The 51,152-nt window shown below is 43.6% G+C and carries 41 protein-coding genes; 26 read left to right on the top strand and 15 right to left on the bottom strand.

Going from position 1 to position 51,152, the window contains the following annotated elements:
• From ACTXGL_RS13610 to ACTXGL_RS13600, 3 genes are all read left to right on the top strand, one after another.
• Positions 1 to 3,162: Ig-like domain-containing protein (locus tag ACTXGL_RS13610; protein ID WP_443527260.1), on the top strand; the 3,162-nt coding region annotated here is incomplete at its 5' end.
• Positions 3,163 to 3,400: 238 nt separating this feature from the next.
• Positions 3,401 to 4,048 (top strand): glutathione S-transferase, encoded by a 648-nt coding sequence (locus ACTXGL_RS13605; RefSeq protein WP_319051860.1) that lies wholly within the window; start codon positions 3,401 to 3,403, stop codon positions 4,046 to 4,048.
• 79 nt (positions 4,049 to 4,127) lie between these two features.
• Positions 4,128 to 4,943 (top strand): hypothetical protein, encoded by an 816-nt coding sequence (locus ACTXGL_RS13600; protein WP_319051859.1) that lies wholly within the window; start codon positions 4,128 to 4,130, stop codon positions 4,941 to 4,943.
• A gap of 30 nt (positions 4,944 to 4,973) precedes the next feature.
• Here ACTXGL_RS13600 and ACTXGL_RS13595 read toward each other — a convergent pair whose 3' ends face one another.
• The 5 genes from ACTXGL_RS13595 to ACTXGL_RS13575 form a co-directional block, all read right to left on the bottom strand.
• Positions 4,974 to 5,951, bottom strand: coding sequence for a glycosyltransferase family 2 protein (locus tag ACTXGL_RS13595; RefSeq protein ID WP_319051858.1), 978 nt, complete (start codon positions 5,949 to 5,951; stop codon positions 4,974 to 4,976).
• 46 nt (positions 5,952 to 5,997) lie between these two features.
• The gene (locus ACTXGL_RS13590; protein ID WP_319051857.1) at positions 5,998 to 7,290 is read right to left on the bottom strand and encodes a hypothetical protein; all 1,293 of its coding nucleotides are present in this window, start codon (positions 7,288 to 7,290) and stop codon (positions 5,998 to 6,000) included.
• Complete coding sequence (locus tag ACTXGL_RS13585; RefSeq protein WP_319051856.1) at positions 7,290 to 8,549, bottom strand: glycosyltransferase; 1,260 nt, start codon at positions 8,547 to 8,549, stop codon at positions 7,290 to 7,292. The genes ACTXGL_RS13590 and ACTXGL_RS13585 overlap by 1 nt, the downstream gene beginning before the upstream one ends.
• A 110-nt stretch (positions 8,550 to 8,659) precedes the next feature.
• Complete coding sequence (locus tag ACTXGL_RS13580; RefSeq protein ID WP_443527259.1) at positions 8,660 to 10,168, bottom strand: glycosyltransferase family 2 protein; 1,509 nt, start codon at positions 10,166 to 10,168, stop codon at positions 8,660 to 8,662.
• A 651-nt stretch (positions 10,169 to 10,819) separates the two neighbouring features.
• Positions 10,820 to 11,746: a homocysteine S-methyltransferase family protein gene (locus ACTXGL_RS13575; RefSeq protein ID WP_443527258.1), complete on the bottom strand. Its 927-nt coding sequence runs from the start codon at positions 11,744 to 11,746 to the stop codon at positions 10,820 to 10,822.
• Positions 11,747 to 12,114: 368 nt separating this feature from the next.
• Here ACTXGL_RS13575 and ACTXGL_RS13570 point away from each other — a divergent pair, with 368 nt between their 5' ends.
• Positions 12,115 to 13,578: a hypothetical protein gene (locus ACTXGL_RS13570; protein ID WP_443527257.1), complete on the top strand. Its 1,464-nt coding sequence runs from the start codon at positions 12,115 to 12,117 to the stop codon at positions 13,576 to 13,578.
• 159 nt (positions 13,579 to 13,737) lie between these two features.
• Here ACTXGL_RS13570 and ACTXGL_RS13565 read toward each other — a convergent pair whose 3' ends face one another.
• Together ACTXGL_RS13565 and ACTXGL_RS13560 are read right to left on the bottom strand one after the other, a co-directional pair.
• Positions 13,738 to 14,865, bottom strand: coding sequence for a zinc-binding dehydrogenase (locus ACTXGL_RS13565; RefSeq protein WP_443527256.1), 1,128 nt, complete (start codon positions 14,863 to 14,865; stop codon positions 13,738 to 13,740).
• A 131-nt stretch (positions 14,866 to 14,996) separates the two neighbouring features.
• The gene (locus tag ACTXGL_RS13560; RefSeq protein WP_443527255.1) at positions 14,997 to 15,674 is read right to left on the bottom strand and encodes a glutathione S-transferase family protein; all 678 of its coding nucleotides are present in this window, start codon (positions 15,672 to 15,674) and stop codon (positions 14,997 to 14,999) included.
• Between the two features lie 205 nt (positions 15,675 to 15,879).
• Here ACTXGL_RS13560 and ACTXGL_RS13555 point away from each other — a divergent pair, with 205 nt between their 5' ends.
• Positions 15,880 to 16,794 carry a LysR family transcriptional regulator gene (locus tag ACTXGL_RS13555; protein ID WP_443527254.1) on the top strand — a complete coding sequence of 305 codons (915 nt, stop codon included), beginning with the start codon at positions 15,880 to 15,882 and terminating at the stop codon, positions 16,792 to 16,794.
• Between the two features lie 83 nt (positions 16,795 to 16,877).
• Entirely contained in the window at positions 16,878 to 17,966 is a 1,089-nt protein-coding gene (locus ACTXGL_RS13550; RefSeq protein WP_443527253.1) for a hypothetical protein, read from the top strand.
• 71 nt (positions 17,967 to 18,037) lie between these two features.
• Here ACTXGL_RS13550 and ACTXGL_RS13545 read toward each other — a convergent pair whose 3' ends face one another.
• From ACTXGL_RS13545 to ACTXGL_RS13535, 3 genes are all read right to left on the bottom strand, one after another.
• Entirely contained in the window at positions 18,038 to 18,883 is an 846-nt protein-coding gene (locus tag ACTXGL_RS13545) for an IclR family transcriptional regulator (protein ID WP_319051849.1), read from the bottom strand.
• Positions 18,884 to 19,169: 286 nt separating this feature from the next.
• On the bottom strand, positions 19,170 to 20,420 hold the full coding sequence (locus tag ACTXGL_RS13540; protein ID WP_443527262.1) for an MFS transporter: 1,251 nt from the start codon (positions 20,418 to 20,420) through the stop codon (positions 19,170 to 19,172).
• Positions 20,421 to 20,541: 121 nt separating this feature from the next.
• Positions 20,542 to 21,696 carry an acyl-CoA dehydrogenase family protein gene (locus ACTXGL_RS13535; RefSeq protein WP_319051848.1) on the bottom strand — a complete coding sequence of 385 codons (1,155 nt, stop codon included), beginning with the start codon at positions 21,694 to 21,696 and terminating at the stop codon, positions 20,542 to 20,544.
• Positions 21,697 to 22,069: 373 nt separating this feature from the next.
• Between ACTXGL_RS13535 and ACTXGL_RS13530 the strand changes: the two genes are divergently transcribed.
• The 6 genes from ACTXGL_RS13530 (at position 22,070) to ACTXGL_RS13505 (ending at position 29,478) form a co-directional block, all read left to right on the top strand.
• Entirely contained in the window at positions 22,070 to 22,846 is a 777-nt protein-coding gene (locus ACTXGL_RS13530; protein ID WP_443527252.1) for an enoyl-CoA hydratase, read from the top strand.
• Between the two features lie 74 nt (positions 22,847 to 22,920).
• Positions 22,921 to 24,498 carry a 3-hydroxyacyl-CoA dehydrogenase gene (locus ACTXGL_RS13525; protein ID WP_443527251.1) on the top strand — a complete coding sequence of 526 codons (1,578 nt, stop codon included), beginning with the start codon at positions 22,921 to 22,923 and terminating at the stop codon, positions 24,496 to 24,498.
• A gap of 65 nt (positions 24,499 to 24,563) precedes the next feature.
• A complete protein-coding gene (locus tag ACTXGL_RS13520; RefSeq protein WP_443527250.1) occupies positions 24,564 to 25,766 on the top strand; it encodes a 3-oxoadipyl-CoA thiolase in 1,203 nt (400 codons plus the stop codon).
• A 167-nt stretch (positions 25,767 to 25,933) separates the two neighbouring features.
• A complete protein-coding gene (locus ACTXGL_RS13515; protein ID WP_443527249.1) occupies positions 25,934 to 27,607 on the top strand; it encodes a fatty acid--CoA ligase in 1,674 nt (557 codons plus the stop codon).
• Between the two features lie 165 nt (positions 27,608 to 27,772).
• Positions 27,773 to 28,252, top strand: a complete 480-nt coding sequence (locus ACTXGL_RS13510; protein ID WP_443527248.1) for an acyl-CoA thioesterase — start codon at positions 27,773 to 27,775, stop codon at positions 28,250 to 28,252.
• 191 nt (positions 28,253 to 28,443) lie between these two features.
• Positions 28,444 to 29,478, top strand: a complete 1,035-nt coding sequence (locus ACTXGL_RS13505; RefSeq protein ID WP_443527247.1) for a hypothetical protein — start codon at positions 28,444 to 28,446, stop codon at positions 29,476 to 29,478.
• Between the two features lie 145 nt (positions 29,479 to 29,623).
• Here the strand turns inward: ACTXGL_RS13505 and ACTXGL_RS13500 are convergent, their stop codons facing one another.
• Positions 29,624 to 30,538, bottom strand: a complete 915-nt coding sequence (locus tag ACTXGL_RS13500; RefSeq protein ID WP_443527246.1) for a LysR family transcriptional regulator — start codon at positions 30,536 to 30,538, stop codon at positions 29,624 to 29,626.
• 153 nt (positions 30,539 to 30,691) lie between these two features.
• Between ACTXGL_RS13500 and ACTXGL_RS13495 the strand changes: the two genes are divergently transcribed.
• Complete coding sequence (locus tag ACTXGL_RS13495) at positions 30,692 to 30,868, top strand: glutathione S-transferase family protein (protein WP_443527245.1); 177 nt, start codon at positions 30,692 to 30,694, stop codon at positions 30,866 to 30,868.
• Between the two features lie 70 nt (positions 30,869 to 30,938).
• Here the strand turns inward: ACTXGL_RS13495 and ACTXGL_RS13490 are convergent, their stop codons facing one another.
• Positions 30,939 to 31,256, bottom strand: a complete 318-nt coding sequence (locus ACTXGL_RS13490; protein WP_443527244.1) for a hypothetical protein — start codon at positions 31,254 to 31,256, stop codon at positions 30,939 to 30,941.
• Between the two features lie 659 nt (positions 31,257 to 31,915).
• Positions 31,916 to 32,911, bottom strand: coding sequence for a phosphatase PAP2 family protein (locus ACTXGL_RS13485; RefSeq protein WP_443527243.1), 996 nt, complete (start codon positions 32,909 to 32,911; stop codon positions 31,916 to 31,918).
• A 440-nt stretch (positions 32,912 to 33,351) separates the two neighbouring features.
• Between ACTXGL_RS13485 and accB the strand changes: the two genes are divergently transcribed.
• From accB to ACTXGL_RS13435, 10 genes are all read left to right on the top strand, one after another.
• A complete protein-coding gene (gene accB / locus ACTXGL_RS13480; RefSeq protein ID WP_443527242.1) occupies positions 33,352 to 33,834 on the top strand; it encodes an acetyl-CoA carboxylase biotin carboxyl carrier protein in 483 nt (160 codons plus the stop codon).
• Positions 33,835 to 33,913: 79 nt separating this feature from the next.
• On the top strand, positions 33,914 to 35,260 hold the full coding sequence (gene accC, locus ACTXGL_RS13475; RefSeq protein WP_443527241.1) for an acetyl-CoA carboxylase biotin carboxylase subunit: 1,347 nt from the start codon (positions 33,914 to 33,916) through the stop codon (positions 35,258 to 35,260).
• Between the two features lie 81 nt (positions 35,261 to 35,341).
• On the top strand, positions 35,342 to 35,995 hold the full coding sequence (gene pxpB, locus ACTXGL_RS13470) for a 5-oxoprolinase subunit PxpB (protein WP_443527240.1): 654 nt from the start codon (positions 35,342 to 35,344) through the stop codon (positions 35,993 to 35,995).
• A gap of 52 nt (positions 35,996 to 36,047) precedes the next feature.
• Positions 36,048 to 36,971 (top strand): 5-oxoprolinase subunit C family protein, encoded by a 924-nt coding sequence (locus ACTXGL_RS13465; RefSeq protein WP_443527239.1) that lies wholly within the window; start codon positions 36,048 to 36,050, stop codon positions 36,969 to 36,971.
• Positions 36,961 to 37,698: a 5-oxoprolinase subunit PxpA gene (gene pxpA, locus ACTXGL_RS13460; RefSeq protein WP_443527238.1), complete on the top strand. Its 738-nt coding sequence runs from the start codon at positions 36,961 to 36,963 to the stop codon at positions 37,696 to 37,698. The genes ACTXGL_RS13465 and pxpA overlap by 11 nt, the downstream gene beginning before the upstream one ends.
• Positions 37,699 to 37,739: 41 nt before the next feature.
• Positions 37,740 to 38,183 carry an acetyl-CoA carboxylase biotin carboxyl carrier protein gene (locus ACTXGL_RS13455; protein ID WP_443527237.1) on the top strand — a complete coding sequence of 148 codons (444 nt, stop codon included), beginning with the start codon at positions 37,740 to 37,742 and terminating at the stop codon, positions 38,181 to 38,183.
• 274 nt (positions 38,184 to 38,457) lie between these two features.
• Positions 38,458 to 38,913: a DoxX family protein gene (locus ACTXGL_RS13450; protein ID WP_443527236.1), complete on the top strand. Its 456-nt coding sequence runs from the start codon at positions 38,458 to 38,460 to the stop codon at positions 38,911 to 38,913.
• A 151-nt stretch (positions 38,914 to 39,064) separates the two neighbouring features.
• Positions 39,065 to 39,889 (top strand): DODA-type extradiol aromatic ring-opening family dioxygenase, encoded by an 825-nt coding sequence (locus ACTXGL_RS13445; protein WP_443527235.1) that lies wholly within the window; start codon positions 39,065 to 39,067, stop codon positions 39,887 to 39,889.
• A 411-nt stretch (positions 39,890 to 40,300) separates the two neighbouring features.
• Entirely contained in the window at positions 40,301 to 41,866 is a 1,566-nt protein-coding gene (locus ACTXGL_RS13440) for a carboxylesterase/lipase family protein (RefSeq protein ID WP_443527234.1), read from the top strand.
• A gap of 277 nt (positions 41,867 to 42,143) precedes the next feature.
• Positions 42,144 to 43,271: a M14 family metallopeptidase gene (locus ACTXGL_RS13435; RefSeq protein ID WP_443527233.1), complete on the top strand. Its 1,128-nt coding sequence runs from the start codon at positions 42,144 to 42,146 to the stop codon at positions 43,269 to 43,271.
• A gap of 107 nt (positions 43,272 to 43,378) precedes the next feature.
• On the opposite strand, the gene ACTXGL_RS13430 is transcribed toward ACTXGL_RS13435, so the two are convergent.
• Positions 43,379 to 44,503, bottom strand: coding sequence for a YHYH protein (locus ACTXGL_RS13430; RefSeq protein WP_443527232.1), 1,125 nt, complete (start codon positions 44,501 to 44,503; stop codon positions 43,379 to 43,381).
• A gap of 167 nt (positions 44,504 to 44,670) precedes the next feature.
• Complete coding sequence (locus tag ACTXGL_RS13425; RefSeq protein WP_443527231.1) at positions 44,671 to 45,573, bottom strand: LysR family transcriptional regulator; 903 nt, start codon at positions 45,571 to 45,573, stop codon at positions 44,671 to 44,673.
• 259 nt (positions 45,574 to 45,832) lie between these two features.
• Here ACTXGL_RS13425 and ACTXGL_RS13420 point away from each other — a divergent pair, with 259 nt between their 5' ends.
• The 3 genes from ACTXGL_RS13420 to ACTXGL_RS13410 form a co-directional block, all read left to right on the top strand.
• A complete protein-coding gene (locus ACTXGL_RS13420) occupies positions 45,833 to 46,705 on the top strand; it encodes an SDR family NAD(P)-dependent oxidoreductase (protein WP_443527230.1) in 873 nt (290 codons plus the stop codon).
• A gap of 109 nt (positions 46,706 to 46,814) precedes the next feature.
• On the top strand, positions 46,815 to 47,864 hold the full coding sequence (locus ACTXGL_RS13415; RefSeq protein WP_443527261.1) for a zinc-binding alcohol dehydrogenase family protein: 1,050 nt from the start codon (positions 46,815 to 46,817) through the stop codon (positions 47,862 to 47,864).
• 745 nt (positions 47,865 to 48,609) lie between these two features.
• Positions 48,610 to 51,152: hypothetical protein (locus ACTXGL_RS13410; protein ID WP_443527229.1), on the top strand; the 2,543-nt coding region annotated here is incomplete at its 3' end.

Genomic DNA, 51,152 nt, shown 5'->3' with positions numbered 1-51,152 from the left:
AACGGCACCGTGCCCCAAGTGAGCTATACAGTGACCGACCCTGAGGGCAACACTGACAGCACCACCTTAGACATCACGGTTGAGCCGGTGAATGATGCCCCAGTAGCGGTAGATGATAAAAAGTTAGACCAAACATTTGGTTCTGATGTGACTCTTGATGTATTAAGTAACGACACCGACCCTGAAAATGACATTGACCCAGCAACCGTCATTATTACCCAGGCCCCAGTTGGAAGCATCATTGCCACTGATGGTAAATCGGTTGTTGTAGCGAATGAGGGTAAGTGGAGCGTTAATGAAACTACAGGTGTCATTACATTTGAGCCAGAAGAAAGATTTGTAGGTAACCCAACACCTATTAGTTATACCGTATCTGATAGTACGAACCTCACCTCTGATCCCGCTACCGTCACCATCGACTATGATCAACCTACTAGAACTGAAGTTGCGACTCCTGGTCGTGTTTCTGAAGAGGGGCTAGAAGGTGGCAATCCAGATAGCGATCCAAACTCAACATTAGATACCACTGACTCTGCATCTGATACGGTTGATAATTGGATTAGAGTAACCGACACCGATACAGACTTAGCAGATGCCGTGGTTGGATTTACATTGCCAACAACTGGCAACAATATTATGAGCCAAGGTAACCCTGTTATTTTTAGAATTGATTCAGCCACAGGAAATATCATTGGTGAATATGAATACATAGACAGTAATAACGTCACCCAAATACAGAATGTCCTGACCATAAGCCTAAATGGTAATAAAGAAGTCATTACTGACGGTTATCAATTTGGTTATGATGTTACATTGGCCGCTCCTGTAGATCATACGCAAGGTGATGATGTAGAAGGTATATTGTCTATCAACTTCGGTGTTGAGGTGTTCGAAAATGCGTCGGCTATTGAGTCATTAGTACAATCTGATGAGCTGTTAGCTATCATTGAAGATGACTCTCCAGCGTCTCAACCTGTGGTGTGGAATATTGATGTACAGCAAGAGACTATTACTATTAGTGGTTTACAAACGGGCTTTACTGACTCATTGTTTACTGAGCCAACAACTTCTGGTTATTTGATTGCTAATAATCCGTCATCTGCAAACCCTGGTAATACTGTCTCATCTAGAGATTATGGCGGTACAGTTGGTGAATTGTTTGCTGAACTAGATGCCACATATCAGGCGGCAGATGGTAATACTTACGTAGATACGCTCGACGAAGCTATTTATTGGGGTGTACCAGCTAATCAAAATGGAGAAGAGACACCTCCTGCTGGTTATACAACTCGTGAAGATCTTGACTATCAAGGTGCTGGTGAAGAGATTAAGTTCGAAACCGATCTTGATTTGGGTGACTTCTCACATATCAACTTTGGTGTATTTGGAAATGGTGGTGTTTTAATTGAGACAACGCTAAACATTGATTTCACAATGGATGTAAATGGTAACTCTGAGCCGGTAAATGTCGATTACTTATTAAAACACAATGAAACAATTAATAGCTTCACGACTGCTACCTTTGGGTTGGACACTGACACTTACTCAGATGTTTTTGTACAGAGCGATTTTATTGTGATACCAAATGCTTCGAAAATTATTGATATCGCTGGTCAACAGTATCAACTTGATATCACACTTGCCAATCAAGATACAGATTCCAGTATTGACTCCGATAAAAACAAAGATTTCCTGAAAATATATCAAGGCTATGATGGTGTTGATAATGACGGTGATGGTAGAGTCGATGAGTCAATATATTCTGCAGTCGGGAACTCAATAGGTGGGTTTATTGATCAAGCCGCGAATGGCACTTTCTACTATGACTTAAATGGTAATGGTATTTTGGGTGATAGAGGAGATGCAGAATATACACGTAATACACCAGATGGTTATAGATATACTATTCTTGGCAATAACGATATTGCTTATATTGATGCTGATAGAGACTTAGTTTCAGATGGTATTGATTTTGACGGTGATAACATAAATGATGCTGTCGATATTAATGGTGATGGCAGACTTGACTATATTGTGTATAGTACTACAGGTCAGCGTGCTGAGGACACTGATGGTGACGGAGTCATAGATAGAGTTGATACAAATAATGATGGCATCGTTGATACGGATCTCGTGTTAGATGGTTCTGACTATAACCCTGCATTGGATGACGCAGGTACTTTCGTGGTCAATAGTGAAGAAGGTCAAGAAAATACTTATGATGTTATTGGCAAGTTAACGCCGCTAAATCCGCTACCAAAGTTAAGTAATAATATTGTCGTTGAAGGAAAAGTTGCAGTTGGTGCTGATACAGTTAACTACCTTAACTCGACTGGAACTGGTATTGTTTGGTCTGGTGTATCGACAACAGATAGTGATGGCACAATTACCACCATTAATACTGACAGCGATGCAACTAATTATGAGTTCCAAACTGATTATGGTGTGTTTATTGGTTATGCCGATGGGAGCTATACATTTAATGCAGCAGACAATATCGCTGATATCGTGAATCCCAATGCAGACGACATTGATGTATTCTCGTTCGAATATCAGGACTCTGATGGTGACACAGCCAGCTCAACGGTAACGCTAAACTACAATGAGTACGCAGCGCCTCAAAGCCCAGACTCAATTAACAGTATTCCATCGCGCACTACTGCCGATAATGATTACTTAGTAGGAACTAACCAAGCTGAAGTGATAGAAGGTGGCGATGGAGACGATACTCTAATTGGTTTGAGCGGTATAGACTCGTTGTTCGGTGGTAGTGGTAGCGATACTGTAGTATTTGACAGGAACGATCTTGTCGTTGATGGAGGCGAAGGCGAAAGCTCAGCCAATATTCAAGATAATGATACGTTGTTAATTAATGATCTCAATGTTGTTGCTGGTAATGATATGACTCAAGTCGTTAATTTTGAGACTATCGATATGACCAATGACACCTCTCAAACCCTGAGCTTGGGACTGAGTGATGTGGTTAGTATCACTGATAATAACAATGAGCTATTCATCAAAGGCGATAGTACAGACACGGTTAATATATCGGGCATGACTAAATCAGCTACATCTGATCAAGTGGGTTATGACTTATATCAAGATGGTGCTAACTCTGCCAAGCTATATGTACAAACTTCTATAGATGACAATGTGATTTAAGAATCATTAGCCACTAGTAAATAACAAAGAAAGCGCTCCCAAATGGGGGCGTTTTTTGATATGTGCCTACAGAGATATTATAATTTGATAAGATTACTCAAAATCTATCTTACTTATAGTCAAGAACAGTTATAACTAGAGGTAAAGACAGTACTACCTTTGCTGTAAAATAGAGTCTATAAACTCATACAATAAAAAGTCAGCGAAATATAACCCGTTGTTTATTATGGAAATAACTATGAATGCTTCACTGCCACGCCTATACACCTTTCGCCGTTGCCCCTATGCTATGCGCGCTCGTCTTGGTCTAATATTCGCCGAGCTGTCCGTAGAGCTACGAGAAATCACGCTAAAGAACAAACCAGAGAAAATGCTAGCGATTAGTCCAAAAGGCACGGTCCCTGTGTTACAGCTTTTAGATGGATCCGTCATTGAAGAGAGTGCAGAGATCATGACGTGGGCGCTTGAGCAAAACGATCCTCAGGGGCTGCTCGACGAAAAGGTTTCATCTGAGGCTAATGCACTGATAGCACAAAACGATAATGAGTTTAAACAGTGGCTTGATCGGTACAAATATGCCGATCGTCACCCTGAGATGACTCAGTCCGAGTACCGAGAGAAGGGAGAAGTGTTTTTACAAGTCTTAGAGAGCTTGTTGACTGATAATATCTATTTATTAGGAGATAATCCAACCATTGCAGACATCGGTATCATGCCTTTTGTGCGTCAGTTTGCCCATGTGGATCGTGAGGTTTTCTATAATTTGCCCTATCCAAACTTACAGCGGTGGCTACAACATTGGCTTGAGCATCCATTATTTGTCCAAGCTATGACTAAGTTTCAACCATGGCAGGAAGGTGATGAGGTGGTTGTTTTTCCTACTTAGTATGGGTGCCAAATCGATCCATGAAAAATTACAGTGAGAGTAGAGTAGTATATAAAACGCTATATCAAATAAGGCTACTATGTCTAATATAAATACCCCAATGCACCAACGCAGCGTATCGATATCGGATAAAAATAAATATATATCCAGCACCACAGATAAGGTGAAAGAGGCTTTTTTAACGCTACCAGTCGTCATACAAACAGCACTAGAACAATCCAAGCGAGTTGTCGTAATTGCAAACAATCCTGCAATCACGACAGCGCAGCTTGAGAGATTGTTACAACCTGATGATGTCCTAGTGCTATTTAACCATTTTATCCACGCTGATTTCTTTGCCAACCATCAGGCAATAAGTTTATTACCTAAGCTCTTATTTTTTCGGCAAATTGGCGATAGCAAACTGCATTTTGGCTTACCGCCTAGAAGCAATAACCTCTCCATGATGGAGCAAATGGCAAAAACAGCCCCGTTAGGTATATTGACGAGCAATCAATCTTATCCGTTTCCATCGCTGACTGACGACCCAAACCCTGACGATGACCCTATTGTCACTCATCGCGTTTTGAATGTTCCTTTGCCAATGCAAGAGTTGTTGATGAGCCCTACTTATTGTAGCGTGCTATCAGAACGTCATGCAGTTGTTGCTGACTATCCATATTTTGTAGATATTCATTCGTCAGCACCTTCGTCAGGTTTTTTGTTATATCGATTGATGCTAGCAGCTCGAGAGTATGTGCATCATACCCAAAAAACAGAGCTACCGTTAGAGCTACTCTTAATCGGCTTTAACAACAATGATAAAACGGCTCATTTTTGGCACGGTCACAACTGGGCGTTTGAACGTCAGGAGATGAGCGCATTACCGCCTAGGGTATCTATCCATCGATACTAAGATCGTTATCACCGAGCGTGTCGGTTACAGTTAAACATAAGGCGCATTTGGACAGTGGGCATGCTTTACTTCATCGTCGCTAGGCTGCCGTCTCACAGCTATGGGTGAAGACTGTTCTTCTGCCCAATCAATCAGCCCCATGTCAGCAAATTGTGACAGCCATCCTGCCATGGGCCAACACTGCCATTTTTGATAAAAACGATCGGCATTGATAATGATACTATCTAAGTGATTGAGGGGCGGTCGATACACACTATGCTGCTGATGATAGATCACATCGGCAGTAAGGTAAAAATCAATATTCAACTGACGCGCGCTAAAGGCAAAATCTGTGTCCTCTGCTCCGTAGCCTGTATATTGAGTATCAAAGCCACCAATATCGTCGAAAGTCTGTTTTTTAATAGCAAAACATAAGCTCCAAAACGCCCCGTAATCATCAGTTCTCTTGATCGCTGTTATCCCAGTTTCGGTAGGAATTGAGTCTGCCTCATCGAAGTTATACCGATAAGGGTTATAAACAGACAACTCATTTAGAAAAGAAAGAGACAAGTGATTGCTTTGTAATTGTACACTCTCTAAATCTGACAAAGGTCGGGTAAGATAGCGTGGTTGTCCCATCAGTAGCGCATCGGGATGTTGCATGAGCTTGTGATACATGTGCTCAATAAATGTAGGGACGACGATACAATCGACATCTAAGAATATCAGGGTGTCATGAATAGCATGCTGCGCCCCAAGATTGCGATTGTGACCGATATCAAACGCTGCAGTCTGTGTATCGCATTTATCATTCGTAGATGATTGAATAGTAGTCGGTAACTTTATGATATTTAAGGAGAAATAAGCCAGTCGGTCACAATCGGCATCATCATTGACGACGATGACCTCAGCCGGTCTTATGCTACTGTTCTCTAGACTGCTGAGCAGGTTATAAAGGTGGCGGTTACGTCCATAGCAAGTCGTGATAATGGTTATCGGTGCTGTATTGGTATTATTAACAATGGTCATTGTGTATGCTCGTCTCGCTATTATATTATTTGTCGTGTTTGACGTATCATTGCTTATGAGTTGATTCAGGCTTTGATTTGATTTTGGTAAGTAGCCAATTCTCAAACCAGAGCTTCGTACTAGGATAAGCGCATAGACTATTCATAAAAGCTTGAGCAGCCATCAACGTGTTTGTTTCGTCTATATCATCATTACTCACTGGTACCCTATATTGTTTTTCTGGTGCATGGCTCATAGCTTGACTCATAGTATCAAAACATTCAGATTTACCGTGTTGAGCTATCATCAAGGCTTTAAACTGCTCCCAGTTCAATGCCTTGTCTTGGGCGAGTAATGCCTGTGCCATGACCACTTGTTCTTGATGTGGTCGGTCATCAGGTATCACGATAAGAGGGGTTGCATAATGATACGCTTGCGCCACGGCATTCAAGCCGCATGCCATAATCAAATAATCGCTATGATTAATATATGGTGTGACGTCATCTACTTGCGCTGAGATATCGACATAACCTCGTTTATCATCATCAATAGGACCAAGAGAGATAATCAGTGCTTGAGGCAGCAGTCCACGAAGTTCAGGCAACTTATCATCGATTGATTGATGTCCACCATAGCCTTTTATAATCGTAATAATAGTCTGAGTAGTCGCTATAGGCATGGCCGATATCATAGGCTCAGGATCATACGTTGATTCAGGTTTAGTAGATTGAACCGTTGTAGAGAAACGCTTATCCGTGTCTAGCCGCGTCAGTATGTCTATAAAGTCTTCACGAGTGTGTGACTGGGTGTTGCGCGTATAGATAAAATCAAGATATAGCGTCTTATCGCAGACCCAACCAGTAGTATGGGTCGATTCTAAACTCTGAGGATAAGGTGCCAGCAGGGCAAGCGCGCCCGCGAATGTCTCTAGATGGGCAGTATCATCGCGGATACCTGGCAGTCTAACGTACAGATAAGGGACACTGGCCACGCGGCATAACATAGCGATTTCGGCGCTGACATCAATAATCATGAGATCAATATCATAGTGATGAATAGCATCGAGTATTTGATGGCTGCGTCTTTGAATATCGATATTACCTACAGGAGAGTAGTGCAGACCTGCAGGTTTCCAGTATTCTCCAGCCCGTCCTGTTAGCACGTCATCACGACGCTCATCTTCTGGGTACAGCCGCATGATCTGCTGCTCATTGATCGAAGTGAAGCGATAAGTATCAGCTTCTAAACTTGTGAATACTATCAGTTGTTCTCTGACATCATCAGGTAGTAGCGCTGCGAGTTTGTCGGCTTGTCGGCAGTGCCCTGAGCCATGATGATGAGCATAATAACCAATACGCATTATGCTCCTCCTGCAATACTGACCAGCTCATGGTCTGTTGCAACGGATGAATGAGCGTCATTATTAGAAACTTCAAAAGAGTCATGTACCATATCAGACTGCATTTGATGGTTAATGGAATTGTCTTCTTTTAGCGCTGTTTTATAAAGTACCAAGTAGCCTTCGACCATGGCAGCCACGGAACAAAATTGCAATGCGCGCTCGCGGCAAGCCTTACGTGATATTTGCTTAATCATAGAAAAGCTACTAATAAAAGCAGCTTTATCGCCTTTAGGAACGATGATGCCAGTATCTGGGGTAATGATTTCGGCACTGGCGCCAACATCAAAACCAATCACTGGCGTACCACATGCCAAACTCTCAGCCAAGATCAATCCGTAAGGCTCGTCCCAAGTACTGGTGAACAGCATGGCAGTTGCTTGACACAAATAGTGATTAATTTCGTCTTTAGTGGCATGACCGACGTAGCTAAATAGTTTGTTGTTGCCACGTTCACTGTCTTTAGATAATAAGGGGGCTACATATTGATCGAAGTACGCTTCGTTGCTTTTAGGTCCTGCAATGACGAGATTTTTTCCTGCTTCTAGGCAGTACTGCATGGCTAAGTGAGTACCTTTTTCGGGGCAGATACGTCCATACCAGAAATAGGTTTCTTTATCGCTATTTTTATTCGATTTAGTATTGGCAACAAAAGACTCGACGTCGATACCGTTATAAACGGTGTGTGAGGGGACAAACTCAGAAAACAGTTGCTGTTGGTGTTTGCTCACGGCTGTAAATTGAGTGGTTGTACCAGCACGAAGGGTCAACAGTGCCAACCGCAGTTGCGGGAAGATAGGCGTATGAAAAGTGGTGAAAAACCTTTTGCCAAGCGCTTGACCTGTCATCATTGGGATGTGATGCAAACTGTGGTTGTGTACGATATCGATTTCACCGCGCTCGTCACGTTCGATGATATCTCGTAGGGCTATCTGATAAGCAAGATACTGATACATCTCCTCACGATCCATCGCTACTGCTTCGTGCTCATTGTCATAGACCATGTCATCAAATTCATGACGAGTCAATAATGGTACCAGCGTTGCGTTGGTCTCGCTATCTTCGTGCGCATAAAGTAGTACGTCATGCCCTTGTGCCACCAGTTCATCGCAAATGAGTTGGGTGATCATCTCTAGACCACCCGCATAGGGCTGAGCAATAGGGTACAGTGAGTGCGCAATGATAGCGATACGTAGTGGCGAGGTTGAAGACCGAGTCATGTTATCAAGACCTTTATAATGATAAACGTTTTGGCTATCGGTAAGACGATACACAGTAGCCCTAGTATAGAAATGGTAAAAAACAAGCTAATAATGCTTAAAATCCACCTCTATGAGTCGATGGTTTTTTTGTCTTTGAATAACGCTGACATATAAGAAGTGGTTACGACTTTGTTCCTATTATGCGCTGTTCTCAAGGTGTACTTGAGCGTTTCATTCATACTAGACGTGCCTGATGCGATATCAGTAAAATTGTTTATGGCTACACTGGCTGCTGCAAGCTTCAAAATACAAACCAGCATGGCACATATGAATAAGACAGGGGAGTAAAGCGGTGAGAACGGGGCAACAGCCACTGCGGTAATGATATTTACGATCAGCAGTAATTTTGGTAATGCCGTGATGTTCTTTAGAAGTAACGAATAACGGCTACGGACGTCCTTGTGTTTTGGTGTACAGACAAACGGTTTGTTCTGACCCCACAACACAGGTAGCCATGACAATGCACCAATCTCCCAAAAATTTAAGTGCATCAGCCAGGCTCGTACGCCTTTTACAAAGCGTGGTTGATGACTGCGGTCTAGTTGTTTATTCAAAGGAGTTTGATCACGGCAGTATGCCCATAGACGCCTGATAATAAAAAACGCGTACCCTGCATAGACTAGGTATAAGGGGGCAATCATAGGTGTATCAGAATTACCCATCGAAAGTAGATTGGCGATTAAAAACAAAGAGCAAACATGCAAAAGGATAAAAAATCCTGTGAAGTTCACCCAAGCGCTCAGCTGAGACAGATGAGCCCTTATGTACCCTAGATGGTCACCAATGCTTTTGTATTTAGAAGGAGGTGTCGATTGAGAAGAGTGTGGCGTTGATAGATAATCAGTAAGCACTTGCATATTGCCATATATCCAGCGTCGTCGCTGACAGATGAGATCATGTAGTGTATTGGGCAGTAGACCTGTGGCAATCACCTCTGGTATGAACTGGCTGCGAAACCCTTGTCGATGCATGAGGACGCCCATCTGAGCATCCTCAGTAATAGACGCCCCTGACCAGCCACCTATGGTCAGAAGATCTGAACGCCGAATCACTGCGTACGTACCCGTTGATAAAGCACGTGTACGATTAAAAGGTCGATATAAGTGATGGTTAAAGTAATGATTTAACTCGCTATGGGCATCTACTTGTCCCTCATTACGATAGAACTGCGGAAACTGGAGTAGCGTATGGTCAGGGTGCTGTGCGATAGCTTGCGCGATAGCATGTCTAGCATGTGGTAATGCCTGATAATCACTATCGACAACAACGATATGAGTACATCTTGGATCCATCAACCCCAGTGCTAAGTTCAAAGCCCCTGCCTTAAATCCTGCGACATGATCGACATGATAAAAATGAACATTTAGCGCATCATCCAAGCCGTTACAAAATGCTGCTAAGGGCTCATATAGCGCCGACTCTGTATTGTTGTTATCGATAATAAGTATTTCATCGTGAACGTTTTTGACTGCTAATAAAGACTTGATAGTGGCAATAACTAGCTCTGGAGGCTCAGCCCGCGTCATCAATTGAAAACTGAGCATTGCTGTTGTCAAAGCTTCTGGTTTGGCAGTCATATCTAGTCCTTAGGCATATGAAGCAGGTGAAAGTTATATAAAGAAATAGATCTTTTATAGAAATTGTGTGCTTGTAGCAAAGGTAGGGGTGTGTATCTCCAACGACTCAATCAATATCAATGAATACTAATACAAAATTAGGTAACTATTTAGCCGATAATTGTTTATGGTGAATTAACGGTGTAAGTCTATGTAATATGACTGGACGACAGTCGATGTTTGGTCAAATAGAAAAACAGGAAGTTGGTCTATAGAAAATTGATCTATAAAAAGTTGGACCATAGAAGGTTGGTATATAGAAGGTTAGGCTATGTAGAGGAAGGTGTATTGAAGTTCTAGGTTATAGCGTTGTGTTTGTGAGAGATGCAAGAGTAAAAGGGTTGTCGGACAGGCAGTATCAGTTAGTGAGAAATATCGGAATAATTATTGTAGTGTTTATCGAAAGCTATAATGAAAGCTAAAATACTGGCACTTGCCACTTTAAGCACATCTTGTCATCAGCCAAAATATCTATACTGCCATCGATCTAACCATTAGGCTAACCGTGATGGCAGTGAGGGTAATCAGCTTCGATATTATAGATATTGTGAATTGTAGAGAGTCATACTCAATAGCATTGTGCTTAAGCATTGTGCTTAAGGGGTGTTGTATCTATGCAGAAGGCGTACCCGAAAAGTAGCTGCTCAACTCCTGAATATGCTCAGGACCAATACCGCAGCAGCCTCCGATTAATGAGGCACCCTGTGCTTGCCATTTTTGTGCCCAATGCAGATAAGCAGGTGGCGTTAGGTCATCACGTACCTGATTGAGCGTATCATTTGCTGCGGCGTTTTTCGGTTGCGGCGGAAAGGCATTGGCATAGGCACCAAGCTCAATATGGGTCGCATTTTTATCTTGCAACGTGCTTTGGGCGACATCTAATGCTTGATCGATAACATCAGGCTGACAGCAGTTAAATAGTATCGCTTCGACGTCGCGGTCTGCCATTGCCGCAACTGCTTCTGCTACCATCTCTCCTGAACGCAGGCGTGGTACATCGATCTCCATGTTATCTTCTAAAGTAAAAGCAATCCATATTGGCTTATGATCTGTGTCTAGCCTACTTAGTAATTCACGAACAGCGATAGATTCTGCGATCAGACTTTGGGTTTCAGCGAGCCAAAAATCTACATACGGGCTCAATCCATTTATAAGCGGAGCCGCAATGTCTTCTACATGGTCAGCATCAAACAAATCGGCACGGTAAGAGCCAAATAATGGCGGGATAGACCCTGCTATTTGGGTTGTAGTGCCTTCTAGGATAACTGCTGCACGTGCCATTTCGCCTGCTGATGCGGCTAACTCTTGCCCCTGCTGCGCAAAGCGTTCTGCGCCAATATGAAAGGGCACAAGAGCGTAGCTGTTGGTGGTGATAACATCGGCGCCGCTTTTGATATAAGCGCGGTGTACGTCGCGAACGACTTCGGGCGCTTCTATCATTGCCAGTGCCGACCATTCAGGTTGACGAAACGGTGCGCCGCGCTTCGCTAATTCTCGTCCCATGCCGCCATCGATAATAGTGACTGAATTAGTTGCCATAATAAATCCCTCTTTATTGTAAATAGCAGAATTATTTAGAAGGGCGAAATACTAGGCGTAATAAGGAGCAGATGCAACCAAAAGTTTAGTAGTAATGTTAATTGATTACTTTTGGCATCTGATTCACCGATTTTGAGGGTATTATGGCGAGATTATCCTTAATAACATCTATACAAATTATGAGTAAATACGAAGTAGCGATGACTTCCAACCGGACATAAAAAAGTCAGCACTATGATCAGTATTTATTTTCTTATGGTGATAATCTGTACATGGCTAAGACTAAATCTATCGTTTTGTACAATGCGATGGAGTTACTGGAATATATATGATTAGATAAAATATCATATTTCAAATGGAGTCGTTAGATGCATCAACAAGAACTGCACGATCTAATCATTTACCAAGATAGGTATTTTGAGATACTAACTGGATTTTTCATTAGTGTGACTGGGTATTTGCCACGTGATTTTTCATCTTTAGAGAACTTCTCCGAGTCAATTCAAAGAATGGCGAGTACTTTAAAAGAAAGCCATACTAAAATCGAAAAGTCTTTTATTGCATTCTCTGTTCTTGAAAAAGACCTCAAAAAACTATACGCAGAAGAAGGTGGGAAAGCTTTTGGTGCAGCCAAAAAATTAGATGCGTGCAAGTTAAACTTAGGTGGGAGTAGTCGTTTCTTACAAACACAATTAAATGCTACGCGCAAATCGCTTTTATACTCTGATACAGTTTTAATTCCAGATCCTGTCATGCCATGGTTAGAAAAAAAGCGTGATGAAGAACAGTTTCAGTATGTTATTCCTCTTCAAATGGTTTTTTTTATATTGCATTTGTCAGATCTCAGAGGCAGTGATTTTGACCTACCACCATTTTTTGTATTTCCAAGCTTTGAGAAGTCACTAGAAGAACATGATCAACAAACACAAGAAAATAGCATTCAGCTTATCACTGATGTATTTTCGCACTATGTAGACTCTGGTATCACACATCCCCAAAATATTATTGAGTTTGCTTCAAGAAACCCTGATGAATATTATAAAAAGATTGAAGCTTCAAGGCTCTTTGTCTCACCTGGTTCTGAACCTGGTGAGTCTGTTAAAGTAGCGTTAGAAAACTACAAAGCGGAAATGAGACGTTGGAGAACAGAGGACTGGTGTAATGAATTGTTTTCGAAAGGTGACGTTAACATTGTGACAAATGCTATTTTTGAACGTATTATTCCAAACTACCATTTATTAGAAAATGCTGATGAACTTAGGAGTCATCCACTTCTATGCATTAGTGCACAAGCTCATTATTACCAACTTATCGCAAACATGAAAAATTCAACTATTGGTGCGAAAGCTTCATTTGATCCTTCCGTATTTCCTATTTTACAGTCACTAAATTCTAAAAGGCTTGATTATCTCGCTAATATTAAAGACTCTCAACTAGTTATGTTGAGAAAAACTAATGAAAATATTGAGTTTAGAAGGGATTTACGAAATTTAGTTAATAGCTTATCTGATACTAAACTTGATGACTTAGGATATGTTACTGCCGAAGTATGCTCTCACATTGAAAGTGCAGTATCTAAGCATGAAAAGCAGATTTCTTCGTTAAATAATAAATATGAAGCGAAAAACAAATCTACAGCATTGATTGCTGGTGGCACATTCGCAGTTACCATGTTTCCTGTGTTAGCTCCATTTTTAGGGGTGTTACTACCTGTAAGTGGAGCAGCATTTAGCTTTGGTAAATATGTTACAGATAAACTTGACAAGAAAGCTGAGGTCGATAATTTATCACATTCTATGTTCGCAGTAATATCGCTTGCTAAAAATAAATAGTATATAGAAAAGAGTTTAAGTGAAAATAAATCTAGTACTATTTTAATATTAATTATTAACCTTTATAACCTACAAAAAAGCAGACATCATAGATATCTGCTTTTTTTCATGCTATGTGCATCAAAACCAATCTGTTAATAGGTTTTTTTGCAGGCGTGATTAGCCTTGTGGTGTGATCAAGTATTTCTCACCAGTGGCTTGCTTGCCATAAGTAGCGATTGACTTTAATTGCAATGCTTCCTCTAACGTCACTTCATGGGTATAGCTGCTTGCAAAGGTAGTGGTGATTTCTTCTGCAACTCTTTGACGCATCGACATAACGGTTTTGGTACCTAGTTTGCCGAGTGCATTGAATAGTAAGAAACCATTAACACCCCAAGCAAAACCAAAGTTACGATTTAGCGTGATAGGTCCACGGTTAAGAGCGCCATAGATATAGGCTTGTTTGAACGTGTTTGAGCCGTATACGCTATACTCTTCCACATCGCGAGTGATGGCCGCTTCCATGCAGTTTAGGATATCGCTGGTCAATTGACCGCCGCCTACAGGATCGAACGAAATAGTAGCCCCTGTTTCGACAATCGCTGCTGTCAAATCTTTCAAGAACGTATCATTGCTTGAGTTGACCACGTACTTTGCGCCCATATCACGCAGTAGTTTTTCTTGTTCTTCTTTACGCACGATGTTGATCAAATCGATACCATCTGCCATACAGATACGGTTGAGCATTTGACCTAGACTAGAGGCAGCGGCTGCATGAATGATGGCTTTGTGACCTTCAGCACGCATGGTTTCAACCATTGCTAGGGCAGTAAGCGGGTTCACAAAAGAAGACGCACCTTCTTTGGCAGTCGTGCCTTCTTTTAACTCAAGGCAGCTCTTTACATTGACACAGTGGTACTGACGATAAGTACCACCGCCGATCACAGCAACCATCTTACCCATCAATGCTTGCGCCGACTCTGACGACCCTGCTGCAACGACGGTACCGGCGCCTTCATTACCTACTGGAGTGTCTTCATTGACACGTGTTTTCAGCGATGGCATGAATTTGGTAGGTATATCGGCAGTAACGACTGGGCTTTGCTCGGTGCCTGACTGTACGGCAGTTGACATATCAGCGGCGCTGAACATCACCCCAAAATCAGAAGGGTTCAATGGGGCGGCTTCAATGCGTACAACGACTTCATCTGCACCAGGGGTTGGCATCTCGATATCTTGTAGCGCTAGGGTCAGTTTATTGTCATCACTAACGGTCGAGGTCAGTTGGATATTTTTATCAGTCATAAAATTTGCTCCTGCAAATAATTATAGGTATTGGACCACTTATATTAGTGTGTTGGTTAGGTTTGGAGTGTTGTTTAATCAACGCACTTATTTTAATAGTGGGTGTTTTTGTTGCGCATTACTTTCATGCCTTATTTAGTTTGGGTCGCTTGTATCTGAGCTTGTACATGCTGCATGAATTCAGGCATATTTGCCAAACGATCTTTTTCGACAGTCTGGGCAATATCAGATTGGCTCATAGAGGTGCTCCACTCTTTCATACCAGGGATTTGTGCCAGTACATCCCATTCGAGCTGGCTTGAGGCAAAGGTATTAACAATAAGGTTCACATAGTGGACGTAGATATCAGCCATGGTGAACTGCTCGCCTGCAATCCAAGGTGAGAACTGGCACAAGCTATTTAAAGCCCCAATTCCGCGCTCCAACACTTGGCGTACTTCAGCTTTGAGTGGCTCAGGCGCTGCAGCACCCGAAAATACATACGGTATGAGTCGGCGACTTGGCAGCTCAAAGTAAAGCTCTGCTATTTTCATAATTTGACGTACGACAGCACGCTCACCAGCATCTGCAGGATATAGCGGCATATCAGGGTGAGTCTCTTCGATAAAATCACAAATCACGCTCGACTCTGAAATATTGAGTCCGTCATCAGTGGTGATGGCTGGTACTTTACCCACGGGGCTGACTGAGAGTAGCTCGTCGCTACCAGCGAAGATTAGGTTTTCTTCAAAAGGTATCTGTTTGTACAGTAGGGTATGTTTGACGATGTTGTAATAGTTGCTTGCAGCAAAACCGTGCAAAGTAATCATATGTCATTCTTCCATTGTTGACGTGATGGGTTATTTTTAGTCGTGTTTTAATCGCGTTTTAGTCTTGACGCTCAAGTTAACCACATTATTACTGGTTTTAACATGGTTATATATAGGATAAAACGTCAATCACTATTGCTTTTAAGACAACAATAGAGACAAAATACTTGGCTACTCAAGCTTAGATAGTCAATGGAGAAGTGGATTGGATCAATTACGGGCAATACGATATTTTAGTAAAGTGGTCGAAACGGGGAGCTTTACCAAGGCTGCAAAGGCATTCGACGTACCGCCGTCCTCACTATCAAGACGCGTGTCTGATTTGGAGAAGAGTTTGGGCGCGACCCTGTTACAGCGTTCGACCCGAATGGTTAAGCTGACCGAAGTGGGGCATGTCTACTACAATGATGTGCAGCATATACTGAACCAACTAGAGCAAAGCAAAGAGACGGTTCGGAGCTACCAAACCACCCCGATGGGGCGTCTGCGTATCAGCTCAATGGTAGGGTTTGGGGAGAGGATACTACTGCCTTTACTAGATGATTTTAGTGCTCTATATCCGCAGATTATATTGGATGTCAGCTTGAGTGACGAGCTATCGGCACTCGGACGTGATGACGTTGATATTGCGATCCGCGGTGGCTACGCGCCAAACGAACGTGTGCTTGCTATCAGGCTTATGGACAATAGCTTTATTCCTGTTGCCTCTCCGAGCTACCTAGAGCAGCATGGCACCCCCAAGCATGTGATGGAACTCAAGAATCATCGTGGTCTGTACTTTAAAGCGCCAAACGGCCCAACACCGTGGCTGTGTCATGTAGATGATCAGTGGCACGATGTCTCAGGGCCTGCGGTTGCGATCTCAAATAAAGGACCATGGCTGGCACAGAAAGCCAGTAATGGCGAAGGTATCTTAATGTCCACTCGGTGGGCGCTGGCGTCGTATCTTGAGTCAGGCGCACTGCAAGAGCTAACCTTTGAACACAAGTTAACCATCACTCAGCATTCGGATATGGCGGTTTATCTGCTGTATCAAAAACAGCGCTACCTAGTACCCAAGGTAAAAGCGGCGGTAGATTTTTTGGTTGAGAGAATACAAGTAGCAGGTGTAGATAAATAGCCTAAGTAATGTTATGAGTTAAAGTTTAGCTAGTCCGAGCTGAAGGATGTATACCTTTTAACCAATTATAAGGTTAGTAATAAATGGGAAATGTCATTAGTATTGATAAGATCGGAGACTTCCGTGATTTAGTAAATTCTAACTCAAGCTTTGTATATCAAATATATAAAGATAAAGGTGGTAAGAATCTATTTAATCTAGTCTGTTCTTGTTTGGACTGGATCACAGTATCAGTTCGTCATTTGGAAAACATAATTGAGTTTGATAAAAATATAGATAGAAAATCTATGCAGGTCTATTCTCTGATATCTTCGATTGACCTTATATTTGAATCAATCAAACAGCTACACAGAGTATTTATAAGCGAAAAAAGTATACCATTTTCAGGTGAGAAGAAGTGTTTTGATGAGCGATTGTTCCCTAATGAAGATGATAACAATTATTTCAAGACAATAAGAGCTTGTTTTGGCGCTCACCCCGTATCTTTAAATCAATCGAACTCGAAACGCTTTGCTAGTTGGCCTTTTGAAAGTTTTTCCAATAACGGGGATTTATGTGTCCACTTATACAGTAGAGACGTAAACGAAGAGGATCTATTGCTAAGTCTTAACATAAATGAGTTATTAGAATTTCTCCTTATTCGGTATGAATATCTAGATGTTATTGCTGACAAAATAGAAAGTTTATTCAGTGAATATCAGAAAAGCCTTTCAAGCCAAACGATTGAAATAAAATCCGATCCACTTGAACAGCTTTATATTCTTAGGAATGAGTCTAAAAAACGCTTAGACAACGATTATTATAATGGCGAAATTAATGATCTAATTATGATCTTCGAAGCGAAAGTTACTGATCCTAAACTTATGGAAATAGCTGATAATTACAAAGATTCCCTCTTGCCTATAATTGAAGAAATTAAGACTAATCTTCAAGTAATGAACATCGTTGATTTAGAAGATGATGCTATGCTTAGAGTTCGCTCAAATCTTAGCATGCAGTTAGGCTATGAACTGTCAAAGTTCTATAGTTGGGTACACAGTGATAAATATGACCCACTCCTTAACTATTATTTTGAAAGATTCAATGAAGTCACAAAGGGTAAGTTTAACTTCACCAGCAGTGATGAAACTAACCTTACATTTCTCAAAGTAAAGTTGATGTTAGCTCTATAGAATGTGCTATGAAAGAGTAAGTACCAACTTCTAGTCAGCTACTGATACGAAGGCGATCTTACTATCAACAACTAACTAATATACAAATTACTCTCAATCATGTTTTTCATATGCAGTAGACGAGGGGCAATATCTTCTTCTAGCTTGGTACGGCTCAGGATAAAACTGGGCGCGCCACAGTTAAAGGTGAGTAGCCCTTCCGTCGGATGCATCAGCGCAATAGCGACCGCATTGACGTCCTTTTGCCATTCACTAATCGAAAAACAGTAGCCGTACTCTTCGTAATCTTGAAAGGCTTTATCTAATCCTCGTCTGATTTTGAGCCAATCATCCTTATACTTACTACGAATAGCATTTAAGATAAACTCTTGCTCAGCAGGTGGCATGCTGGCTAGGCAGGCCCGTCCCATCGAGCTTAAATGAATAGGTAAATAAGAGCCGACATTGCGCTGCATGGTGGTGCTACCAGCACCTTGTACGACATTGAGGTAGACCATCATCAGACGATCGCGGGTCGCCATGGCAACAGCGCTATTGGCATAATCTGCCAGCTCTTCCATATAAGGGGTGGCAAGGTTATTGATAGAGATGTTGGTCATCATCGTATAACCAAACCCAAGTACACCTGTAGAGAGCTGGTACTTACTGCTATTGGTAGACTGTTTTAGATAGCCTAATTTGACTAAGGTATAAGTCAGACGAGTGATGGTCCCTTTGGGTAGCCCTGTCAGCTGACTTAAGTCTTGATTGCCCAGATAGGGACGCTGCGGGGTAAAACAGCGCAGCAGCTCTAGCCCTCGAGCGAGCGCAGTGACAAACTGTCTGTCGTTTTTGTCACGCATCTCTGCAATGGGCTCTAACAGCTCGATATGCATCTCATTGTTAGCATCTTCATTGGCAAGGGTATCATTCGTCATATGCAGTCTACTATTCCCAATTAAGTCCATACGAACATCATAATTTCACTACCTAGCGCATCTATGAGCCAATACAAGCGTTTATATTGATTCTTACAATGGCTGATAGTATAAGTCTATAGCCACGTGCTGAGGGCAGTCTATCCATCCAATTATACTATAATAAGTTATCATTGAACCCTCAGCATAGCACGATATGTATAGATTGTTTCGCTATGCGGTATGAGTGGTAGCGATATAAGCTACTAAGAGCATCGTTACAAATGCTCCTACACTCAACGTGCGACTACGCTTGTTGCGGGTCATACTGCTTTTCTTTGATGAATAGCGTTGGGATAAGACCACATAAGAAATAAGCACCTGCCATCAGTAGTAGACCAGCACCGATAGAATTGTGCATCGCCATATAACCAATCGCAACAGGCGCAATTACAGAACCCAGTCGACCAATATTGAACGCACCACCAATAGCCGTACCTCGAATAGCAGTAGGGAAGCTTTCGGTTAAATAAGTGGCGTTAATCGCATAAGGAATACCATATAAGAAACCAAAGGTGATCATGAGCCAACCAATATTGGCTGGGGTATGCATATAGACCAATATCGGGATAAACAATGCGGTACCCATGGTGCCAAAGGCAAAGACGATTTTGCGACCGATCTTATCTGCCATGTATCCTGCGACTACTTTGGCAAACATCATGGTCAAGTACGTACCGGCCATATATAACGCCATTTCTTTAAACTTAATTCCAAGCTCGGTCTCTAGGTAAGAGGGTAACCAGTTGCTTACGCCAAAATAACCGAACAGTAATAGCCCTGAGCTCATCGACCACAGAATAAACATGATACGGTGTCTTGGGTTGTCTAATATTGCCTTGTATGGGTTCTCGGCTTTTTTGAGTGGATCTTTTGCGCCGCTCAACTTCAACGCTCGAGCGTCCTTCCAAGATTGAGGTTCAGGAACCAGAAAGTACATCGCGACGGCGAGGATAAGGGGCAAGAAAGTCAACAGATATAGTGTGCGCCAACCATAACTGGGGATGATCCAAGCGGATATACTGGTGATAACCAATGAGCCTAAGGTGAATCCAGTCATCAAGGCAGCAAGGACGGTAGTACGGTGCTTGGTAGGCACCATCTCTGACATCAGCGTGTTGGTAGCGATATAAAGACTGCCCAGACCCAAACAAGCAAAGGTCCGTAGGGCTATAAACTGCTCGTAGCTCTGTACCATGCCACTAAACCCAGACAGTATTGAGAACATCCCAGTAGCCAGAACAATCACTCGTACTCTGCCAAACCGATCGCAAGCCCAGCCACCAAAAAACCCACCGATAGCCATACCAAATAGAGACCAGCTGCCGAGCGCCCCTGCCTGCACATTGGTCAATGCAAACTCCAGTTTTAGGCTGGATAAGGTAAAGGCGAGAATACCAATATCAGCCCCATCACATAACAGAACCAAAAAACAAAATACAAAGGCCAGTTTCCAAGGTTGTTTTTGGACAGCGCTTGCGCTTGGGTCTGACGTCATAACAGCACTTTTCACAATGTATATCCTTATCGTTGTGAGAACAAAAGAGTAACGAAGTACAAAAAAAGACGGTACCGGCATCCTAGCCAATACCGCGATACATCTCGATGGTCAACCAAGCCTACTCGCTGGCTTCTTTGATCATGTTGCGAGCGATGATAACTTGCTGGATCTGAGTGGTACCTTCATACAAACGATAGAGACGCACATCACGATAAAAACGCTCGATTCCGTAGTCAGCGATATAGCCTGCGCCGCCATGAATCTGTACGGCTCTGTCAGCCACGCGGCCACACATTTCAGTGGCAAACATCTTGGCACACGACGATTCGGTGACGACGTCTTTGCCTTCGTCGCGCAGACGTGAGGCATCTAACACCATAGAGCGTGCTGCATATATCTCTGCTTTTGAGTCAGCAAGCATGCCTTGGATCAGCTGAAAACTGGCAATCGGCTGACCAAACTGCTTGCGATCGACGGCATAGTGTAGGGCATCGTCCAACATACGAGTGGCAGCACCAGTACTGGCGGCGGCAATATGTAGACGACCTTTATCAAGCACTTTCATTGCGGTCTTAAACCCAACACCTTCAACACCACCAATTAGCGCGTCTGCTGGTACGACACAGTTATCAAAGATCACATCGCAGGTATGCGCGCCTTTTTGTCCCATTTTTTTGTCTATCTTGCCCAAGGTAATACCAGGTGTATCGCTCTCAACGATAAACGCTGAAATCCCGCCAGAACGTTTGTTTTGGGGATCTGTGCGTGCCATAACTGTGAATATGCCAGCCTGCGGGGCGTTGGTGATATAGCGCTTGGTACCGTTGATGATATAAGTATCGCCATCTTTTATAGCAGTCGTCTTCAGTGACGCCGCATCTGAGCCTGACTCCGGCTCAGTCAAACAAAACGAACCGATAATCTCACCGCTGGCCAACCTGGGTAAGTATTTCTGCTTTTGCGCTTCAGTACCGTCGATCACTAGTCCAGATGAGCCGATACCGTTATTGGTCCCTATAAGCGAGCGAAACGCAGGGGAGGTGCGACCTAGTTCAAACGCCAATGTAACCTCTTCTTCCATCGTGACACCTAGTCCGCCGTACTCTTCAGGAATAGTCAGTCCAAAAAGCCCCAGCTCACGCATCTGCTCAATAATCTCTTCTGGGAGACGATCGTTTTCTGCCACCCAATGCTCCAATGGGACGAGTTGATCGTTTACGAAGTTACGAATGGTTTGGGTGATATGGTCGAGGGTTTCTTTATCTCTAATCATGTGAATCTTCCTTGTTTGATTAACCGCTACTGTTAATAGTGGTTTTATAAGCATCCTGAGTTGGGAGAAATCTTAGTTTTTGATAAACAATATGATTAATACTGAACAACAATCTAATTGTCTTAGGCAAACAGCATAATCGATGGTTTATTAAATTACAATAGTTTTGGTTTAAAAAACCGCATTGCGGTTTAAATACAAGTGATATTTATGAGAAATTGAACAAATATTTTGAGATTTAGCCAGTTTTTACTTCACAAATGAAAATAAACGCTATATATTGGTATCAAATATCGCTGTGCGGTATTGTTAGTGTTGAAGAGATGGCTTTTATTATCTTGGATAAAACAAACAAATGTAAAAAGAGGTAATCATGGAAGAACAACTCATTATTTGTGAAAAACAAGGAGAGGGTGTCAGTGTTATCACATTGAATCGTCCCAAAGTGCGCAATGCACTAAATACTGAATTACGCCAACAAATGGCAGAACTGTTCATTCAATTAAATGACGATCCACAAACCAAAGCGATCGTGCTGACGGGTGGTAATAAGGTGTTTGCCGCAGGTGCTGACATTAATGATTTCTTAACAGCTAAGACAGTCGATGTGTACTTACGTCGTAGTGAGCAATATTGGCGTGCGATTACTGATTGCCAAAAGCCGATTATCGCCGCGGTGAACGGCTATGCGCTTGGCGGTGGCTGTGAGCTTGCCATGCATGCTGACATCATTGTGGCGGGGCAATCTGCTAAATTTGGACAGCCAGAGATTAAAATAGGGCTTATGCCAGGTGCAGGCGGCACTCAGCGATTGTTTCGTGCTATTGGCAAACACAAAGCCATGAAGATGATACTAACAGGTGACATGATTGATGCTGATGAAGCGGACCGAATGGGATTGGTGTCTGAAGTGGTTGCAGACGACAGTACCCTCACCCGTGCTATTGAGATTGCTAAGCAGCTGGCAAGTTATTCACCCATTGCCTTGACTCAGATTAAAGAAGTGTCAATGCTCGGTCCCGACATGCCTCTAGATAGTGCGTTGGCGTTGGAGCGTAAGGCGTTTCAAATCCTATTTGATACTCATGATCAAAAAGAAGGCGCCAAAGCCTTTTTGGAGAAGCGTCCTGCAGAGTATAAAGGCTATTAAACGCCATCACGTTCCTTATTTCTGTTGAGGTCCACGCCGACCAAACCCTATCGCAAATTACATAGAGAATGATTATGACTGTGAACACATTGGCCATTGTTGGCACTGGCATCATGGGCATGGGCATTGCCCAAATCGCTGCCCAAGCGGGTATCCAAGTCCTTTTATATGATGCCAAATCAGGCGCTGCTGAACAAGGACGAGCATCACTACAGGGTACGCTTGAAAAACTGGCTGCCAAAGGCAAGTTTACTGCTGATGAGCTGCAAGCAACTTTAAACAATTTGATTGTCATTCAGGAGCTGAGCCAGATTGCTACCGCTGAGATCGTGGTTGAAGCCATTATCGAAAACTTAGACATCAAAAAACAGCTGTTTGCCCAGTTAGAGGAGGTTGTCGCTGCCGATACTATTTTGGCGTCCAATACCTCATCGCTATCTGTCACAGCAATCGCTGCTGACTGTGACCATCCAGAGCGCGTGGTCGGTTTTCACTTCTTTAACCCAGTACCACTGATGAAAATCGTGGAGATTATTCCAGGAATATCTACGCAGCATTCAGTTGTTGACGCGCTCACTAGTTTGGCCAAACGTATGGGACATCTGGGTGTGGTCGCAAAAGATACACCAGGATTTATCGTCAATCATGCAGGCCGAGCGTACGGTACCGAGTCCCTAAAGATACTAGGCGAGGGTATCGCAAATTTTGAGCAGATTGACCGTATCTTGCGTGATGGCGCCGGGTTTCGTATGGGTCCGTTTGAGCTGATGGATCTGACTGGCGTTGACGTGTCGCACCCTGTGATGGAGTCGATCTATGAGCAGTACTACCAAGAAGCGCGCTACCGTCCGCATCCATTAACCCGTCAGATGCTGGTAGGCAAAAAGCTCGGCCGTAAGGTTGGCGAGGGGTTTTATCACTACGAAAACGGTCAGAAGTTGTCAGCAGCTACTGCTCAAGATCAGTCGTCCGAAGCACTCATATCTGATGCCGTTATTACCTCAGTTTGGGTTGGCGCTGATCTGGCAGAAGACAAAAATCAACTGGTCGATTACCTAAAGTCTCAGGGTATCACTATCGATGACAACGACAAGCCGAGTCCTGATAGTTTGGCGCTGCTCGCCATCTATGGCGAGGATACGACCAACGCGGCGATTCGTTATCAGGTCGATCCCAAGCAAGCGGTTGCCGTTGATATGCTCACCGAGCTTACAAAACATCGTACGTTGATGCCAAGTCTTGTGACACAAGAGCAGTTTGTAGCACAGGCCTACGCGCTATTTAGCAGCACAGGTAATAAAGACTTAGATAGTAGTAAAGCAGATATGCAAGATACGGGGAGTGCCACGCTGATTGCTGAGAGTACAGGTTTTGTGGCGCAGCGTGTGGTTGCGATGGTGATCAATCTTGGCTGTGATATTGCGATGCAAGGAATTGCCACGCCAGAGGATATCGATAATGCTGTCAAGCTTGGGCTAGGTTATCCATACGGCCCGATCTCTTGGGGTGATCATCTTGGTTCCTCACGTATATTGCTTATTTTAGAGCGTATCTATGCGCTTACAGGTGATCCGCGTTACCGCCCAAGCCCTTGGTTGCAACGCCGTGCCAAACTAGATGTGTCATTGTTTACTCAGCAAACCACCTATTAATACGAACGACAAAGTATTGTCGCCAAACCATTATTTAGAATTAAAAAATACGACAAGGAAACGTTATGTTAGATGCTTATATTTATGACGGATTAAGAAGCCCATTTGGTCGCTATGTTGGTGCTTTAGCAACCGTGCGCCCTGATGATCTCGTTGCTGCAGTCATGAAAGCGTTGGTCGAAAAGCATCAATTGTCTAATGATGTTTTTGATGAAGTGTTGCTAGGCAGTGCTAACCAAGCTGGCGAGGACTCTCGCAATATCGCACGTAACGCGGCTCTATTAGCAGGATTAGATGTCACAACGCCAGGTCAGACCGTCAATCGTCTATGTGCGTCAGGTCTATCTACCGTGGTCGATGCTGCTCGCAGTATTACGTGCAACGAAGGGGATATTATATTGGCAGGTGGTGTTGAATCCATGACGCGTGCGCCCTTCGTCTTTGCCAAGACAGAAAAGCCCTTTAGCCGTGACTTTAAGGTATTTGATACGACTATCGGTAGCCGTTTTCCCAACCCAAAGATTATTGAGCAGTTCGGCAGTGATACCATGCCGCAGACGGGCGATAACGTCGCGCAAAAGTATGGCATTACGCGCGAGGAAGCCGATAAATTTGCAGCCGCATCACAAGCCAAATACCAAGCTGCCAAGCAAGCAGGGTTCTTTGACGATGAGATAACGCCTATCACCGCCCCCCAAGGTAAGAAGTTACCCGAAAAAGTCGTGATAGATGATGAGCACCCTCGCGCCAGCTCCGATATTGCAGCGCTACAAAAACTTAAACCTTTAAATAAAGATGGCGTTGTTACGGCAGGCAATGCGTCTGGTATCAATGATGGTGCTGCCGCGCTCATCATCGGCTCAAAACAAGCAGAAGAAAAGCTAGGCTTCAAACCGATTGCCAAGATCTTATCATCAGGGGCGATGGGTGTTGAACCCAATATTATGGGTGTGGGTCCTGTTGAAGCGATCAAGCTGGCACTAAAGCGTGCGGATTTAACCCTTGATGATATGTCTGTCATTGAGATCAATGAAGCCTTTGCTTCACAAGTATTGGGTTGTCTAAAAGGGTTGGATGTTGATTTTGATGATAAGCGTGTCAACCCCAATGGCGGCGCTATCGCGGTTGGGCATCCGCTGGGTGCATCTGGTGCAAGAATTGCCTTGAGTACCGCTCGAGAGCTACAGCGTACGGGCGGTAAATACGCAGTGGTTAGCTTGTGCATTGGCATCGGGCAAGGACTTGCCATGGTGATAGAGCGCGTCTGATATTAAAAGGGCGCACACCGAATTACTGATTATAGTTGATTTAGCTTAAAAGAGAGACCAGGCAACCAAGCGCAGATGACTATGTGATACTTCAAGTGAGGGCAGCGCGGTAACTCTTTATAGAGGATTGACTATATCAAGGACTATTTAATATCAAGGAAGACATTATGACAACCATACTCAACCAACACGATAACTACCATCAAGCCGAAGACGCGTATGGGTTTCCGTTAATTATTAAGCAGCTGCTCAACCGTGCCAAAATCGCCTCTACTAACCAAACCATCAGCTATGCGGACAAAGTCACTTATACTTATGCTGAGTTTTTTAAGCGTATCAATCGCTTGGCCAATGTCCTAAAAAACATGGGATTGCAGGCAGGTGATGTGGTCGCGGTCATGGATTGGGACAGTCATCGTTATCTTGAGGCGTATTTTGCCGTACCGATGTCGGGTATGATTTTACAGACCGTCAATGTGCGTCTGTCTGAAGAAAAAGTGCTGTACACCGTCAACCATGCTGCCCCAAAAGCCTTATTGTTAAATGCTGAATTTGCACCAATGATCAAAGACTACCGTGACGATGCGCCTTCTATTGAGCATGTGATGTGGGCGGATGATGCAGAGGGTGAGAAAGCAGCGCTACCTGACTATGTCGATGGTGAGTACGAGGCGCTGTTGGCAGCCGCTAGTGATGAGTTTGATTTTCCAGATTTCGATGAAAACACCATCGCCACTACGTTCTACACCAGTGGCACCACAGGTGATCCAAAAGGAGTTTTCTTCACTCATCGCCAGATTGTACTACAAACGATGGCAAGCACACTTGCATCAGCGCTCAATGCTGAAGGTCAAGGCGCGCGCTATAACGATGTATACATGCCGATGACGCCTTTATTCCATGTTCATGCATGGTGCTGGCCGTATGGCGCTACCATGATCGGGCTAAAACAAGTATATCCAGGACGATATCTGGCACCAAAGCTAGTCGATTTGATTGAGGAGCATAAGGTCACGCTGTCACATGGCGTCCCTGCAATACTGCAAATGCTCCTCAAAGAAATGGCAGAACGCGGTCGCAAATTTGAGAATCTAAAACTACTGCTAGGTGGCTCAAAGCTCAACGAAGGCTTGGCCAAAGCTGCTATCGAGTGCGGTATCGAGTTTATGTCAGGGTTTGGGATGTCAGAATCATGCCCTGTGCTGTCTCGAGCGGTATTTGATGACAAGACCGAGTCGATGAGCTTAGAAGACAATCTCAATTATCGCTGTCTATCAGGTTCGCCAATTATGCTGGTATCGATGGAGATCTGGGACGAAAACGGACAACCTCAACCAATGGATGGCAAATCGACGGGCGAACTTGTGATACGAGCACCGTGGCTGACCCAAAGCTATTTTAAAAACCCCGATGCAGGTAATGAGTTGTGGAAAGGTGGCTGGATGCATACGCAGGATATTGCTTGTATGACCGCTGATGGTACGCTCAGCATTACCGATAGGCTAAAGGACGTCATCAAGTCAGGCGGTGAGTGGGTGTCCTCGCTTGAGGTCGAAACAATTCTCTCTTTTCATCCGAGCGTCGCTGATATCGCTGTGATTGGTGTTCCAGATGAGCGTTGGGGCGAGCGTCCTCTCGCATTGGTCGTGCTAAAGCCAGATTATATCGATACAACATCGACAGATATTTTGGCACTGGGTCATCAAGCGGTTGAGAGAGGTCATTTACCAAAATACGGTGTACCAAGTGAAGTGAAATTTCTATCAGAAATGCCAAAAACCAGCGTTGGAAAACTTGATAAAAAACGCATGCGCTCGATGTGCTCAGAAAATCTCATATAGTCAAACAACCTTGTCACCACTAAAACGACTTCGATAAAACTGAAAATATACATAAACCCTAGTGTCTGACTAAATGCTAGGGACGGGGAAGGTGTGTGTCACGAACACCCTGAGTCACATTCATCATCTGTATAACAGAATCTTTCTAATAAAAAGAGAAAAATTATGGAAGCTGCACCAACGTTCCCAAAAATACAAGAGACTGTCACAAGCGATGACAATCACCCGTTGCATGACTTTACGGTTATCTATCCTCAGCAAGTGGAATGGGGAGATATGGACTCCTTTGGTCATGTCAATAATGTGGTTTATTACGAATATGCTCAAAACGCTCGTATTTATTACAACAGGCGATTGGGTTTGTTTAACGAACAGACGTCTTCGGTGATGGCAGCCTCGTCATGTCGATATCTCAAATCGGTTGCTTATCCTGATGAGTTATGGATTGGCATCAAGGTCAAAAAAATCGGTAACTCAAGTCTAATTCACGAATATACCTATTATAGTACGGCGCAAAAGGCAGTCGTTGCAATTGGTGAGTCAGTGCTGGTCTATCTCGATAAAGTGAGCGGACAAAAAAAACCGATCGATGAATCGCAAAAAGAGGCGATAGCGGCGTTAGAGAATATTGACCAAGAAGCATAGCGCCCAATACGTCGATCACGCCGTGATTGTTTTTGTGAAGAAGAGCTAACTTTTATATAAAAGATAATGCAGCGCAAAAACACTACTGATGGTGACGGAGCTGATAGTGACGAGGCTAATGGTAACGGAGCGAAAAACGTCACAGTAATTTGGATTGATAAGGATATCAACATAAAACAGGGAATGGATGAATGATGCTTTTTACAAAGAGGCTATCTGTAGGTTTGGCTATAGCGGCAACATGTGCCTCTGCACAAGCGATAGATATTGTGACGACGGGTGATACCACGTTGAGTATCGGTGGTTATATCAAAGCAGAAGGATTGTTTAACTCTCCTGATGACGAGGATTCGGAGTTTAAGGGAAACTTACGTCAGTCACGCATTAACATCAAGACGACTAAGTCGGTGGATGATAAAAAACTAACTGGGTTTATCGAAGGCGATTTTTATGGCGATTATGCCAAGGGTGGATCGAACCTACGTTTGCGCCATGCGTATATTCAGGTAGATGATCTGACAGTGGGTAAAACGTGGAATGGTCAGTTCTTGGCAGTCGCGCCACTCTCCACCGAGCAGCTTGATTTTTGGGGTACAGGTATCGGTACAGCCTCAGGTGGCGGCTCATATATTCGTCCAGATTTGACGGTGCATTATACTTATAAGGGACTGCGTTTTACCGCCCAAGATCCTGTCTATGACGATGCCAGCCTGCCTGATATGGTGGTCAGCTACAAAGATAAGATAGCTGATTTTGATTATAATGTGGCGGTGACCGCTCGCGAAGCTGAGAATGGAGACGATTCGGATGTGGGCGTCGGTATCTCATTAGCAGGTAAGCTGGCTTTGGGAGAGCATTCGCTTCATGGTAGCGTGTTTAGTGGTGAAGGCATGGGTGCCTATTCTGCCGTCTGTGTTGGTGGACCTCTTATTATGAATGGCGGTGCTGATTGTGATGCCGAAAATGGTAAGCTGATCTCACAAACGGGCTATAGCGTCGGTTATAAGCATCAATTTACTCAAAAGCTGCGTGGCAACTTGCGTTATGGCGAGGTCAATGTCGAGGATGCGGCAGATACTTCTGCTAATGTCAAAAGCGCCAATCTTATCTATGAGTACCTACCAGATTTGGATTTGGGTATTGAGTGGAGAAATCAAGACGTCACGACCTTTCCGTGGATGCCAGCAGGTCAGCAAATAGAAGTGATGGCTAAATACGAGTTTTGAGAGTGATAAATTGAGAGGGGTGCTGTTTTTGGTGACATTTATAATCTAGCTCACGATAGACTTGTCATGCTGCTAAGCGCATTAAAAAACACCCCAGACATTTATCAATGCACGGGGTGTTTTGGTGGCGGTTGCTACTCACTATCTATAAATGCTGTATCGGTTCATCCCAATAGGGCGGTGAACCGTAATATCCTTCGATAAAATCAATAAAACATCTGATTTTGTGTGGCAATAGCTTTCTATGAGCATACACCGCATACAATCCCAACGTCTCGGGCTCGTAATCAGGCAACACCATCATCAGCTCCCCTTTGCTCAGTGCTTCACTCGCAATAAACGTAGGCTGTAATGCTATTCCAGCACCTGCTATCGCAGCATTGACAAGCAAATCTCCGTTGTTGCTGGTTAGCTCCGAGCTGGGCTGATTGCTGGTATGTAGACACTGATAGATATCTTCTTTGCCATATTTTTCCATATAACTGTAATGCAAATAACGATGGTTTTTTAGATCTTCAGGTTTGCTAGGCACGCCATACTTTTTGAGATAGTCAGGGGAGGCACACAGGATGACACGGATAGGCGCAACTTGCTTGGCAATCAGTGAAGAGCTTCTGAGCTGACCGATACGCAGCGCCACATCAAACCCTTCCTCAACGATATCCACTTTGCGATCGTTCAGTTGCAAATCGACATTAACCAAAGGGTAAAGTGCCTGAAAGTCCGTGACCAATTGTGCCATGTGTTTGAGAGCAAAGGACACAGGCGCACTTATTCTTAACGTGCCTTTTGGGTTTTGCTGCAGCCCACCTAACTTGGATTCCATATCATCGATACTGAGTAATACCTGCTGTGCATGCTCAAAGTAATGAGTCCCTGCCTCAGTTAAGCTAACCTGACGGGTAGTGCGGTTCAGCAAACGTATACCCAGTCGCTCTTCTAACTTTGACACATATTTGCTCACCAGTTGCGGCGACAGCTGCATGGCTGTGGCGGCATTACTAAAACTGCCCTCAGTCACTACTGATACAAATGCCCGCATCGCATCAATTCTATCCATAATTTGGACTTTCCTTCCAGCGGTTATCAACACTCTGTTGTCAGTTATCTTACGCTGTTGCTTGACTCATAGTAAAGCGCGTCATCGAACCGGAAGCATTTTCTTTTAATGAAAAATCAGGTTTAACTCATTACCAGCTATCTAAAATAAATAATGACTCAGACTAAATATCGACAGCAAGGTAAAGCGTTGTTATGGAAGTCAGAAATATTATTGGCTAAGAATACGTATCTACTAGGTAATAGCGTAACTGTTACTGATATCGGTATCATGCCGTTCGTGCGCCCATTTGCTCATGTAGATTATGATATCTTTTATAGTTTGCCATAGCCGAAATTTCAGCCATGGCAGGAAGGGGATTCGGTAGTGGGTTTTCCTATCTAATAGCTATAGACGTCACTTAGCTATGTTTTCTGCTCTGTTCAACCTTACTATCTATGTGTTTTGTTTTACTGTCATGCTGAGATTTTTGCTTAGCCTTTAGTGCTGCTTTCTGCTGAGCTGCTTTTTGTTTAACCTTTAATGCTGCTTGTTGTTTGGCTTTGAGTTCGGCATTATATTTTGCTTTTTGCTTAGCTTCTATTGTATTTTTCTGTTTTTGGGTCAAATGATTTGTGTCTTGTTGAGGAGCAGCATTCGCTGGACCAATAGCAGCAAAGCAAGTAGATAAAGCAATTAGTGAGCTGATAGCAATATTTTTTAAGTTGATGTTTTTCATAGTAGGGTCCTTTTAAGCTCATTATAAGTATGAGTAATTGTTAAGTGATTAAAAATATATAAATAGAACGTCGCTCTATTGCATAAGTAGATAATAGCGGGTTGTAGTGTTACATACTTTTATGAAAGTTAAAGAAAGGTGACTTTTTCCATCAATCACTCAGCCATTGATACCATTGTAAGTGCCTTGTGCTAACGGCAGGCAAGTTAGCAATACTCTAGAGACGATGCTTACTCAACATCATAAATTCGTTTTTTCACTAGAGCCTTAATACATTTTGGGAAGCTTGTTAGTCGCGGTATTAATCGATTATATTATCCATGGATTATGATGCGAATAACGCATGTTGTTATGACAATAGGATAAATGACGAGCCAAATACGCTATCTACTACGTGTTCGGCTCGTCATCTAAAGGTGACTCAGATAGAGTGTTGATAACGAGGTAAAGTTTCTGCAATTTTTGGAAGGGTGCCAACTGATGGTACTTAAATTTGTTTTAATATATTTAATCAGTCGCAAATCACGGAACATTTTATGTGCTTTAATGTTGTCCGAGCGACCGATCCACATATTTTGAGGTATTGGATCAAGCGCTTGCTGTGGAGAGGTTGGATGATAATATTGAATATGCAGCTTTCACCATCCTAGCCTATAGTGCTACGTGAGCAGCGGAAACTGATAAATATTGGCATAAACGAAAATAGCAATCAGCACAGCGACGACACTGAACCACACCATATAGCGCTGATGCGCTGACCATGACACATGCCAATTAATCTTGCTCCGCGCGGTCAGCCACTCCATTATGCTAATAGCGATGATTAGCCACAATGACCCAACCAAAAACCCACCAATCACATCGCTAAGATAATGCTCATTGAGGACGATTCGACTCAGTCCTATAAGCAAAAATAGCAACAGAGCAAGTGACAAGATACGTACTTGTCGAACAAAACTTTGGCTAAAACGAATCATCATGTACGCAAGAAACCCATACAGTGCAATGCTGATGGTGGCATGACCACTTGGAAACGAATAGGTATGCTCTTGCAGCAAAATATCAATCGGGCGAGCGCGCTGAAAGACCATCTTATTTATAAAAGTAAAAGCAGTGCTGCCAATAGTCGAGATCAGTAAGCCTATGATGATATAAGGCTGACGCAACATCATACATAAAATAGCAGTCAGTAAGATGATCAAACAGGTGACGGGAGTAGAGCCTGAACTGGTAATTAAAATAAAAAAATCTATAATGCCAGATTCGCGCAGTACACTCATATGCTGCGACACAAACAGATCGGTGGTCACGATAGAGTCAGCACTCACCACATCCTCAACCAACCCTGCAAACAGCGCCAAAATATAGATATTCAACAGCGTTGATACAGTGAGTATCAATCCAGAAAAGTGACCACGTGCAAAGCGCTCTGCGATAAAGCCAAATAGCGCTGGGTATCTACGCTGTAGTCGTACCATCATTGGCAGGCGTGCCAGATGTTCGCGTAGCCAAAGATCAGCGCGAGAGACTAATGCCAATGCACGCTTGCCATAACGAATCAATAAGTGTTGTATCAGCCATAATAATGCCATGATAAAAATAAGTACCATGCCCAAGCTGAGCAGCTGAGGATGTCGTTCAATAAATTGGATCATAGATAGACTTATTCCTTTTATCATAAAGGTTCGGTATCCAACTACCGAACGGTGTGCTGATTATCGTGATTATTATGGCGATTGAATGGGTTTGAGAATTAAACATATAAGTCATAAACGGGATAGTCCTAGCACAACCAAACGGCAGACACTGTAACAGACCCTGTGATCGTTGCTGTCTAATTTTCTTTACAGTGTGTCGTTATTTAAATAAGTGGTGATTTTACTGAGTAGCGTTTTGAGAAAATTACTTTTTTAGGCCCAATAGTTGTTTGAAAGGATAGGGTGCGTTATGGTTTTAGCCAGATTACTGTTTTTCATTATTGTTCTTATCTGACGTCCCTCAAATTAAGCTCAGGTCGTTGAGGGAGTCACTCAAATAGTACTGTTAAAACTTAGAATAACAATTTTTACTTCACTCTGATGGAATGCCCAATCATATGAATATCAATTTTGCAGATCTAGAAAGACTCATCGAGCTGGCAGAAAGTGCCGATATACAATCCTTAGAAGTGAGTGATGGTGATGCGCGTATCTCTATCATTTGTCAATCTGATCACAGTGAAGACAGCTCAAATCACATCAATAATACCCACTCCAAGACAGCACATCTAAAGCCGCAAATTGATACCGATGTAGAGGGTGATCATAAGGCTGGCGTTACAGCGGCGGCAGACACTCATTCTCAAGTAATAGCGCCTATGCTCGGTACTTTTTATCTTCGCTCTGAGCCGTCCGCTGAGGCGTTCTTTAAGGAAGGCGATCAGGTAGCAGTAGGGCAGACACTATGTATCATTGAAGCCATGAAAATGATGCATGAGGTAAAGGCAGAAGTTAACGGTACGATTCAAGAGATTCTGATCGAGGAAGGTGAGGTCGTAGAATATGCACAGCCCTTATTTATTATAGTGCCAGACAGTTAAAGTCACTCAATAGTTGCTCCACATTGTATAGACGCTGCACAAACACTGCATTTGACACTATATTTTTAAGGGAATAAACATGTTCACAAAAATCTTAATTGCCAATCGTGGCGAGATTGCGCTACGTATTATTCGAGCTTGTAAGCAGTTGGGTATTCAGTCAGTCATTGCCCATTCTGAATCAGACAAAGACTCGTTACCCGTACGCCTAGCCGATGAAGCAGTATGCATCGGGCCTGCCCATGCCACACACAGTTATCTTAACCAACGAGCGATTGTGTCTGCTGCAAAGCTTACCAATGCGCAAGTTATCCATCCAGGCTATGGCTTTTTGTCTGAAAACGCTGACTTTGCCGCTTTGGTTGAAGACTCGGGTCTCACGTTTATTGGCCCAACGGCTGACAATATCAGAAACATGGGCGACAAGGTTGAAGCCAAAAAACAAATGACCATGGCTGGCGTGCCTTGTGTACCTGGATCAAATGGCGCGTTGCCTACCGATTCAGATGAGGTTATCAAGATTGCCAGTGATGTTGGCTATCCAGTCATCATCAAAGCAGCAAGTGGCGGCGGCGGTCGTGGTATGCGTGTGGTCGAAAAAGAAGCCGACTTACTCTCTGCGATTTCTATGACGCAAACAGAAGCCCAAGTCAATTTTGGTAGCGCTATCGTTTATCTTGAAAAATACTTACAAGCACCGCGTCATATCGAAGTGCAAGTCATGTCCGATACCCACGGCAATGCGATTTATTTAGGTGAGCGTGATTGCTCTATGCAGCGCCGTCATCAAAAAGTCATTGAAGAAGCGCCAGCACCTGGCATTACCGAGGCGCAGCGTCAGAAAATCGGCCAAGCCTGTGTCACAGCTTGTGAGCAAATGCAGTATAGAGGCGCTGGCACGTTTGAGTTTTTATATGAAAACGGCGAGTTCTTTTTTATCGAGATGAATACTCGTGTGCAAGTTGAGCACACCATTACTGAGATGGTGACGGGTGTTGATATTGTGGAAGAGCAAATCAGAGTAGCTGCAGGGCTTACGCTAGCATACAAACAGAATGATATCGCCATTACCGGACACGCTTTTGAGTGCCGTATCAATGCTGAAAACGCGCAGACATTTTTGCCAAATGCTGGACGCATAGACTACTGCCACATGCCAGCAGGGTTTGGTATCAGAGTAGACAGTCATGCTGAATCGAACTACACCGTACCGCCATCTTATGACAGTTTGATTGCCAAGATATGTGTACAAGATCGTTCAAGAGAAAAAGCGATAGAAAAAATGCGTGCGGCCTTATGGGAGGCGCAAATCACGGGTATTGATACCAATATTGGTCTGCATCAACGTTTGTTTGAAGATGAGGTGTTTTGTCAGGGTCAAATGAGCATTCATTATCTAGAAGAGTGGATACAAGACAATATATAAATCCAGTCTTGCCCGCAAAAATGAAAACCAAATCTGACATTAGCGTCAGAATAAAGATAACAGATAATGGAGCCCATACTGATGGAACTACAATGGCAAATATGCAGTGAAACCAATCTAGCGTTGTTTTTCCCTAAACCAACCACCTTAGAAAAACAACAAAAATGCTGGGCGCTATCAGATAGCATCCAGAAAATGCCAGAAGTCATCGAAGTAGTGATTGGCATGAATACGCTCAGTGTATTTACTGTGGCACTGACATGGGCTGAGCTGAATACTTTCAAAGATAAGCTATCAGACCTGCTCAATGATATCCCTTCAAAAACCATCCAAGGTAAGCACGTCGAGATACCAGTGCAGTACGGTGGAAAGTATGGCCCCGATCTAGCGGCCATGGCGAATGACCTAAATCTCTCAGTTGAAGCCGTTGTCGATCTACATACTAAAGCTACTTATACCGTTTACTTTATCGGTTTTCAGCCAGGATTTCCTTATCTTGGCGGCTTGTCTGAGTCCTTATACATCCCAAGGCATGCCGTACCTAGAACCCAAGTACCCGCAGGCTCAGTGGGTATCGGTGGCGAGCAGACAGGGGTGTACCCTTTTGAGTCTCCAGGCGGTTGGCAGCTACTAGGCCAGACGGATACTGCTTTATTTGATTTGACCAAGACCTCTCCGACGTTGCTTAACGCAGGCGATACTTTGACATTTAAAGCGATTGATATTCATCAATAAGCGATAAATAAAAGATGCATGAATCAAATAGACAAATAAACAGGTGGTATCAATGAAAATTTTAACCGCAAGTGCCCTTGCCAGTATTCAAGATTCGGGAAGACTGGGTTACCGCAGTATGGGTGTGGGTAGAAATGGCGTAATGGACAGCTGGGCGCTACAAGCTGGTAACGCTTTGATGAAAAATGAGGCAAACGAACCGGCTATTGAAATAGCGCTTGGCGCGCTGACCATACAGTTTGAAGAAAACGTCAGCTTTTGCTTAACCGGTGCTTTATACGAGGCGTATTTGGACGACAAGCGCGTTCCTTGCTATTGGCGTATCAATGCGACAGCTGGGCAGACGCTCAAGCTTTTGCGGCCGCTACAAGGCATGTATACCTATTTATGTGTGCATGGCGGCTTTGATATCGAGCCAGTATTACAGTCGGTTAGCACCAATCTCAAAGCAGGATTTGGCGGATTTGAAGGTAGATACCTAAAAGCCGATGACAGCTTAACGGTCAAAACCGAATCAAACCTGCCTGTCATTGGGGTGGCTCGGCTTGCCCCAACCGAGGTTATTCGAGTGATAAAAAGCAGTGAGTATGATTGCTTCACTGAGTCGTCTCAACAAGCTTTTGAAACACAGCCTTGGAAATTACAAACCAGTAGTAACCGTATGGGCTATCGTTTAGACGGGGCAACTGCCCTTGAATTTAGTAAGCCTGTAGAAATGAGTTCACATGGTGTTGATATTGGGATGATTCAAGTACCGCCACAAGGCCAACCCATTATTTTGATGGCAGATGGTCAAACGACTGGCGGTTATCCCAAAATCGCGACTATCATCCGCGCAGACATAGGTCTGATGGCACAGATCAGATTCGGCAAAGCCTGCCAGTTTGCCGTTGTGTCATTAGAGCAAGCATTAAATGAACAACTTAAAAGACAACATTATATTGATCAAATCAAGGAGTATGCCAATGAAAATTGATTTAAACGCCGATGTGGCTGAAGGCTGCGGACAAGACGATAAATTACTAACGATAGTCAGCTCAGCCAATGTCTGCTGCGGCTTGCACGCTGGGTCCTATTGCGAGATGCTAGCAACATTGCAGTTGGCAAAAGAAAACAACGTAAGCGTGGGTGCGCATCCAGGTCTCAATAACAGAGAAAACTTTGGCCGTATTCATGAGCCGTTAAGCGAAGCCGACTACCGTGCTTTATTGGTGTATCAGTTGGGTGCAACCAAAGCGCTCTGTGACTTGGTTGGTGTGTCATTAGACTACGTAAAACCGCACGGAGCATTGTACAACCAAGCCGCTATTGATGAAGATTTATCAGACATCTTGGTAAGTGAAATCAAACGATTTGATCCAAGCCTAAAGGTCATGGGTTTGTCCGGTGGCTATTTGGTTAAATCAGCTAAGAAGCATGGTTTAGAAGCCATATCAGAAGTGTTTGCCGATAGAAACTATGAAAAAGACGGCTCGCTGGTCTCTCGTAGCAAGGACAACGCCCTGATAACCGACATAGACGATGCGGTTAAGCATGTGTTGCAGATGATTACTGAAGGGACGGTCACCAGTATTTGTGGTCAGACCGTACCAGTAGAAGCGCAAAGCATCTGCCTACATGGGGATAGTGAACACGCCATTTTATTTGCCCAAGAAATCAAGAAACAACTAGAGCTCAAAGGTATCACGATATCTGCCTACTAAATATTTCGGTCTCAGTTAAAAATTAAGTTAAGGAATCTATTATGGATATAGAGCAAATAGCGCGTGTGGTCACATTGGTTGAAAGCAGTCAATTACATGAAGTGACTATTGCTGATGGTGATCAGTCCATTAGAGTGGTCAACAACCTAGGAGTACCAAGTAAGGCAAGTCATGTAGCCACTGACGATACTACTAACGATGTTACTAGCGCTACTACTGAGCCCAATAAACCAGACCGTAAAATACGACAAATATGTGCGACTTATGTGGGGCAGGTCTACTTAAGCGAGGACGCTACAACTGACAATCTCATTAAAAAAGGCGACCATATCCAAAAAGGTCAAACCGTTTGCTTTATTGATGAGTTGACCCGCTTGCTACCAGTTGTGAGTGATAAGAGTGGTATTGTCACCACAATCTTGGTTAAAAATGGGCAAGGTGTTGAGTATGGGCAGCCCATCATGGTACTCGCAGACCACGCGTAGTTTAGGTGCTCCTATATCAGTATGGTTGTTCTTTTTATCTTTATTAGTCTTTTTGCCTTAAGCGTTTAAGTAGTGCGGTGATAGCTTGTCGAGGGATTGCATCAATGTCATTGCCATCCATTTTTTCTACTATTCAATACCAAACCAATTATAAACACTGTGTTGATAATTATTCAATATAAGTGGGCTTACTCTTTCATAGTGACGATAGTAAAGTATGTTTATACCAATATTCAATCACTTATCGCACTAATACGTTATGGAGTAAGTACTAATGACATCATCGCTACTAAATAAAATGTTGGCCTCTAAAGCTGGGATAGCGGCCCTAATTCTTCGTGTACCCGTCGGCTTGATTTTGATGGCGCACGGTGCCCAAAAGCTCTTTGGCTGGTTTGATGGTAATGGGCTCGCAGGAACGGCACAGTGGCTTAGCAGTATGGGCATGGAGCCTGGGTTGTTGATGGCCATATTGGCTGGCGGCGCTGAGTTTTTCGGTGGCATCGCCTTAGTGCTTGGACTACTGACACGGCCCGCTGCACTGGTCGCTGCATTCACGATGCTAGTGGCTATTTTTTCTGTGCATATCAGCAACGGGCTATTCTCTGCTAACGGTGGCTACGAGTATGCATTGACCTTGATGGTTGCTTTACTGTCTTTGGCCGTACAAGGTGGTGGCTCTTTTAGTATAGACAAAGCATTGGCAGAAAAGCTAGGGCATGCGTCATAGTTGGCTTTAGAGGGTCACTTTTTGACAGTTGTTTTTAAGAGCTTACCTGTAATCGTAATCAGTATAGATAAAAGTCAGTAAAAACCAAAGTTAGTAAAAAAACGACCTACTATTAACAGTCACCTTTGATTAATAGGACAAGGAGAGAGTCATGACAGCACGTTCATCTGGCCAGACAGTTATTCAACCTGTCCTGTTTATACCACATGGTGCTGGACCTTGTTTTTTTATGGATTGGCAACCTACAAATACATGGGACGGTATGGCGGATTTTTTGACAGGTATTCATACTCGACTTCCGGAGCGTCCAAAGGCTATCTTAATCATTAGCGCGCACTGGCAGACGCCTGAGTTTACAATTACTACGAGCATAGCGCCTGATCTCATTTATGATTACTATGGTTTTCCTGATCATACGTATCAGCTGATTTATCCAGCATCAGGTGAGCCAGTATTGTCTAAGCGAGTTAGTAATTTGCTGACAGCGGCAGGCATCCCAAATACGCAAGATGCGTCACGCGGTTTGGATCACGGGGTATTTATACCGCTAAAGGTGATTTTTCCTAAGGCAGATATTCCAGTAGTACAGTTGTCACTGCGTAATAATCTAGACCCGCAAGTGCATTTGGCGGCAGGTCAAGCACTGCAGGCATTACGTCAAGAAGGTGTATTAATCATCGGAAGCGGTATGAGCTTTCATAATATGAGGGGCTATGGCGATGCACATTTTACGATGCCATCAGAGCGTTTCGATGATTGGTTGACCCAAACGATTGGATCTGACTCAGAGCAGCGAGAGGCAGCGCTTAGAGACTGGTCGACGGCGCCTCATGCGCTTGACTCACATCCATTAGGGGCAGAGGAGCATTTACTGCCGCTGATGGTGATAGCAGGTGCGGCAGGTAATGATAAAGGCGCCAAAATTTACTCCGAGCAAGTGCTTAAAACGCAGTTATCGGCTTTTCAGTTTGGCTAAATGCTGATACAGCAGTTTTACTTTTTCCTAGTAACGTATAGTAGTGGTCTCTCAAAAGTTGCGAGTATGACTCTTGTCGTCTTATCAGAACGGACTCGCAAATGATAAAACCCTTACGTTTGTCTCATAAAAACCTGCACAAGAAAACAGTATTATTCTAGGGCGTGTCTTCAATTCAATCGATGGTCATCTAAATGGACTAAAAATGGCTAAATTTTGTCAAACCGCGTCAAATAGCTGGTTAATATCTCGATATTATCTATACTATTTTCCTTGTTTGACGGCAATTTATCTCATTTTTATTACCATTTTTAAAATGAAGACACGCCCTAGAGGAAAGTCGCTGTTTTGATGGTTATTAAGAGGACAGCAGGTAGGCAATCGACATAAAATAAAAAGGGAGTAGCAGCCATGATGAGTAACAGGGTAAGTAGGGTGTGTCAAAAGGTAGGCGTTGTACTGTTGAGTGTTAGTATGGTTTCTGCATTTGCTGCAAATAATGAATGGGAAGAAATGAACATTACTGTTTCTCAAGGTGAGTTAAAAGGCAAAGCAGATAATGGCGTTACTACCTTTTACGGTATTCCTTATGCACATAACCCTTTCACAAAAGCGCTTAGATTTAAGGCGCCGCAGCCCTACGAGAAATGGGAAGGCGTATTAGATGCTACCGCAAAAACGGCACCCGTACCGCAGCCAGGACGAGAGAAAAAAGTTCAACTTGTGGGCGCTGCAGGTGACTTGACATTAAATATATGGGCACCCACAAACGCCCGAAAATCAGATAAACAGTTACCTGTCATGGTTTGGCTACCCGGTGGTGCTTTTATACGGGCAGATGCAGGCGAGGAAGCCTATAACGGTACTAGCTTTGCAAAAAACGACACGATTGTCGTCACGGTAAACTACCGAGTTGGTGTTGATGGATTTATGCATTTAGATGGCGCTCCAGATAATAGAGGTATCCTAGATCAAATCGCTGCATTAAAATGGGTGCAGCAAAACATTGCCGATTTTGGTGGTGATCCAAACAAAGTTACCTTGTTTGGTCAATCAGCTGGTGCTGAAAGTGTCGCGGTACTTTTGGGCACTGATAGAGCAAAAGGTCTGTTTCAACAGGCAATTATGCAAAGTCCCCCGATGCAGTTTGTGACCACAGAACAAGCAGGTCGAGTCAGTACCCTTTTTGCTGAAGCGCTTGGGGTAGCACCTACGACGACCGATATCTCTCAGGTACCGCTTGACGATTTGGTCTCTGAAGTGATTAATATTGGCAACACAGTAAAAGATAGAGACGAGTGGGGCATGATGTCTTGGGGTGGTACGGCGTTTTTGCCTGTGACCGATGGTGATATCATCAAAGAATCACCAATGAAAGACCTAATAAAATATGCAGATGCGTCTATTCCAGTGATTGTCGGTAGTACCGATCAAGAGGCAAGGCTTTACTCTGTACCAGGAGGTGCTATTGATAAGATTACCTCTACACAACGGTCTCAGTTGCTAAATGACTTGTCGTTGAATGGTAAGCCACTTAAGGTATATGCACCTACTAATAGCGACAAGTCTGTTGGCGATAGCTTTGCTGACATTCAATCAGATTATACTTTTCGCATGCCAGCAGTACACATCGCTGAGCATTTAATCAAAAACGGCAATAAAGTATGGCATTATAACTTTTCGTGGTTTTCACCAGCATTCGATGGACGGCTAGGCGCGGCGCACTTTGTAGATGTGCCTTTTACCTTTAATGCGCTCGGTAGCGAGCAAGCCAAAAGTTTTGTTGGCGATGAGCCACCGCAAAAACTTGCCAATACCATACACCAAAACTGGATTGAGTTTGCTCGTACTGGGCAGGTGAGCTGGGATAACTATAAGCTTACAGATCGAACAACTATGAGATTCGATGTAGATTCTGAAGCGGTCGATGACCCTGAGCACGACGTCAGAATGTTATGGTCCGATTACTCGTTCTAAATGAGTTTTATAGCTGATGACGGCTTTGCTAATGTAAGGCCGTTATTTTATTGTGCGGATATAAATTTTTGATGGCATGAGAAGCAATCTGATTGAGCAATAGTGGGTGTAGTATCCTAGTACCGTCAGCTTAGTAAGTTTCTGACTTGAAAAGAATTGTACCATGACCAATTAAGTATAGCGGTTATAGGCGCTAGCAAAATAAGTATTGAGATAAAACCATCAGTTTATAACACACCGATAGAGTACGATTATAATAATTAGATAAGGAGCAGTTATGCGCATTACAGCTAATTTCGACGCTGGTAACATTGAAATACTTAACATAGAAGATAAAAAAGATATCCAACTGTCTATTCGTCCGGACGTTGGCGAAGCATTTTTCCAGTGGTTTAACTTTCGCCTCTCAGGCGAGGTTGGCGAAGAGTACGTTCTCAATATTGTCAATGCAGGAGAGGCGTCTTATCTAGAAGGGTGGGAGGGCTACCAAGCAGTGGCGTCGTATGATCGTCAGTATTGGTTTCGTCTACCAACTTCTTATAGGGAGGGCACATTGACCATCGTGGCAGAGTTAGAGTGCGAAACTATCCAAATTGCTTACTTTGCCCCTTATAGCTATGAGCGTCATCAAGACTTATTGGCTGCCGTCCAGACGCATCCATTCGTGACTCTAGAGCATTTAGGGGACACCCTCGACAAGCGTGATTTAACGTTAGTAAAAATCGGTGATGGTGACACGAGTAAGCATAACATCTGGATTACAGCGCGTCAGCACCCTGGTGAGACGATGGCGGAGTGGCTGATTGAGGGGTTGCTGTATAGCTTGTTAGATAGTGACAACGCAACAGGCAGACAGTTATTAGAAAAAGCCAATTTCTATATCGTGCCTAATATGAACCCCGATGGTAGTGTGCGTGGACATCTACGTACAAATGCCGCCGGAACCAATCTCAATCGCGAATGGGCAAATCCAAGTTTGGACAAAAGCCCTGAAGTCTTTTATGTGATTCATAAGATGAAAGAAACGGGCGTTGATCTGTTTTATGATGTACATGGTGATGAGGCGCTGCCATATGCGTTCCTCGCAGGCTCTCAAGGAATACCAAGCTATAATGAGCGTCTGGCACATCTACGCGATAGATTTTCAGAAGTATTGACACTCGCCAGTGCGGACTTTCAGACTGAAGTTGGGTATGACGTTGACGCCCCAGGAGAGGCAAATATGACACTTGCAACCAATTGGGTCGCTGAGCATTTTGATTGTCTTGCCAATACTTTGGAGATGCCGTTTAAAGATAACGATAATCTGCCTGATGAGGAGATGGGCTGGTCGCCAGAGCGCTCTATGCAGCTAGGTGAGGCCTCGCTTGTTGCTATGATGGCTGTCGTTGATGATTTACGATAGTTGCTAGGTGAGCAATGCAGCATAACTTTATGTACGACACTAACCTCTGCTATTCATTCATATGATAGCAGAGGTTTTTTGATTCAGTGCCTACTTTATAGCATACGTTATTGGTTAGATTCAGGCTTTGGCAAAGGGTTACCATTTTCGTCAACAGGGGGAGCGCCTCTATTGCCACGCATATCTGCCTTGCATTCAGTTTCACCCGCTTCAACGCTACAACCGGGCTCTGATGTGAAGCAACCTAGAATTTTATTCGATCCTGCTGCCCCAGCATGGTAATGATAGCCTAGCGCCTGCGTACTATGACCATTGCATTGATCTAGGCCTGATACCTCACTGCCTTTAGTATCAGTATGGCTCCAAAGGGTAAATCCATCTGCTGCGTAGCCAAGTAACGTCGCGTGATCGTTTGCTACGCCCAAGCTTTTGGTCGTTTTGTCAGTAACGGCATGATAATGATAGCCGACGTGAGGATTGACATGACCGCCAAAATCATCGAATGGCGCAAGCGTATGCGCACCCAAAATAGCATCAACAGGTGCCGAAGCATCAAACTTTACCCCATTTAAAGCAAGTCCCACACCAGAAGCTGCAGTAATTTGGTACATATCAGCACCGGTCTTTGGGTAAGCTGGAATCAGATAAGTAAGGGTTTGTGTCTCTACATATTCTGGTTGGCACTCAACACAGTAATTTTGATATTCAGCTTCTACATTAGGTTTAGCTGCTGCCAAACACGCTTGCTTGCTGTCTGTGACTTTAATATCACCTGTGATCGGATTATATAATTGCCATTCGTCATCTTTATAGAAGGTGGCTAGGTTTTTTATAAAGTTGCCATCCGCATCGTAGACTTGACCTTCATCTAGCCAGATACCAGCACTATCAGCACCTTCACTGACGTTGCGTGGACACCATGGACCTACTTCATGCCCTCTGTTCTTATTTAGCTCCACGGTTAACTGAAAACACTCAGTTTTTGTACCACTTGCCAAGGTACATTCCACCAATTCATCTGCTATCTCGATGCCATCATTTGCAAAAGCTTGCTTAAACATTTCTACATCAGTATGAGGTTCTACATGGTCATGACTGTGCACTTCACCATTATCATGTGAGTGTTCTGCACTCTCATCAGTAGTCGTATTACATCCTGTTAATCCAATCGCTACTAATAGAGGCAAGCCTAGATTTCTGGTTATTGCACCAAATGAATTTTGAAGTTTCATCTTTTGTTTCCGCTCACGTGAGTTAAGTTTTTGTACACAACATATGTATCTATAATACACTATTGATATATCCAACATCACCGATATTACTTTATAGTAACGGACTTGTTACACTTCTTAATTCTGAGCGTTTAGGTATCCGCTATATTTTTCTACTTATCTTATGTTCAGAGTGATATGTGCTGTACACAGCTAATTAAGTAGTCCTTTACTGCGTTAAATAAGGGATCAATCAAACGCCTTTCAGGGCAAATTAGATATAGCGGATAGCGCGCGACTTGCCAGCCGTCTAATTTGATCTCAATCAGTTGTCCTTCTTTTATGTCAGAGGCAACATCCAGACGAGATTTCAGCGCAATACCATGGCCCAATATAGCCCAACGTCTGGCAACGTCACCATCCTTACTGCGCCGATTGCCCGACACGGCGACACTCGCTTGCTTACCTGCACGCTCAAACGCCCATTGACTAAAGTATTTGTCATTGTGTCCAATACAAAGACAGTTATGGTCAGTCAAATCTTGCGGCGTTCTAGGTTCGCCAAATTTTTCTAGATACGCTGGTGCAGCGCATAGGATAGGACGGTTGTCCAAAACGATAGGCAGTGCAATTAGTGAAGAGTCTTTTGGGTTGCCATAACGCAATGCTAAGTCAATCTGTTGTCCATATAGGTCTACCTGACCATCAGAGACATGAAGCTGCAAATCAACATTGGGATGAGTCTGCATAAAGTCGTCTAACCAGTGCAACACACAGTTACGACCCAAGTCTGAAGGTGCTGACATGCTGATAGTACCGGTGAGCTCAGCATCATTATTCTGTAGCTCAGCGTAGGCATTGTCCAAGATACCCACCGCTTCTTTACAGTGCTGCAAGAACTGCACACCCTTATCAGTGAGACGAATTTTGCGTGTTGAGCGAATAAACAATACGGTGTTGATATCGCTCTCCAAACGTTTGATAGCGGCACTAACGACTGCTGGAGAGAGGTCCATGTGGCGCGCGCAAGCAGATAAACTCTCCATCCGTGCTGTCTCTATAAAAATACGTAAGTCCTGTAAATTTTTCATAATATTATCTTATCGAAGTACCAAATATAGGGTATGTCAGCTATTTGCTTGAGGCACGAATAGAAACTATTGTCTAAAATATAGCAAAGAACTGACGATAAAATAAATTATTATCAAAATAATATTGAAAGTGTTTTTGATAATGGCTGCTGTTTGAATGACAACACTTTCATTACAATAGGTGCCATAACGGTGGATAAAATAAACCATATATCCAGAGCGATAACTATAATTCGAACCATAAGGATGGTTGATAACTATGAGTAAAACTAAAACTATTTTGATCACCGGTAGCACCGACGGTATCGGTAAATTGGCTGCTTTAAAATTAGCAGAGGCTGGGCATCACGTTTACCTGCATGGCCGCGATGCTGACAAGCTTGCTAGTGTGATAGCTGAAGTCCAAGCAGTGGCAACAGGCGACGCGATAGAGCATATTGATGGGTTTGTCGCGGATTTCTCAGACCTGACAGAGGTACTCAAGATGGCTGCAGACGTCAATGAAAAGCTGCCAAAGCTTGATGTCCTCATAAACAACGCAGGAATTTATACCACGGCATCAGCGATGACCAAAGAGGGTCTAGATGTACGCTTTGTGGTGAACTATCTCGCGCCTTACGAGCTGACCAACGCGCTATTACCGTTGCTCAAACAGTCTGCTCAATCGAGTAGCGTAAATCCGCGCATTATAAACTTAAGCTCAGCTGCCCAAGCGCCGATATCTCATAAGGCATTTATGGGACAAGAGCGTCTGGATGATAAAGCCGCCTATGCGCAAAGTAAGCTGGCATTAACGATGTGGAGTATGCACTTAGCGGATAGGGTTGCCAGCGATAATATTAACGTGATTGCGGTCAACCCAGGATCGCTATTGAATACCAAGATGGTCGATGAAGCGTATGGTCAGTATTGGTCATCAGCAGACAAAGGCGCAAATATCTTAACGGCATTAGCGGTCTCGGATGAGTTCGCGGACAACACGGGCAAATACTTTGATAACGATATCAAAGATGGCGCACATGGCGATGCCAGAGGCGAATTCGGACAACCGCATGCCGATGCGTTAAATAAAGAAACCATTGCCGAGCTTGAAGCGCAAACTCAAACCGTATTGCAGTCCGTTTTTGACTAGCACTATTTTTTTACGACACTTATGTCTCGCGGTATTGATTAGCTATCAGAAATTGAATAACCAAAAATAAATACCTTTATTAAAAATAGGATACAGCATTATGACCACCATCAAAGCCATTGGCTATCAAGATAATCTCGTTATCGATAACGAACAAGCACTACAAGACATTACTCTTGATAAGCCAACTGCTACAGGCCGTGACATTCTAGTAGAGGTCAAAGCCATATCCGTAAATCCAGTGGATTATAAGATTCGTCAATCACGTCCTGCACCAGAGGGTGAGTACGCAGTGATTGGTTGGGATGCGGCAGGCATCGTGACAGCGGTTGGCGAAGAAGTCAGCCTATTCTCAGTAGGCGACAACGTCTATTATGCTGGAGATTTGACCCGTCCAGGCAGCAATGCTGAATATCAGTTGGTCGATGAGCGTATCGTTGGGCACATGCCAGCATCGCTGTCATTTGCTGAGGCAGCGGCATTACCACTCACCACGATCACGGCTTGGGAGATGTTGTTTGAGCGCCTGCAAGTGCCTGTTACTAATCGCTCGGCAGATAAAAACGGTAGTGATGAGCGTGCTAATGACGTTTCAGTATTGGTCATTGGTGCAGCGGGCGGGGTTGGTTCTATCTTAACGCAGCTATTAAAAACACGGACCTCTGCTACAGTCATCGGTACGGCATCACGAGATGAGAGTGTACAGTGGTTAAAGGATTTAGGCGTAGATCATGTGATCAATCACCGCAACCCATTGTCTGATGAACTACAAAAAACAGGTATTGCTGAAGTAGACTACGTGGTGAGTCTCAATAACACTGAGGATCATTATGAAGAAATCATTAAATGCTTAAAGCCGCAGGGTAAGCTTGGACTAATTGATGATCCAAAATCACTAGATGCCAACCCTCTTAAAACCAAAAGCTTAAGCCTGCATTGGGAGTTTATGTTTGCACGCTCAATGTTCAATACGCCAGACATGATTGAACAGCATTATTTATTAAATGCGGTGGCAAAATTGATTGATGCAGGCGAGATCAAAACCACGGTCGCTTACAATCTTGGGGCTATCACCGCTGAACATCTACGTAGTGCGCACCAAATGCTAGAGAATCAACAAGCGCATGGCAAGATAGTGTTGGAAGGTTGGACTGCGTAAGACTTAGAGATGTATTAGAAAGCATAATTTTAAAAACAAAAAAACCACCCTCGCTTGTATGGCTAGGGTGGTTTTTTTTGTTTACAAGCTGACATTCTATACGTTCTTTATCTCTCATTTGGCTTATGTGCATTTTATTTAATCGGTTGCCTTTTTCATTGATGGTCCGATCAACATGGATTATCACTGCACATTTTCGTAATAAATATTTCTATAAAGTAACTACAAAGCAGCTATGAAGTTAACAAACTATTTTCGATAAAGATTTTTAGAAGACCTTTCTTTGGCTATTTTTCTACTATAGCCACTTTTATAAAAATAAACAATACAAGCTTAACCAGTGATTTAAATAGGATTGTTGGTATATAGAATCACTTGGTTGTGTATTCATATCATTTTATAAATATATCCTTGCAATAATTGCGAAACAATAATACTCTTACAAAGTAGTAGCTATTAATTACAAATATACAACTGTAATTAATTTTATGTCATAAATTGTGTGAGCGACGAACGGTCATTTTAGTAGTACGAACGGTTATTTTTATATGACAGACGGTATTGTATATAAACTAATTTTGCGGTATGTAATTTTAATATTTCTTATATAGCTGTCTCACTTCTTGTAAGCCTTTTGTATGTAGTATCTATCAGACATGGGTAAAACTCGAAATTTATTTATAGTTTCAAGCACATTTTTACTGCGTGTTGTAATGAATTTTTATTTAAAAAAAGAGTATGACTTATGATAAAGACCACTACCAAAAAACCTACACTACAAAAAACAGCACTCATAATCGCTATGAGTGCAGTGAGCTTTCCCTCATATGCACTAGCTCCTGGTGATGATACTTATACGTATGGTGATGAAGGCCAAGTTATTGTCAGTAATCGTGATCGAAGTATCGATAACAGTAATCGAATCGGTGCCAATGAGCCTTTCATACAAGAATTAAGAGATCTTAGAGATAATCCACCAGCAACACCAGTTGTTCCACCTGGACCAACTGTGCCAGATCCAAATGCGCCGCCTCCATCATCTGGGGGTAATGGAAATTTAACATCAGCGCCTGTGAGTGGTAGGACCTGTTCAGAAACAATTGAAAATGATATTCGTGCTATAGAATATACACAGCTAGGTGTCGATATAGCGGCAATAGCCATAGAAGCAGCTGGTGAAGCAATACAAGCGGCACCTTTTGGTGCAGGGGCTGGAGGTTCCGTTCTGATCGTTGGGTCACTAGCGACTCAAGCAGCTAATATTGCACTGGGGTTTGGTGCATTGGAACTAGATGCCCAAGCTGCTGATGCACCATCATGTGGGCAAGAGTTTGTCGGTGATGTAGAGGTGACAGAAGGTGCAAATGTCATCGTTAGTGATGCGCAAGGCAATAGAACAATATCATTAGGTCCTGATGGAAACGGTAACCTACAACCCGGCGTAGCTATTGGTGGTGGACAAATTACAGGAGCAGGTGATGGAAACTTAGCCACAGCATCAAACCGTACTGCTATTGCGATCGGAAACAGTGCTAGAGCAACAGCCTTGAATAGTACGGCTATTGGGGAAACCGCCGTAGCTAGTGGATTAAATTCAAGTAGTTATGGTGGACAGTCTCAAGCGACAGGCGAAAACAGTACTGCAATTGGACGAGATGCTCAGGCAACTGAAAACAACGCCACCGCAACGGGTGCAAGTAGTAGAGCGATAGGAGAGAACAGTACAGCTGTTGGACAAGGCGCATTAGCTAACCAGCTGAATACTACAGCAACAGGTATGAACAGTAGAGCGACGGGTACGGATAGTACGGCTAATGGACAGGATGCGCAAGCCACCAATACAAATACAACGGCAATGGGCATGAGCAGTAGAGCGACGGGTACGGATAGTACGGCTAATGGACAGGATGCGCAAGCCACCAATACGAATACAACGGCAATGGGTGTGAGCAGTAGAGCGACGGGTACGGATAGTACGGCTAATGGACAGGATGCGCAAGCCACCAATACAAATACAACAGCAATGGGCGTGAGCAGTAGAGCGATGGGTACGGATAGTACGGCTAATGGACAGGGTGCGCAAGCCACCAACACGAATACAACGGCAATGGGTGTGAGCAGTAGAGCGACGGGTACAGATAGTACAGCTAATGGACAGGATGCGCAAGCTACCAATACAAGCAGCACAGCAACAGGTGTAAGCAGTAGAGCAACGGGTCTAAGCAGCACAGCAACCGGACAAAATGCACAAGCTATTGCAGAGAATGCAACGGCACTTGGACAAGGTGCATTAGCCGACAAACTGAACACAACTGCAACCGGTGTGAGCAGTAGCGCAACTGGTCTAAACAGCACAGCAACCGGACAAAACGCACAAGCCACCCAAGCGAATGCAACAGCGTTAGGTCGCAATGCGAAAGCCACCGCCGTCAATACAATCGCAACTGGTGTCAATAGTACAGCGCAAGGTATAGAAGCCACCGCAACCGGTTTTGAAACCACAGCATCAGGTGCTTATGCGACTACTTCAGGCAGTAGAGCAATTGCTTCTGGGTTTGGCACAACCGCAAGTGGTGCACAAAGTGAAGCGATAGCAGATCGTGCAACAGCGGCAGGTTATGACAGTGTGGCTTCAGCCAATAACAGTACAGCAACCGGTGCAAACTCACTCGCAACTGGTCTAAACAGCACAGCAACCGGACAAAACGCACAAGCCACCCAAGCGAATGCAACAGCGTTAGGTCGCAATGCGAAAGCCACCGCCGTCAATACAATCGCAACTGGTGTCAATAGTACAGCGCAAGGTATAGAAGCCACCGCAACCGGTTTTGAAACCACAGCATCAGGTGCTTATGCGACTACTTCAGGTAGTAGAGCAATTGCTTCTGGGTTTGGCACAACCGCAAGTGGTGCACAAAGTGAAGCGATAGCAGATCGTGCAACAGCGGCAGGTTATGACAGTGTGGCCTCAGCCAATAACAGTACAGCAACTGGTGCAAACTCACTAGCAACTGGTCTAAACAGCACAGCAACCGGACAAAACGCACAAGCAACGGCCGTAAGCACAACAGCCATGGGTGCAAGCAGTAGAGCGACAGGTGTAAACAGCACGGCAATTGGCCAAGATTCACTGGCAGACAAGATAAACACCACCGCAACGGGCGTTAGAGGTAAAGCGACGGGTATAGAAGCCACCGCAACCGGTTTTGAAACCACAGCATCAGGTGCTTATGCGACTACTTCAGGTAGTAGAGCAATTGCTTCTGGGTTTGGCACAACCGCAAGTGG

The sequence above is a fragment of the Psychrobacter sp. T6-6 genome (assembly GCF_052258185.1).
GTDB lineage: Bacteria > Pseudomonadota > Gammaproteobacteria > Pseudomonadales > Moraxellaceae > Psychrobacter.
This window is presented reverse-complemented; position numbering and strand designations above follow the sequence as displayed.

Bases quoted from the DNA above. Each gene is read 5' to 3' on its own strand.
- pxpA (WP_443527238.1), top strand. From the start codon at position 36,961: ATGAAAATTGATTTAAACGCCGATGTGGCTGAAGGCTGCGGACAAGAC.
- ACTXGL_RS13590 (WP_319051857.1), bottom strand. From the start codon at position 7,290: ATGCGTATTGGTTATTATGCTCATCATCATGGCTCAGGGCACTGCCGA.
- ACTXGL_RS13560 (WP_443527255.1), bottom strand. From the start codon at position 15,674: ATGATTACTTTGCACGGTTTTGCTGCAAGCAACTATTACAACATCGTC.
- accC (WP_443527241.1), top strand. From the start codon at position 33,914: ATGTTCACAAAAATCTTAATTGCCAATCGTGGCGAGATTGCGCTACGT.
- ACTXGL_RS13530 (WP_443527252.1), top strand. From the start codon at position 22,070: ATGGAAGAACAACTCATTATTTGTGAAAAACAAGGAGAGGGTGTCAGT.
- ACTXGL_RS13515 (WP_443527249.1), top strand. From the start codon at position 25,934: ATGACAACCATACTCAACCAACACGATAACTACCATCAAGCCGAAGAC.
- ACTXGL_RS13500 (WP_443527246.1), bottom strand. From the start codon at position 30,538: ATGGATAGAATTGATGCGATGCGGGCATTTGTATCAGTAGTGACTGAG.
- ACTXGL_RS13605 (WP_319051860.1), top strand. From the start codon at position 3,401: ATGAATGCTTCACTGCCACGCCTATACACCTTTCGCCGTTGCCCCTAT.
- ACTXGL_RS13575 (WP_443527258.1), bottom strand. From the start codon at position 11,746: ATGGCAACTAATTCAGTCACTATTATCGATGGCGGCATGGGACGAGAA.
- ACTXGL_RS13550 (WP_443527253.1), top strand. From the start codon at position 16,878: ATGGGAAATGTCATTAGTATTGATAAGATCGGAGACTTCCGTGATTTA.
- ACTXGL_RS13490 (WP_443527244.1), bottom strand. From the start codon at position 31,256: ATGAAAAACATCAACTTAAAAAATATTGCTATCAGCTCACTAATTGCT.
- ACTXGL_RS13430 (WP_443527232.1), bottom strand. From the start codon at position 44,503: ATGAAACTTCAAAATTCATTTGGTGCAATAACCAGAAATCTAGGCTTG.
- ACTXGL_RS13510 (WP_443527248.1), top strand. From the start codon at position 27,773: ATGGAAGCTGCACCAACGTTCCCAAAAATACAAGAGACTGTCACAAGC.
- ACTXGL_RS13495 (WP_443527245.1), top strand. From the start codon at position 30,692: ATGACTCAGACTAAATATCGACAGCAAGGTAAAGCGTTGTTATGGAAG.
- ACTXGL_RS13540 (WP_443527262.1), bottom strand. From the start codon at position 20,420: ATGACGTCAGACCCAAGCGCAAGCGCTGTCCAAAAACAACCTTGGAAA.
- ACTXGL_RS13595 (WP_319051858.1), bottom strand. From the start codon at position 5,951: ATGACCATTGTTAATAATACCAATACAGCACCGATAACCATTATCACG.
- ACTXGL_RS13465 (WP_443527239.1), top strand. From the start codon at position 36,048: ATGAAAATTTTAACCGCAAGTGCCCTTGCCAGTATTCAAGATTCGGGA.
- ACTXGL_RS13420 (WP_443527230.1), top strand. From the start codon at position 45,833: ATGAGTAAAACTAAAACTATTTTGATCACCGGTAGCACCGACGGTATC.
- ACTXGL_RS13425 (WP_443527231.1), bottom strand. From the start codon at position 45,573: ATGAAAAATTTACAGGACTTACGTATTTTTATAGAGACAGCACGGATG.
- ACTXGL_RS13485 (WP_443527243.1), bottom strand. From the start codon at position 32,911: ATGATCCAATTTATTGAACGACATCCTCAGCTGCTCAGCTTGGGCATG.
- ACTXGL_RS13580 (WP_443527259.1), bottom strand. From the start codon at position 10,168: ATGACTGCCAAACCAGAAGCTTTGACAACAGCAATGCTCAGTTTTCAA.
- ACTXGL_RS13440 (WP_443527234.1), top strand. From the start codon at position 40,301: ATGATGAGTAACAGGGTAAGTAGGGTGTGTCAAAAGGTAGGCGTTGTA.
- pxpB (WP_443527240.1), top strand. From the start codon at position 35,342: ATGGAACTACAATGGCAAATATGCAGTGAAACCAATCTAGCGTTGTTT.
- ACTXGL_RS13585 (WP_319051856.1), bottom strand. From the start codon at position 8,549: ATGACTCGGTCTTCAACCTCGCCACTACGTATCGCTATCATTGCGCAC.
- ACTXGL_RS13450 (WP_443527236.1), top strand. From the start codon at position 38,458: ATGACATCATCGCTACTAAATAAAATGTTGGCCTCTAAAGCTGGGATA.
- ACTXGL_RS13600 (WP_319051859.1), top strand. From the start codon at position 4,128: ATGTCTAATATAAATACCCCAATGCACCAACGCAGCGTATCGATATCG.
- ACTXGL_RS13565 (WP_443527256.1), bottom strand. From the start codon at position 14,865: ATGACTGATAAAAATATCCAACTGACCTCGACCGTTAGTGATGACAAT.
- ACTXGL_RS13435 (WP_443527233.1), top strand. From the start codon at position 42,144: ATGCGCATTACAGCTAATTTCGACGCTGGTAACATTGAAATACTTAAC.
- ACTXGL_RS13525 (WP_443527251.1), top strand. From the start codon at position 22,921: ATGACTGTGAACACATTGGCCATTGTTGGCACTGGCATCATGGGCATG.
- accB (WP_443527242.1), top strand. From the start codon at position 33,352: ATGAATATCAATTTTGCAGATCTAGAAAGACTCATCGAGCTGGCAGAA.
- ACTXGL_RS13570 (WP_443527257.1), top strand. From the start codon at position 12,115: ATGCATCAACAAGAACTGCACGATCTAATCATTTACCAAGATAGGTAT.
- ACTXGL_RS13520 (WP_443527250.1), top strand. From the start codon at position 24,564: ATGTTAGATGCTTATATTTATGACGGATTAAGAAGCCCATTTGGTCGC.
- ACTXGL_RS13535 (WP_319051848.1), bottom strand. From the start codon at position 21,696: ATGATTAGAGATAAAGAAACCCTCGACCATATCACCCAAACCATTCGT.
- ACTXGL_RS13505 (WP_443527247.1), top strand. From the start codon at position 28,444: ATGATGCTTTTTACAAAGAGGCTATCTGTAGGTTTGGCTATAGCGGCA.
- ACTXGL_RS13445 (WP_443527235.1), top strand. From the start codon at position 39,065: ATGACAGCACGTTCATCTGGCCAGACAGTTATTCAACCTGTCCTGTTT.
- ACTXGL_RS13545 (WP_319051849.1), bottom strand. From the start codon at position 18,883: ATGACGAATGATACCCTTGCCAATGAAGATGCTAACAATGAGATGCAT.
- ACTXGL_RS13455 (WP_443527237.1), top strand. From the start codon at position 37,740: ATGGATATAGAGCAAATAGCGCGTGTGGTCACATTGGTTGAAAGCAGT.